This is a genomic window from Levilactobacillus yonginensis, from assembly GCF_003946265.1.
Lineage (GTDB): Bacteria > Bacillota > Bacilli > Lactobacillales > Lactobacillaceae > Levilactobacillus > Levilactobacillus yonginensis.
The window spans coordinates 57,672-114,197 of record NZ_RHNO01000005.1; the positions used below are offsets into that span (position 1 = coordinate 57,672).

General features: G+C 48.2%; 57 protein-coding genes and 1 tRNA gene (1 of these 58 cut by a window edge). 18 read left to right on the top strand and 40 right to left on the bottom strand.

Translation table 11 applies throughout. The annotated features are described in order from the left end of the window. The first annotated feature begins 128 nt into the window (after positions 1–128). From EKM87_RS04075 to EKM87_RS04085, 3 genes are read left to right on the top strand one after another with little or no spacing between them, the layout of a single operon-like run. Positions 129–1,250 (top strand): acyl-CoA dehydrogenase family protein, encoded by a 1,122-nt coding sequence (locus EKM87_RS04075; RefSeq protein ID WP_125682121.1) that lies wholly within the window; start codon positions 129–131, stop codon positions 1,248–1,250. Between the two features lie 11 nt (positions 1,251–1,261). After that, positions 1,262–2,050 carry an electron transfer flavoprotein subunit beta/FixA family protein gene (locus EKM87_RS04080; protein WP_125682123.1) on the top strand — a complete coding sequence of 263 codons (789 nt, stop codon included), beginning with the start codon at positions 1,262–1,264 and terminating at the stop codon, positions 2,048–2,050. Positions 2,051–2,063: 13 nt separating this feature from the next. Further along, a complete protein-coding gene (locus EKM87_RS04085) occupies positions 2,064–3,029 on the top strand; it encodes an electron transfer flavoprotein subunit alpha/FixB family protein (RefSeq protein WP_125682125.1) in 966 nt (321 codons plus the stop codon). A 690-nt stretch (positions 3,030–3,719) separates the two neighbouring features. Here the strand turns inward: EKM87_RS04085 and EKM87_RS04090 are convergent. The 3 genes from EKM87_RS04090 to EKM87_RS04100 form a co-directional block, all read right to left on the bottom strand. Beyond that, on the bottom strand, positions 3,720–5,438 hold the full coding sequence (locus EKM87_RS04090; protein ID WP_125682127.1) for a phosphoenolpyruvate carboxykinase (ATP): 1,719 nt from the start codon (positions 5,436–5,438) through the stop codon (positions 3,720–3,722). Positions 5,439–5,508: 70 nt separating this feature from the next. Continuing rightward, the gene (locus EKM87_RS04095) at positions 5,509–6,156 is read right to left on the bottom strand and encodes a LysR family transcriptional regulator substrate-binding protein (RefSeq protein ID WP_125682129.1); all 648 of its coding nucleotides are present in this window, start codon (positions 6,154–6,156) and stop codon (positions 5,509–5,511) included. Beyond that, positions 6,150–6,398, bottom strand: a complete 249-nt coding sequence (locus tag EKM87_RS04100) for a LysR family transcriptional regulator (protein ID WP_164506426.1) — start codon at positions 6,396–6,398, stop codon at positions 6,150–6,152. The genes EKM87_RS04095 and EKM87_RS04100 overlap by 7 nt, the downstream gene beginning before the upstream one ends. 160 nt (positions 6,399–6,558) lie before the next feature. Here EKM87_RS04100 and EKM87_RS04105 point away from each other — a divergent pair, with 160 nt between their 5' ends. Beyond that, a complete protein-coding gene (locus EKM87_RS04105) occupies positions 6,559–7,398 on the top strand; it encodes a quinate/shikimate dehydrogenase (protein ID WP_125682133.1) in 840 nt (279 codons plus the stop codon). A 27-nt stretch (positions 7,399–7,425) separates the two neighbouring features. Then, entirely contained in the window at positions 7,426–8,244 is an 819-nt protein-coding gene (locus tag EKM87_RS04110) for an SDR family NAD(P)-dependent oxidoreductase (protein WP_125682135.1), read from the top strand. Positions 8,245–9,307: 1,063 nt separating this feature from the next. Here EKM87_RS04110 and EKM87_RS04115 read toward each other — a convergent pair. Further along, positions 9,308–10,717: an MFS transporter gene (locus EKM87_RS04115; RefSeq protein ID WP_125682137.1), complete on the bottom strand. Its 1,410-nt coding sequence runs from the start codon at positions 10,715–10,717 to the stop codon at positions 9,308–9,310. A 197-nt stretch (positions 10,718–10,914) separates the two neighbouring features. Here EKM87_RS04115 and EKM87_RS12370 point away from each other — a divergent pair, with 197 nt between their 5' ends. From EKM87_RS12370 to EKM87_RS04125, 3 genes are all read left to right on the top strand, one after another. Next, positions 10,915–11,091, top strand: coding sequence for a hypothetical protein (locus EKM87_RS12370; protein WP_164506427.1), 177 nt, complete (start codon positions 10,915–10,917; stop codon positions 11,089–11,091). 125 nt (positions 11,092–11,216) lie between these two features. Then, the gene (gene map / locus EKM87_RS04120) at positions 11,217–12,011 is read left to right on the top strand and encodes a type I methionyl aminopeptidase (RefSeq protein ID WP_125682139.1); all 795 of its coding nucleotides are present in this window, start codon (positions 11,217–11,219) and stop codon (positions 12,009–12,011) included. A 24-nt stretch (positions 12,012–12,035) separates the two neighbouring features. Continuing rightward, positions 12,036–12,752, top strand: a complete 717-nt coding sequence (locus EKM87_RS04125; protein WP_125682141.1) for a demethylmenaquinone methyltransferase — start codon at positions 12,036–12,038, stop codon at positions 12,750–12,752. A gap of 71 nt (positions 12,753–12,823) precedes the next feature. Here EKM87_RS04125 and EKM87_RS04130 read toward each other — a convergent pair whose 3' ends face one another. The 3 genes from EKM87_RS04130 to EKM87_RS04140 form a co-directional block, all read right to left on the bottom strand. Next, the gene (locus tag EKM87_RS04130; RefSeq protein ID WP_125682143.1) at positions 12,824–13,678 is read right to left on the bottom strand and encodes a helix-turn-helix domain-containing protein; all 855 of its coding nucleotides are present in this window, start codon (positions 13,676–13,678) and stop codon (positions 12,824–12,826) included. 61 nt (positions 13,679–13,739) lie between these two features. Beyond that, entirely contained in the window at positions 13,740–14,369 is a 630-nt protein-coding gene (locus EKM87_RS04135) for a DNA-3-methyladenine glycosylase (RefSeq protein WP_125682145.1), read from the bottom strand. 319 nt (positions 14,370–14,688) lie between these two features. Next, positions 14,689–14,907, bottom strand: coding sequence for a hypothetical protein (locus tag EKM87_RS04140; RefSeq protein ID WP_125682147.1), 219 nt, complete (start codon positions 14,905–14,907; stop codon positions 14,689–14,691). Between the two features lie 62 nt (positions 14,908–14,969). Here EKM87_RS04140 and EKM87_RS04145 point away from each other — a divergent pair, with 62 nt between their 5' ends. Beyond that, entirely contained in the window at positions 14,970–15,362 is a 393-nt protein-coding gene (locus EKM87_RS04145; protein ID WP_125682150.1) for a DUF488 domain-containing protein, read from the top strand. Here the strand turns inward: EKM87_RS04145 and pgmB are convergent. The 6 genes from pgmB to EKM87_RS04175 all read right to left on the bottom strand — a co-directional run bounded on the left by pgmB (position 15,316) and on the right by EKM87_RS04175 (position 21,851). After that, positions 15,316–15,993, bottom strand: a complete 678-nt coding sequence (pgmB, locus tag EKM87_RS04150) for a beta-phosphoglucomutase (RefSeq protein WP_125682152.1) — start codon at positions 15,991–15,993, stop codon at positions 15,316–15,318. The genes EKM87_RS04145 and pgmB overlap by 47 nt on opposite strands. A gap of 286 nt (positions 15,994–16,279) precedes the next feature. Beyond that, on the bottom strand, positions 16,280–16,738 hold the full coding sequence (locus EKM87_RS04155) for a universal stress protein (RefSeq protein WP_125682154.1): 459 nt from the start codon (positions 16,736–16,738) through the stop codon (positions 16,280–16,282). 440 nt (positions 16,739–17,178) lie between these two features. Then, the gene (locus tag EKM87_RS04160) at positions 17,179–18,792 is read right to left on the bottom strand and encodes a BCCT family transporter (protein ID WP_404819659.1); all 1,614 of its coding nucleotides are present in this window, start codon (positions 18,790–18,792) and stop codon (positions 17,179–17,181) included. A gap of 301 nt (positions 18,793–19,093) precedes the next feature. Continuing rightward, a complete protein-coding gene (locus EKM87_RS04165) occupies positions 19,094–19,699 on the bottom strand; it encodes a sugar O-acetyltransferase (RefSeq protein WP_125682158.1) in 606 nt (201 codons plus the stop codon). Between the two features lie 710 nt (positions 19,700–20,409). Continuing rightward, entirely contained in the window at positions 20,410–20,880 is a 471-nt protein-coding gene (locus EKM87_RS04170) for a VOC family protein (RefSeq protein WP_125682286.1), read from the bottom strand. Between the two features lie 110 nt (positions 20,881–20,990). Next, positions 20,991–21,851 carry a ribonuclease H family protein gene (locus EKM87_RS04175; protein ID WP_125682288.1) on the bottom strand — a complete coding sequence of 287 codons (861 nt, stop codon included), beginning with the start codon at positions 21,849–21,851 and terminating at the stop codon, positions 20,991–20,993. A gap of 275 nt (positions 21,852–22,126) precedes the next feature. Here EKM87_RS04175 and EKM87_RS04180 point away from each other — a divergent pair, with 275 nt between their 5' ends. Continuing rightward, positions 22,127–22,606, top strand: a complete 480-nt coding sequence (locus EKM87_RS04180; protein WP_125682160.1) for a hypothetical protein — start codon at positions 22,127–22,129, stop codon at positions 22,604–22,606. Between the two features lie 456 nt (positions 22,607–23,062). Here EKM87_RS04180 and codA read toward each other — a convergent pair whose 3' ends face one another. Together codA and EKM87_RS04190 are read right to left on the bottom strand one after the other, a co-directional pair. After that, on the bottom strand, positions 23,063–24,298 hold the full coding sequence (gene codA / locus EKM87_RS04185; RefSeq protein ID WP_125682162.1) for a cytosine deaminase: 1,236 nt from the start codon (positions 24,296–24,298) through the stop codon (positions 23,063–23,065). 32 nt (positions 24,299–24,330) lie between these two features. Further along, a complete protein-coding gene (locus tag EKM87_RS04190) occupies positions 24,331–24,627 on the bottom strand; it encodes a hypothetical protein (RefSeq protein WP_125682164.1) in 297 nt (98 codons plus the stop codon). A gap of 119 nt (positions 24,628–24,746) precedes the next feature. On the opposite strand from EKM87_RS04190, the gene thiD reads away from it, so the two are divergent. Continuing rightward, a complete protein-coding gene (gene thiD / locus EKM87_RS04195; protein WP_125682166.1) occupies positions 24,747–25,565 on the top strand; it encodes a bifunctional hydroxymethylpyrimidine kinase/phosphomethylpyrimidine kinase in 819 nt (272 codons plus the stop codon). A gap of 77 nt (positions 25,566–25,642) precedes the next feature. On the opposite strand, the gene EKM87_RS04200 is transcribed toward thiD, so the two are convergent. The 4 genes from EKM87_RS04200 to EKM87_RS04210 form a co-directional block, all read right to left on the bottom strand. Next, entirely contained in the window at positions 25,643–25,825 is a 183-nt protein-coding gene (locus EKM87_RS04200; protein ID WP_125682168.1) for a hypothetical protein, read from the bottom strand. Then, complete coding sequence (locus tag EKM87_RS04205) at positions 25,818–26,510, bottom strand: NAD(P)H-dependent oxidoreductase (RefSeq protein ID WP_125682170.1); 693 nt, start codon at positions 26,508–26,510, stop codon at positions 25,818–25,820. The genes EKM87_RS04200 and EKM87_RS04205 overlap by 8 nt, the downstream gene beginning before the upstream one ends. Before the next feature lie 138 nt (positions 26,511–26,648). Then, positions 26,649–26,801: a hypothetical protein gene (locus EKM87_RS12375; protein ID WP_164506428.1), complete on the bottom strand. Its 153-nt coding sequence runs from the start codon at positions 26,799–26,801 to the stop codon at positions 26,649–26,651. Between the two features lie 108 nt (positions 26,802–26,909). Beyond that, on the bottom strand, positions 26,910–27,206 hold the full coding sequence (locus EKM87_RS04210; protein WP_125682172.1) for a hypothetical protein: 297 nt from the start codon (positions 27,204–27,206) through the stop codon (positions 26,910–26,912). A gap of 132 nt (positions 27,207–27,338) precedes the next feature. Between EKM87_RS04210 and EKM87_RS04215 the strand changes: the two genes are divergently transcribed. Then, positions 27,339–27,412 (top strand) — tRNA-Arg (locus EKM87_RS04215). Positions 27,413–27,603: 191 nt separating this feature from the next. On the opposite strand, the gene EKM87_RS04220 is transcribed toward EKM87_RS04215, so the two are convergent. From EKM87_RS04220 to mutY, 5 genes are all read right to left on the bottom strand, one after another. Beyond that, on the bottom strand, positions 27,604–27,843 hold the full coding sequence (locus EKM87_RS04220; RefSeq protein WP_125682174.1) for a cytochrome b5 domain-containing protein: 240 nt from the start codon (positions 27,841–27,843) through the stop codon (positions 27,604–27,606). 168 nt (positions 27,844–28,011) lie between these two features. Continuing rightward, a complete protein-coding gene (locus EKM87_RS04225; protein ID WP_011668621.1) occupies positions 28,012–28,215 on the bottom strand; it encodes a cold-shock protein in 204 nt (67 codons plus the stop codon). A 193-nt stretch (positions 28,216–28,408) separates the two neighbouring features. Next, positions 28,409–29,020, bottom strand: a complete 612-nt coding sequence (locus tag EKM87_RS04230) for an alpha/beta hydrolase (RefSeq protein WP_125682176.1) — start codon at positions 29,018–29,020, stop codon at positions 28,409–28,411. A gap of 9 nt (positions 29,021–29,029) precedes the next feature. Then, positions 29,030–29,350, bottom strand: a complete 321-nt coding sequence (locus tag EKM87_RS04235; RefSeq protein ID WP_125682178.1) for a hypothetical protein — start codon at positions 29,348–29,350, stop codon at positions 29,030–29,032. Between the two features lie 67 nt (positions 29,351–29,417). After that, on the bottom strand, positions 29,418–30,557 hold the full coding sequence (gene mutY, locus EKM87_RS04240) for an A/G-specific adenine glycosylase (RefSeq protein WP_125682180.1): 1,140 nt from the start codon (positions 30,555–30,557) through the stop codon (positions 29,418–29,420). Between the two features lie 297 nt (positions 30,558–30,854). Here mutY and EKM87_RS04245 point away from each other — a divergent pair, with 297 nt between their 5' ends. Beyond that, positions 30,855–32,402, top strand: a complete 1,548-nt coding sequence (locus tag EKM87_RS04245; RefSeq protein ID WP_225428390.1) for a peptide ABC transporter substrate-binding protein — start codon at positions 30,855–30,857, stop codon at positions 32,400–32,402. 477 nt (positions 32,403–32,879) lie between these two features. Here EKM87_RS04245 and EKM87_RS04250 read toward each other — a convergent pair whose 3' ends face one another. Both EKM87_RS04250 and EKM87_RS04255 read right to left on the bottom strand, forming a co-directional pair. Then, positions 32,880–33,200: a DUF7671 family protein gene (locus EKM87_RS04250; RefSeq protein ID WP_125682182.1), complete on the bottom strand. Its 321-nt coding sequence runs from the start codon at positions 33,198–33,200 to the stop codon at positions 32,880–32,882. After that, complete coding sequence (locus EKM87_RS04255; RefSeq protein ID WP_125682183.1) at positions 33,197–34,234, bottom strand: lipoyl protein ligase domain-containing protein; 1,038 nt, start codon at positions 34,232–34,234, stop codon at positions 33,197–33,199. Before EKM87_RS04255 ends, EKM87_RS04250 begins: the two co-directional genes overlap by 4 nt. A 156-nt stretch (positions 34,235–34,390) precedes the next feature. Between EKM87_RS04255 and EKM87_RS04260 the strand changes: the two genes are divergently transcribed. After that, positions 34,391–34,774, top strand: a complete 384-nt coding sequence (locus EKM87_RS04260; RefSeq protein ID WP_125682185.1) for a glycine cleavage system protein H — start codon at positions 34,391–34,393, stop codon at positions 34,772–34,774. Positions 34,775–34,846: 72 nt separating this feature from the next. Here the strand turns inward: EKM87_RS04260 and EKM87_RS04265 are convergent, their stop codons facing one another. Beyond that, positions 34,847–35,047 (bottom strand): aldo/keto reductase, encoded by a 201-nt coding sequence (locus EKM87_RS04265; RefSeq protein WP_125682187.1) that lies wholly within the window; start codon positions 35,045–35,047, stop codon positions 34,847–34,849. 210 nt (positions 35,048–35,257) lie between these two features. On the opposite strand from EKM87_RS04265, the gene EKM87_RS04270 reads away from it, so the two are divergent. Next, a complete protein-coding gene (locus tag EKM87_RS04270) occupies positions 35,258–35,473 on the top strand; it encodes a P8 family protein (RefSeq protein WP_125682189.1) in 216 nt (71 codons plus the stop codon). Between the two features lie 625 nt (positions 35,474–36,098). Here EKM87_RS04270 and EKM87_RS04275 read toward each other — a convergent pair. The 7 genes from EKM87_RS04275 to EKM87_RS04305 form a co-directional block, all read right to left on the bottom strand. Next, positions 36,099–36,725 (bottom strand): histidine phosphatase family protein, encoded by a 627-nt coding sequence (locus EKM87_RS04275; protein ID WP_125682191.1) that lies wholly within the window; start codon positions 36,723–36,725, stop codon positions 36,099–36,101. Positions 36,726–36,737: 12 nt separating this feature from the next. Further along, positions 36,738–37,640, bottom strand: a complete 903-nt coding sequence (locus tag EKM87_RS04280; protein WP_125682292.1) for a DMT family transporter — start codon at positions 37,638–37,640, stop codon at positions 36,738–36,740. A gap of 420 nt (positions 37,641–38,060) precedes the next feature. Then, positions 38,061–38,735 carry a methionine ABC transporter permease gene (locus EKM87_RS04285; protein WP_125682193.1) on the bottom strand — a complete coding sequence of 225 codons (675 nt, stop codon included), beginning with the start codon at positions 38,733–38,735 and terminating at the stop codon, positions 38,061–38,063. Continuing rightward, positions 38,736–39,782 (bottom strand): methionine ABC transporter ATP-binding protein, encoded by a 1,047-nt coding sequence (locus EKM87_RS04290; RefSeq protein ID WP_225428394.1) that lies wholly within the window; start codon positions 39,780–39,782, stop codon positions 38,736–38,738. It abuts the gene before it with no gap. A 200-nt stretch (positions 39,783–39,982) separates the two neighbouring features. Continuing rightward, positions 39,983–40,795 carry a MetQ/NlpA family ABC transporter substrate-binding protein gene (locus EKM87_RS04295; RefSeq protein WP_125682197.1) on the bottom strand — a complete coding sequence of 271 codons (813 nt, stop codon included), beginning with the start codon at positions 40,793–40,795 and terminating at the stop codon, positions 39,983–39,985. A 522-nt stretch (positions 40,796–41,317) separates the two neighbouring features. Next, on the bottom strand, positions 41,318–41,866 hold the full coding sequence (locus EKM87_RS04300) for a DNA-3-methyladenine glycosylase I (RefSeq protein ID WP_125682199.1): 549 nt from the start codon (positions 41,864–41,866) through the stop codon (positions 41,318–41,320). Positions 41,867–42,003: 137 nt separating this feature from the next. Continuing rightward, positions 42,004–43,644, bottom strand: a complete 1,641-nt coding sequence (locus EKM87_RS04305; protein ID WP_125682201.1) for a peptide ABC transporter substrate-binding protein — start codon at positions 43,642–43,644, stop codon at positions 42,004–42,006. Between the two features lie 412 nt (positions 43,645–44,056). On the opposite strand from EKM87_RS04305, the gene EKM87_RS04310 reads away from it, so the two are divergent. Then, positions 44,057–46,303 (top strand): glycoside hydrolase family 3 C-terminal domain-containing protein, encoded by a 2,247-nt coding sequence (locus EKM87_RS04310; protein ID WP_125682203.1) that lies wholly within the window; start codon positions 44,057–44,059, stop codon positions 46,301–46,303. 41 nt (positions 46,304–46,344) lie between these two features. Here the strand turns inward: EKM87_RS04310 and EKM87_RS04315 are convergent, their stop codons facing one another. The 5 genes from EKM87_RS04315 to EKM87_RS04335 form a co-directional block, all read right to left on the bottom strand. Beyond that, positions 46,345–46,791 carry a GNAT family N-acetyltransferase gene (locus EKM87_RS04315; RefSeq protein ID WP_125682205.1) on the bottom strand — a complete coding sequence of 149 codons (447 nt, stop codon included), beginning with the start codon at positions 46,789–46,791 and terminating at the stop codon, positions 46,345–46,347. A gap of 8 nt (positions 46,792–46,799) precedes the next feature. Then, the gene (locus EKM87_RS04320) at positions 46,800–47,783 is read right to left on the bottom strand and encodes a choloylglycine hydrolase family protein (RefSeq protein WP_125682207.1); all 984 of its coding nucleotides are present in this window, start codon (positions 47,781–47,783) and stop codon (positions 46,800–46,802) included. A 511-nt stretch (positions 47,784–48,294) separates the two neighbouring features. Next, positions 48,295–51,438 (bottom strand): AAA family ATPase, encoded by a 3,144-nt coding sequence (locus tag EKM87_RS04325; RefSeq protein WP_125682209.1) that lies wholly within the window; start codon positions 51,436–51,438, stop codon positions 48,295–48,297. Next, entirely contained in the window at positions 51,435–52,568 is a 1,134-nt protein-coding gene (locus EKM87_RS04330; RefSeq protein WP_125682211.1) for an exonuclease SbcCD subunit D, read from the bottom strand. Before EKM87_RS04330 ends, EKM87_RS04325 begins: the two co-directional genes overlap by 4 nt. Before the next feature lie 14 nt (positions 52,569–52,582). After that, a complete protein-coding gene (locus tag EKM87_RS04335) occupies positions 52,583–53,143 on the bottom strand; it encodes a DNA-3-methyladenine glycosylase I (protein WP_125682213.1) in 561 nt (186 codons plus the stop codon). Positions 53,144–53,364: 221 nt separating this feature from the next. Between EKM87_RS04335 and EKM87_RS04340 the strand changes: the two genes are divergently transcribed. Together EKM87_RS04340 and EKM87_RS04345 are read left to right on the top strand one after the other, a co-directional pair. Beyond that, a complete protein-coding gene (locus EKM87_RS04340; protein ID WP_125682215.1) occupies positions 53,365–54,294 on the top strand; it encodes a matrixin family metalloprotease in 930 nt (309 codons plus the stop codon). Positions 54,295–54,440: 146 nt separating this feature from the next. Then, on the top strand, positions 54,441–55,385 hold the full coding sequence (locus tag EKM87_RS04345) for a GH25 family lysozyme (RefSeq protein ID WP_125682217.1): 945 nt from the start codon (positions 54,441–54,443) through the stop codon (positions 55,383–55,385). Between the two features lie 61 nt (positions 55,386–55,446). On the opposite strand, the gene EKM87_RS04350 is transcribed toward EKM87_RS04345, so the two are convergent. After that, positions 55,447–56,526, bottom strand: partial view of a glycosyl hydrolase family 8 gene (locus EKM87_RS04350; RefSeq protein ID WP_125682219.1) — the 3' portion only. 51 nt of this gene lie beyond the right edge of the window; 1,080 of the gene's 1,131 nt are visible here — the last part of the coding sequence; its start codon lies off the right edge, out of view; the stop codon is at positions 55,447–55,449.

Sequence of the window (56,526 nt, forward strand, 5' to 3'; positions counted from 1 at the left end):
GTTGGAATCAGAAAATATGTAAAAATAAACCGTTTTCACTGGACTTATCATTTGATAATTAGTTATACTCATACCGAATAGTTCAATTTTACACAATTAATAACGTTTTGAATAAGGAGGAATTTTTTATGCCATCTACAACTGCTGCCGCAGAGAAGCTCCTGTTACAAATGGTCGACGACTACACGGAACGGGAAATCAGTCCCCAGGATATGCCCATGGATAAGGCCGGCGACTTTCCCGCCGGTTTCATCCAAAAACTAACGGATACTGGTTTCTTAGGCATTATGCTACCGCAAGAATTTGGTGGCGCCGGCTTCGGACCTGAAGTCACCGCTAATGTGTTAAACCACATTGCCCGGGGTAACGCCAGCACGGCTGTGACCCTGGAAGGTCACTTCAAAACAATCGATCAGATTCTGAAATACGGGACACCCGCCTTGCAAAAAGCCCTGCTCCCTTCAGCCACTGACCGAATCTTTGCCTTTTCTATGACGGAAGCCAGTGGTGGTTCCAACCCAATGGGAATCGGGTCGACCGCTACCCGCGAGGGCGATCACTGGGTCATCACCGGTGATAAGATCATGATCACGAACGGTGGTCTGGCGCAAGTCTACTGTGTCCTGGTTAAGACGGCCCCTAAAGAACTCTCCGTATTCGTCGTTGATCAGGACATGCCCGGTTTTTCTTTTGGTAAACGGGAAGACTTCCTCGGTCTCAAAGGCACGCCAGTTGGCGAAATTGTGATGGACCATATCATTGTGGATGATGACCATTTGCTGGGTAAGGTTGGTGATGGTGGTCTTATCGGTGATTCTGCCCATGATGACGCCCGTATCCTGATGGGCGCCGTTTTGACAGGCATCATGGAACACGATTTAAAGATTGCGACCGACTACGCTAAGGAACGGAAGGCTGGCGACACGCCACTGACCGACCTGCAGGTCACCCATCGTAAGGTTGCTGACATTGCCATGCGTAAGGAAACAACGAAGCTGCTCTACCAAAAGGCTGCGCAATTGAAGGCGGCCGGCCAACCATATAGCGAAGAAGCCGCCATGGCCAAGGCCCACGGTTCCCGAGCTGCAGTCAGTGCCGGCGACGACACCCTACAGATTCTCGCTGGTTACGGCTATAGTCGGGAGTATCCCGTTGAACATCTGATTCGGGATGCCCGCGCAATGGAAATCGCTGAAGGAACCGTTGAAAAGATGCGGTCCGCCATCGCCAAAGCTGAATTTAACAAATAGGAGGTTCCCCCATGAAAATTGTGGTTTGCATTAAACAAGTTCCCGAAACCAACAACGTCAAGATCGACCCAGTGACGCATAATCTGGATCGTCGTGGCCTAGCTGGCGTGATGAATCCATTTGATAAGAATGCCGTTGAATTGGCTCTGAATCTAAAGGACACTACCGGCGCTGAAGTGGCCCTGTTAACTATGGGCCCCGATGACTACGCTGAATCCGTGCGTGAAGGTATGGCCATGGGCGCCGACTCTGGTTACCTCCTATCCGACCGCGCCTTTGCTGGTGCCGATACTCTGGCCACTGGTTACGTCATTGCCCAAGCCTTAAAGAAAATTGGTGACGCCGACCTGATTCTCTTTGGTCGTCAAGCAGTCGATGCCGATACCGGTCAGGTAGGCCCCATTGTGGCTGAGTTTCTCAACCAACCACAAATCACCTACGCGGCCAGCTTACGAATGAGTGGTCCCAACGAAGTCACTGCTGAACGTCTACTCGAAGACACTAAGCAAACATTAGTGGCCCAACTACCGGCCGTAGTCAGCGTCCGGAGTGAATTGAACACGCCCCGTTACCCAACGCCCCGCAACATTCAACTGAGCTTTGAAAAACCGCTGACCGTTTGGCACCATGATGACCTCGACTTGGACGATACTCGGCTGGGACAATCAGGTTCACCGACTGTCGTGACCAAGGTCTACGCGCCGAAACCTGTCAAACGTGAACTGACACCGCTCACTGGCACACCAAGCGAGGCTGCCAGCCAGCTGATCAAAGCCTTGAAAGAACGTCAATTAATCTAAGGAGGAATCTGCTATGTCAAAACCAGAATTATGGGTCATTGCGGAACGCCGCTTAGACCACATTGAACCCACTACCCAACAATTGATCACTAAAGCCCGTGACTTAGCCGGCGATAGCTTCAAGACGGTGGTCATCCTGTTGGAGGCGGCAACGGACCATTTGGAAGACGAATTAAAACCCTACGGTCCCGATGAAATACGGGTCGTTCGGGATGACCGCTTCCCAACAGCTACCGACGCTGAACACGCCGATGCCCTTCAACAACTAGTTGAAACCTATCACCCCAATGGTGTGCTCTTCGGTGCCACCATCACGGGTCGCTCCATCGCCCCTCGTTTACAGGCAAAGCTTCAAACCGGGTTAACTGCCGATGCGTTGGGCTTACGCTATGACGGTGAAACATTGATTGCCGTGAAGCCTTCCTATGGGGATAACATTATGTGTGAAATTACCATCCCCGAGCGCCGACCACAGATGGTTACGGTACGACCAAACACCTTCGTTGCTGAAGAAGCTGCTGGACCCGCCGAAATCACGACCACGACGGTCACCTTCCACCCCGTTGCTCGGTTACAAGTGACAGCGGCAACGCCAGTCGTTAACACGGCCACAACGGTCGGCGATGCCAGTCGCGTCGTCGCACTGGGCCGTGGTGCGGCCAGTGCCGCCATGGTCAACCACGCCACTCAATTAGCCGAAAAGCTAGGTGGACGGATTGGGGTCTCCCGGCCATTGACCGATCAAGACCGGTTCACTCATGACGATCAAATCGGCCAGAGTGGAAACACCATTCACCCCGAGCTGATCATCAACTTCGGAATCAGTGGTGCCGTCCAATTCTTGGTCGGGATGCAGGATGCTAAGACGATTGTGGCAGTCAATTCTGACCCCAACGCACCAATCTTCGATGTCGCTGATTACGGCTACGTGGGGGATGCTCAAGCATTCATGACCGCATTACTCGCCCAATTTAACTAATCTTTCCAATTTTAAAGGGATTACGCTAGCCAGTTGATGGCTTGCGTAATCCCTTTTCATCTGTAAAAACTTTCGAATTGTTTGCGCTCCGGCGGCCAGGGGTGGGCCTTGCTGTGGGGACGCTTCAGCCTGAGAACCTGGCTTCTCGCTCGATTTGAAGCCAGGTCCAGCCCACCTGTCTTCAAAGTCGCCCATGCCGTAAGCTAGCAACCCACTAGCTAACGCCATTTTCACAGCCGGTCCCACCCCTGGCCGCCTCCGACTTAGACTGATAAAAACAACAACCACCGTCATCAATTGGAACTGGTACAAGAGCAACGCTAGAATTCTTAAAATTCTTAAATCCACAACCTTGGTCAGAACATTTTCACGCCTAGCCTCATATTCATAGACCGATCAGCTTAAACAAACATCCCATAAAGCCTAGTTGGAACCGACTGATCTGCTACAAATACCACGAACAATGTAAACACCTCAACATTAAGTTCGTGCCGCCTGCCTAAGCCGGAGGTGGCCTGGAGTGGAGCTTGCTGTGAAAATGGCTTTGGCTAGCGTTTTACTAGCCTAGGCCATGGGCGACTTTGCAGACACGTGAATTTCGTGGCTTCAAATCGAGCGGGAAGCCCGCCCTTTGGCTGGAGCGTCCCCACAGCAAGCGTAACTCCAGGCCACCGTAGTGCGTAAATCGCTCTACAGTTTAAGCAACTCTTGGAGCAATTTGTGCGCGGAGGCATTGAGATTGGCCTGCGACTTGTCACTACCCAGATGCGTGAAAATTTCACCAACGTAGACGTCATCCGCAAATAACCGGTCGAAAACGGCATCAATAATTGGTTGTGTCGCCGCTTGCTCCTGTACGGGGCCAAACGGGTTGGCGAAGAACGTGGTACTCATCCCCACTTCATCGGTCGTTCCTAAAGCACAGCGTTTGCCGGCGACAAAGGTGGCTTTGGCCGTGGCCTGATCTTCAAAGCGGTGAATCCCAATTGCATCGTCATAATTGTTGGCGTAGACCCACATATCAATTTCATGGTGGGCAACGACCCGGGGCCAGGTGTTTGCTGGAATGATGACCCGCGCGTTCTTTTGTTCCGGATTCATATAGATTCCCCGGTCCATGTTGTTGAAGGCTACCTCACTGCTCAAGTCATCTAACCGGACAAAGGCCCCGGTTTCGGTGCCCTGCGCATATAAGTAGTCGTCCTCTAACGTAAAGCTGCCCATGTCATCAAAAATCGTTTCAATGTTGGCAATCTGATCATCAGCCACTGCCTGCAAGGCTTCAATGGATTCAGACTTCCCCGCACCGGAATCTCCAAAGAAGACCACCGTCTTCGTTTGGCCGTTAGCGAAAGTAATGCGAACCATCGATCCGTGAATTGGCAACTTCTTTTCAGCAATCATATGGAGGTTGTGCAAAGTCAGACACATCTTCTTCATGTAACCGAAGTAAGTCGTCTGGTCGTTGTAAGGAATCTGCCCTACGTAAATCCCATTCGCTTGGTCGTAGAAGTAGTGACCGTTTTCTGGGTGCTCATCGCTCGCCACTCCCGGTGTCCCAAACAACAAAATGAGGTCCGGTTGCTGCCCCGAAATTTCTTCAGTATCTGCCATCTGAAAAAGATTAGCCAGGGCAATGCCCGATGCCAAATAGTCTCTATGGAAGTAAATGTAGGCCAGACTCTCCCCAATCTTAGCTGGATAACACAGCCAGTCGCGTTCCGTTCCCTTGAAGTTTTCTAGGGGATTCGTCTTCGTTGCTGTGAAGAGTCCCTTACGCTTATTACTCTTGGTGTGGAGCATCATTGGTGGCTGTAACATCATCCGACTAATGAAGTGGATGTCCTTAAGGGCCTCGTAGCCAGTTGGCAATGGCCACGCAACTTCCCGTAATAACAACGTGCCGTTGGTTCCGGCGTTGACTTCACGGTAAACGTGGTTCGCATGGCCCTTTAATTTTTCCTCGATGGCCCGGTACAACCGTATCACTAGGTCGTTAAAATTCTGATCAATGGACATGAACTCACTGGCAACGACGTTATTCTCGTGGGCCGTCATCAGCGAGATCCGTAGGTACGTCCGATAATACGTGTATAAATCTTCAACGCTGGCCAAAATTTCAGCTGTCTTGAAGGGTTGGTACGCGGTCACCTGATCCGTCAAAATGGCCTTGACCACGTCCATATAAGTTTCCGGTGTGGCTAGGTTAAAGGTTGTGACGGGGTCGGCATCGACTGGGACCTTATCGCGCTGCTGGTTCAAGAATAAACGAACAAACGCAATCAACTCCTCACTATTTACGAGGTCAAAAACACTCGTAATAAAGTGGGCATTGTAGTTTAAAACGGCAACGTTGCGGTCTGGGTTCGCGTAGAACGAAGGCGAATCGATCATAGTTGTGTTTGGCATAGTGAGGCCCCTTTCTGATTAAGCTTATCCGCTATTTTAGCGTACTTACTCGTTCGATGGAAGCAACATTTTATTTTCTTTGCTGACTAAATAAATTGAAGAGTTCGGCTAAATAAGCGTGCTGCGGATTGTCCGCCTGATACATGGCGTAAATCACCCGGAGGTCTTCTGGCACCGCCACGGGAATCTTCACCAAATCAAACGCCTCAAGGTAAAGGGTATCAGCCACCAGCCCAACCGCCGTCGACGACGACGACTGGACCATCCCCGCAATTGAAATTTCATCAGGATAAACGGCCGTCAAATTCAATTGATCACCTAACCCGCGTCGCATCAACGTTCGCTGCACCTTCTGACCGATCAATAGATCTGGCGTATACGTGAGTACCTCATAAGGCAACAGGTCGGTCAATGTCAGTCGCCGTCGCTGGGCCAACGGATGGTTAGGCGCCACGACCACGATAAAGGGCTGTTTCAACAACGGATGATACAAGACACCCGGTTGCCGGCCGTCAACGGCAGCAATCCCTAGATCCAATGTTTTAGCCGCAAGTCCCCGCAACACGCGCTCCGTAGTTACACTGTGGAGTTCAAAGGTAATCTGGCGGGTATGGGCTTGCTCAAATTCATGCAAGATTTTCGGTAAATACGTGCCGATAACGGTGGGAATGCAGCCAACCCGAATTTTAATGGGCTGTTGCGAGTCCGCCGCTACCACGGCCGCCCCCCATCGTCGAGTGTGGCTAACGTAGTTTGCACCACCTGCAAAAGCGCCCGACCGGTAGCGGTCAACGTAATGTGCCGACCCTGGTGCGTGAAAAGTGTTAGGTTAAGTTCCGTTTCCAACCGATGAACAGCGTTGGTCAGACTCGGTTGGCTAACGCGCAGCTCATTCGCCGCCTGCGTGTAGCTCTCCAACCGCCCAACACACGCAAAATACCGTAGTTGATTTAGATTCATTGGCATCCCTCTGTTCTCTATTTCACAATCCATAGTCTCACGCTATAGGTGAAATAGCAATCAGTATTGGTAATTTCTCATCAAGCCTTCTAGCATTAAGGGTGATAGGCATACTTAATATTTTTTAAAAATACAAATATTGATTATAGGAGGTCATTTTATGGAAATCGATGGACATACACAGTTAGTTGGCCTGATTGCTCACCCTGCTGGCCATTCACAGTCACCTGCCATGCACAACGCTGCCTTCGCCAAGGCTAATATCAACGCCAGATTTTTGGCCTTTGACGTCGAACCTGACCGGCTGAAGGATGCCGTCAACGCGATTCGTGCGTTTAATATGTTAGGCGCCAGTATCTCCATGCCGTTTAAACAAGCCATCATTCCCTTACTGGATCACCTCGACCAGACAGCCCAATTAGTTGGCGCGGTCAATACCGTTGTGAATCAGGGTGGCGAGCTGACCGGCTACACGACCGATGGTGTAGGCTTCGTGGCCGCCCTCCAGGACAACGCTGTTAGCTTACGGGGCCAAACCATGACACTGGCTGGGGTTGGCGGGGCCGGTACCCCCATCGCAATTCAGTCCGCCCTCGCTGGCCTCAAGGCCCTGAACGTCTTTAACATCAACGACGCTTCGGCCAAAAACGCCAAACACATCGTCCGGGTCATCAACGACCAAACCGATTGCCGGGCGACTTTTTATCCCTTGGAAGACCGGGACCAATTTCATAAAGCCCTGCAGACTAGTGACGTGTACGCTGATGCCACGGGGCTGGGCATGGGCCAGCTTGTCGACCAATCCTTAGTCGATGATCCTAGCTGGTTCCACACCAACATGACGGTCTTCGATACCGTTTACGCCCCCAGCGTCACGAAACTCATGCGGATTGCGCAACAAGCTGGCGTCACCCACGTTTTGAACGGGCAAGGGATGCTACATAACCAAGGTGCCGCGGCGTTCAAACTCTGGACTGGTCAGGATATGCCCCAGAATTAGGGAAATAATCTATAGGAGGAATTCAACATGTCAGAATGGTTAGGATTAGCAGATAAAGTTTGTGTCGTTACTGGCGCCGTTGGTGGTATGGGCACCAAGATTTGTGACGCTTTGGCTGAACAAAAAGCCACGGTCGTTGCACTCGATATGGACCAGGAAAAAACGGCCGCCCTGGTGACTGACCTGATTAATACGTACCATATCGCCGGCCTAGCGGTCAATTGTGATGTTACGAAAGAAGCCAGCGTGCAACGCGCTGTGGATCAAGTAAAGGATACGTTTGGCCGCGTAGATGTCGTGATCAACACGGCGGGCATTCTGAAATTCGACCCGCTAGAGGATTTAGATTATGAAACGTGGAAACAAGTCCTCGACGTTAACCTTAATGGCTATTATCTGGTAACCCATGAATTTGGCAAGCTAATGATTGCACAAAAACACGGGACCTTCGTCCACATTTCAACGGTGGCCAGCGACATCCCCGAAACCTACAGTGGCGCTTATAGTACCAGCAAGGCCGGCGTGAATATGCTCTCCAAACAAGTAGCCGCTGAATGGGGCATGTTTGGCATCCGGAGTAACGTGCTGGAACCTTGCCTGGTCAAGACTCCCATGTCGGCAGCCTTCTACGCCGACCCAGCCGTTGAAAATGGCCGCAAGGAATTGACTGCCAGCAAACGAATCGGAACGACCGAAGACATCGCTAACGCCATTCTATTTCTGGCCAGCGACCGGTCCAGCTACATCAACGCAGCGGGTATCGCCATCGATGGTGGCTTCAGCGTCATGATGCAAAACCAGATTCCCAAGCCAGGTGGCCGCCGTGGCTTTGCTGAAACGCACTAGTAACCTGGCCTTCTTTGGCTACAATTGATCATGGGCATTCTTAAATTGGTCGCACTCCGGCGGTCAGGGATTCCGCCCGCTGTGGGGACGCTTCAGACTGGAAAACCACCCGTCTTCTCGCTCGATTTGAAGCCACGAAGAACCCGTGTCTCCAAAGTCGCCCGTGCTGTAAACTGGCTGAGAAAACGCCAGCTAACACCACTTTCACAGCGGACTACATCCCTGACCACCTCCGGCTCTGATTGCATTAGCAAGATTGCTGCTGAGGAGCATCTGCACGCCACTCCTGAAAGGTAAATTGAAGCAACTTTTAGCCAAAATGGAAGGTTTCCTAATTTTCCCCACTATCATTGTCACAACAAGTCCAACTGGCATACAATGCTTTCAACGTTCGGCTTACAACTGAAGGCTGAAAGCACTGAAACACCCACTATTCCTGATACAACAAGGATTGGGTATTGATGTTTAGTCAGACATTTAAGCTGGCTTAGTTTCCATGAACCCGTTTAACCGGAGGGGGTCAGAGGTGGAGCCAGCTGTGTCGACGGTGTTAGCCGATTCTCGGCTTACAGCGTGGGACGTGTTTGGAGACTGGTGATTTTTTCCAGGCTTCAAACCGAGCCGAAGGACCGATCTTCAGGCCGTAGGCGTTCCCCACAGCAGGCGGAATCTCTGACAGCCGCAGGTCCAATTTCACGTCTATAATGCCTTATTATTCTTGGTTTGATAATGATTTTGGAACTTTCACCCTTTATAAGTATAAAAAATGACTGTTGCAACCGCACAACAGCCATTTTTATTTTCAGTATCATATAACACCATCGACAACCGTCAAGCAATCCACCTAACAAGCAAGCAGTGGCGTCGACTATCTGAGCCGCTAGTGGTCAGGTACGTAGCCCGTGAAGGTCCTGTTAGCCCGAGTGGTTTTCTGGGGCTTACAGGACTAGGACGACCTTTAAGACTCACGGTTCTTGAGGCTTAAAGGCGAGTCTAAAGACCGCTTCACAGGCTTTAGACGGTCCCACAGGCGGAGCTGCCTGACCACTAGCGGCGGACAGTATCACGCCTGTTTCCGACCGTCACGAAGCATGGCAGCGAAAATCCAGCCAACAACCGCAACCCCTAGAAATGTCCAGAAAACCGCATGGTACCCGGCTAGGCTAGCGGTAACCGCTGAAGTCACCTTCAACTGTCCTGCCGTCACGGTGGCTAAAATCAGGGTTGCCACGGCAACCCCCGTCGATCCCAAAATTTGGCGAACCGTGGTAATTACCGCGGTCCCATGAGAAATCAACTGGTCCGGTAAGGAATTAGCCCCCAAAGTCACGGCCGGCATCATCACAAACGCGTTACCCCCTTCAATCAGGGCAGCGATTAAAATCATCGCAATCAGTGACTGCTTGCCACCAACCACGGCCAACCATAACCAGCCCAGGACAATCATCGACATCCCAGTCAGCATGGTGGCTTTAAATCCAATACGGTCAGCCAATTTCCCTGTCAACGGGTTCAACAAGCTTAGGACCACGGCCCCAGGAACTAAGGCCATCCCCGAAGCAAATGGCGAAATCCCCAGGACTTCTTGATAGTATAGCGGAAAGACAATCGTAACCACGATTAAAGCAATGTAGGAAGTTCCCGTCAATAAGACGGCCAAGTCAAAGTTGGCTGTCTTCAGCACACGCAGATCCAGCAAGGGCGTGGCCACGTGAAATTGGCGAAAGACGAAGTAAGCTACCGCTAGCAGACTGACTACCAGTAGGCCGCCCATCACACCCCAATTGACTGCCGCCTTACCGATTTGGTTAACGACGTACAGAATCCCAATAAAACCAACGCTACTGATAACGGACCAGTAGTCCAGGTGGGCCTTGTGCTGGGGCATGACGTCCTTAATAGTTTTGATGGCAATTAAGAACACAATCGTGATAATCATCATGAAGACAACGAAGAGTCCCTGCCAACTGGTATATTTCAAAACAATTCCCGAAATAATTGGACCAACTGCTAATGCCGAACCCATGATCAGTCCAGCAAATCCCATGACGCTCCCTCGCTGCGCTTCTGGGGTGATTCGCAGCATCACTGTCTGATAGGACGGAAACATGATGCCGACCGCCATGGCTTCCATGACCCGCCCCAGCATCATTAATGGAAAACTGGTGGCTAAGTAGATAATAAACGTCCCAACATCAAACAACGCTAGTACGGTCACAAAGAGCACCGGAAATCGGATATTATTTAACAACCACGGACTGACTGGCATCATCACGACCATCACCAACATAAATCCCGTCGTCAGCCACTGAACGGTTGACGCTGGCACGTTGAAGTACCGCATCAACGTTGGGTACGCCGTCGACAGCGACGACTGGCTGATCGACATGGTAAAGGTCCCCGCCAACAACGTCCAAATAAAGGCCAGATGACTATATGGCCGCCCCTGTAAATCAATTGCCTCTGAATCCAAGACACTCACTCCCTCACGCTACTTTAGAAACATTATCAACTGGTTTCTATCGTAGTCCTTTTGACGGGGACTGTAAACCGATTGGTCCCTGTTCAATCAAGTTACTTATGGCGCAAACTTTGGTACAATGAAATTATTATGTGGCTGGGTCTTTAAGACCAGTTATTGCGGACTACGCAAAGAATTGAGGGCGGACCATGGACTTAGTGACTTATTTAAAAGATGAAATTGACTTTCTCACGGAACAAATGAAGCGCGCCGAAGACGAAAAGGATAATTCCATGCACTTCTTATGCGATGCACGGATCACCGAGGCCAAGCGAATCTTGACTCAGGTCAACGACGGTAAGATCAATCAGCTTAAAGCGGACTAATCAGCGACCGAACGAGACTTTTCTCGTTCGGTCGTTCCTGCCGTATCGAACTTATTCGGCTGAGTCGCCTAAATGACTGATTAGGTGTACATTAGAAGTGAACATATTTTTTAGGAGGTAACACGTTGATAACCATTAAATCTGATCGTGAAATTAAGAAAATGGCCGAATCTGGTGCCGTTTTAGCTGGTGTCCACAAGGGCTTACGGGACATCATCAAGCCAGGTATCTCTACCTGGGAAATCGAACGTTTTGCCAACAAATACATCGCTGAACACGGTGCCACCCCTTCAGAAAAAGGGTTTGAAGGCTACAAGTACGCTACCTGTGTCAGTGTTAACGACGAAGTGGCCCACGCCATTCCCCGCAAGGAACTCTTGCTCAAGGAAGGCGACATTGTGGCCGTTGACATGACCGTCAACTTAGATGGCTTTGAAAGTGACTCTTGCTGGACTTACGCCGTTGGTAAAATCAGTGACGAAGCGCAACATCTGATGGATGTTACGAAGAAGTCCCTTTACCTGGGGATTGACCAAGCCGTTGTCGGTAACCGTATCGGTGACATTGGTCACGCAATTCAGGCTTACACGGAAGGCCAAGAACACATGGGCGATGTCCGTGAACTGATTGGCCATGGGATTCAACCAACCATGCATGAACAACCAAACGTTCCTAACTATGGTGAAGCAGGCCGTGGGTTACGTTTGCGGGCTGGCATGACGATTACCATCGAACCCATGATCAACTTAGGCACTTGGGAAATTATTTCTAAAGAAGTTCCTGACAAGTCTTGGGAGTACTACGCAACGGCCGATGGCTCATTGTCCGCTCAGTACGAACACACGTTGGTGATCACCGACGATGGTCCTAAGATCCTGACGTCACAAGACCCAGATATTGACGCTAAATACTTGCTATAATTCAGACTAAAGGAGGTCATCTACATGCCCCTGACCAATCAAACACCTGAAGACCAAGTGCAAGCCACTTTTGATGGTATCGCCCCCCAGTATGATCAGATGAACAATCTAATCAGTCTGGGGACTCACCGCCTCTGGCGGCAACGCGTGATGGACGCAACCACCATTCATTCGGGTGACTTCGCCCTCGACCTCTGCTGTGGCACCGGCGACTGGACGTTGGCGCTGGCAAATGCTGTTGGTCCGGCGGGACGCGTAGTTGGCCTCGACTTTAGTGGCGTCATGTTACGTGAGGCGCGTCCCAAGGTTAAAGCAGCTGGTTTAACGGACCGCATTACGCTACGTCAGGGGGATGCCATGCACCTCCCCTATCCAGATAACAGTTTTAATCTTGTCACGATTGGCTTCGGCCTTCGTAACGTCCCGGATGCAAACCAAGTTTTACGTGAAATGACGCGGGTAGTTAAGCCGGGGGGACAGGTCGTTTGTCTGGAGACTTCACAACCAACCAATCCAGTGATTCACACAGGCTGGCAAGTTTACTTCGGTCACATCGTGCCCTTGATGGGTAAGCTGGCGCACCATTACCAAGCCTACAATTACCTGCAACAGTCGACACATCAATTCGTGAGTGTGACTGAGCTGGCTACAATGTTTCGGGATGCTGGCCTCCGTCAGGTTCATTATCAGCAATTCAACTTGGGTGCGGCCGCGGTACACTTTGGCCGTAAGCCTTACTAAATCTAAGCTAAACCAAAAAAGGTATCGAGACGATTGTCTCGGTACCTTTTTGCTGTCCAGAACAGCTTTCTTTAATCATTAAATGGGAATTCTTCAATCATCTGTAATAGCTTCGTATTGCTGTTCAAGCGGGCAAACGCCGAAGCATCTTGGAGGTCCTGCTTAATTTGGTGGGGATCTCCTTGCAACCGCTGCTGGTTCAAGGCGCGCTGATACAAGATACGCGCTAAATAGTAGGTCACGTGGAAGCGCGCACAGACCTCAACCCCATAGGTCAACAGGTCATTACTATTCTTCAATTCACCATTGCGACCATAAAATTGACCCGTGTAAAAAATAACGTTCAGGGCGCGCCAAATACTGTGACGATTCTTAAAGCTCAGATTTCGGATCTCACCGGCAACCTTATTGAAGTAGAAACCAGCCCGTTCATCATCATCTTCATTACTATAAGCAATCCCCATCCCAGTGTAAGCCAGCATGGAATACATAGAGTGATGACCTTCATCGAATCGGTTTAAAATTTGTGAAAAGTCGTAGAGCGAGTCGGCAATGGGACCACCGGTCAGCGCCGTGATATACCCCCGAATGAAGTAAAACCGCATTTGAAAGGTCAACGTACCAGTCTCTGGATTGCCTAACTTTTTCAGGCTAGCTGCGGCCTCTTTGTATTCACCGATCAGCAATTGAAATTCAGCCTGCTCCAACGCCTGCGAACGAACAGAGTCTTCATCATGGTTTAACGGAAAAAGATCATTTAACGTTAATTCTAGACGATCGCACAGTTGCAGAAGAATTTTTAAAGAAGGAACTTTGCCGTTACGTTCAAATTTACTGAGAGTTGCTTGTGTACAAATACCGTTAGCCAACTGGTCTTGCGACAAATGCAGTCGCTTCCGTGTTTCAATAAAAATATCTATATTCATAAACTTATGCCATCCCTTAAAACGTTATGGGGCTATTATACCAAAATCCCCCCATCAACGCCTAGTTCTGCCAACCGTGATTATCCCGGTCCCAATCGCGTTTACGACTGCCGGAAACAAAGGGGTTTCCCGCGACCGTAAACCGTAATGGTCGATCCTGCCAGCTACCTGCACTGACCCCGACCCGCGATGTGGCCGCAACTTCCTTTGGTTGACGCGTCTTTTCTGCTGTAATCGTTAAATTATGTGTGCCGAGTAGCGTTCGGTTCAGGTCCTTGGATTGTAACCCGATAGCCGCTGTCAGCTTGCCAGGACCGTTACTAATATCTGGAACTGGCTTGTCACGGTGCTGCTGCATGAGGTCTAACCCTTCGTGGGGTTCAATTCCCCGAATCAAGATTCCTTGCGGTGTCCCCGCCGCCTGAGTAGCCACGTCCAACATGTAGTAGCCGCGTAAAATGTAAATGTAGATGGTGCCTGGTGCATCATACAAAGCAGCGTTAGCGGCCGTATGCCGCCCATTAAAGGCATGCGCTGCGGTATCCTGTTCACCCAAATAGGCTTCCGCTTCAATGATCCACCCGCTCATTCTGCCGGCCGGCGTACCGTAGATCAACTCGTGACCCAGCAGGTCTTGCGTAATCTCTGGGGTAGAGCGGCCCGCGTAGAACTCTGCCAACTCATTTGTCATGGTTTTAGTCGCTTCCTTTGTTTATTAACATACGTCAAGATTGTCCGCCTACGGCCGCCAGGGAGGGGCCGCTGTGGGGTCGCTGTGGGGTCGCCTTCAGCCCAAATACCGGGCTTTCGGCTCGACTTGAAGTCCCGCCAAAACCGCGGGTCTCCAAGCTCGACCCATGCTGTAAGACCGGGAAAAACCAACCGCCCGGCCTAACACCATCAACACAGCCGCCCCTCCCTGACGACCTCCGGCTAAATTTCTGAACTAAATCCAACCTCTGCGTCTCCGAATTACTGCTCACCATCAATATGACACACCCAACTAATTCCTAGTAACGACCACAACCTAAGTCGGAGGCAGCCCGGGACGAAACTAGTCGTGACAGTGGTGTTGACTGGCGTTTCTTCAGCCAGTTTACACCACGGACGAGCTTGAAGACACGTGAGTTTCGTGGCTTCAAGTCGAGGAGCAAGACCGATTTTTGGCTTGCTCCGGTCCCCACGACTGGTTTCGTCCCGGGCTGCCGGAGCACAGCAATTTTAATCATCAACTAAGATTTAATTCTCAAAACAGAGATGGTAAACTGGGACACATGGAGATGGTATGAAAATGGCTATTAAATGTGAACGTATCTATACAAAACCAGCCGATTTAGACGGCTACCGCGTCCTGGTCGATAGACTCTGGCCGCGTGGTATTTCTAAGGTCAACGCCCAACTGGCCTCCTGGGAAAAGGAGATGGGGCCCACGACCGAACTGCGTAAGTGGTTCAACCACGAACCGACTAAGTTCCCAGAGTTCAAACAAAAATATCTTACTGAGCTCGCCGCTAATGACGCCCTGCCCGACTTCTTAACATTAGTTGCTGACCAATTAGCCACCCAGGACGTCATCTTCTTATACGGTGCCAAGGATGAGGAACACAACCAAGCCATCATTTTGAAGGACTTTGTGCTCACCCGACTGGCTGGCCAAGTGCCCGCAGCACGGTTGCAAGACTAAGGTGTGTCGTATCTGCCAGCATGGCATCTGCTCCTGGTAACTTCCGTTGATTAACGCCTACCGTGTAACATCCCGCAGCTTTAGCCGATTGCATTCCGGTGACTGTGTCTTCAAATGCCACGCAGTTTTCCGGTGGCAATCCCACCAGCTTCGCTGCAGCTAAATATACGTCAGGTGCGGGTTTGCTGTGTTGAAGCTGCACTGCTGCGACAATTTTGGAAAAGAATCCAGTCAACCCCAACCGATCAATTTCAGCCGGTGCGTTGGTCGACGCTGAGGCCAGAGCCATTGGATAGCCTGCCGCCACCAACTCATCCAAAAAACTGGTTACGCCAGGTAACCGATTGGCTGGTGTCATTTTGGTAATCATCTGTTGATACAACTCATTCTCATGGGTGGCAATGGCTTGGAACTGTGGCGCCGTGAACTCGGACTGACGCCCATCAGAACTTAAAATGGTCTTCAATGAATCACGCCGACTCATACCCGGTAGTACCTCAGCAAGCTGTGGTGTCCACGGAACTTCGAGTTCTCGCGCGATTTGCCGCCATGAGGCTAAGTGGTACTGCCATGAATCGGCGATTACGCCGTGTAAATCAAACAAGAATCCCTGAACTGCTGGTTTCTGCATCAGAACTCCCCCTTTGAAAGCGTTTCGAGTATGCCTATTATACACCAAAATATGTGTGGATTAATAACTGATAGGCATATTTTGACTGAATAGGCTAACTTAACCGCCAAACTGACTAAGTCGATTCATCATGATTACACTGCAACTAATTAAAGCACATTGGACCTTCCTCGTGGAAAGTTCAATGTGCTTTTTGCTAAAATACCTTATCAAAAACTAACCTTAAAGTCCGCCCGATTGGCAACGCTAACGATCGCCCTGACCGCTATAGCCGACTACCAAGCCCCTAACGAATCACAATAACTGAGACATCAGACTTTTTCGTCAACCGCAGACCAATTGCCCCCGGATGACCATGGCTAGCAAAATCTACGTCGGCCCCACAAACAATCAAGTCAGGTTGAAAATCTGGCACAATCTTTTGCAGAATCACGTCGTCCACGTCGCCACCTTCAGCCACAATGGGCCGAACTTGTTCAACGCCAAATGCAGTTGCCTTGTCGGCATACTCTTTAACGATCCGACGGAGATGATTCCGTCGTTCGTTCAATTTAGCTGGCATCAAGGACTCATAAATACTAATGTCATCATTTTCCAAAACAGATGCAATACCTAAATGCGCTTGATAGTCGCGCGCCATAGTCATTGCGAACCGAAAAGCCCGGCTGGTCGATGGACGGTCGTCCTCATCGATCGTAATTAAAATACGCCGGAAAAACAGCGGATTGTTACTTTCATCTGCCATAAAGTTATTTTCCCTCCAATGGATGATTCGGCTTCATTGTATCATACCTCTACTCTCAAGAGTAGCGCGCTAATTACCTAAAAAGTGTTCACGCCTCCCTAATTGCGGCCACCAAATTCATGGGCAAGCACCAGGAATCAATTTACTAAGCCGCCAACAGTCTGCCCGCAAGATTCCCGCCTAACGGGTCTTATCGGATGTCTCTGGTAGTTTAATCCGCAACGCGATGATTTACCTAGAATCAAATTGGTCACCCTCAAAACGCCACTCGTGGATATAAACCAATGATACTAATAATGACTGATTAATTTGACCATTCAGTCCTACCACCGTTGCTTCCTTGTAAAGAGACATTGGCGACCTTACTCAGTCATCTTTGTTTGCGCAACAAAAAACAGGTAACCTGACAAAGTTCAGGCTACCCGTTCGCTTAAGGTCGTTTAATTAGCGTGGTCTGGTGACAAAATCATTGGTCCGCGAACCGCCCGTGGCAATTCTACCGTAATCCGGCGAATCACAACTGGTTGTGGAACCACGACTGGTGCCACAGCATTTTTGGCCGTTAACATGTGCCAAATGGAATGCAACAACAACAGGCAGACAATCATCAATGGGAATCCGGCAATCGTCGAGACCGTTTGAACGGTCTTGAAGCCTCCCACCATCACAATCCCGAAGGAGAAGAAGATGAAGACGACGACCCAGATCATCCGGTTCCAACGACTAGGTTCTTCCCCATCATCCAAGTGCAGACTGGTGAACGAAGAAACGATAAACGCTGATGACGAGATGGTCGTTGCTAAGAAGATGAAACAAGAGATACAGTAGAGCGCCAAGATGATCATCTTAAATGGCAAGGTGGCAATGACCGTGGCAACCACGGCAGCCTGACCCTGTGTATTCAAGATGTGAACCAAGTTAACGGCCCCGGTGCGTTGCAACCACAGAGAGTAGCCACCAAAGATGGCGTAAAAACTCATGCAACCCAAAGCACCATAAGTCAACATCCCCACGAGGACCTGACGAATCGTCCGGCCTTTAGAAATCCGGGCAATGAACAGTCCCATAACGGGCATGTAAGACAACCACCAGCCCCAGTAGAAAATCGTTTCCTGCTGTGCGGTACTGCTCCCCCCGTTGGGCAACGTGTTGGTCGACATGGACACAAACTTTTGTGCCATCAAACCTAAACTGTTCGTTTCAGAATTTAAAATGTAAACCGTTGGTCCGATGACCAAGATAATGGCTAATAACCCCAGTGCCGTCCAGATATGAGCTGAACTCAACCGGTTGATTCCACCATTCAAACCGTGGAAAACCGTGACAGCAAACAAGATAAACAGAATAATAAAGAGCTCAATTTTTAGCATCAAATTGTCTTGCACACCGGTAAGCCGGCTCAGGACTTTGGAAATAATGGGAATTTCCATTCCGACTGAGGAGCCAATGCCCCCCATGATTCCAAAGACCACTAAGAAGTCGATGACGTGCCGTGCAACCACTTTGCCGCGACTATCCCCCTGCAAACTGGTAATGGCAGCGGAAACCCGTTGAACCTTACCATGCTTAACGTACAGAACGTAAGCAATCGCAATCGTGGCTGGTGCGAACATCATCCAGGCCATGGGACCCCAGTTGAATTGCCCCAACATGTGGGCGGCACCGTACGCATCACTAGAGAATGGCTTCAAACCAAACGCTGGGTGTTGCAGGTACCGTAAGGGATCAACGATGGACAGCATCAAAATACTGGCATCGATGGCCGTAGCGAAGACCATGCTCCCCCACTGAAAGTTGCTGTAGTGGGGCTTGTCTTCGGGGTCACCCAATTTAACCTTACCAAACTTACCAAATGCCAAATACATAAAAAATAAAAAGTTGACCACGTACACCATCATATAGGCCCATGACATGCGAGTATCAATCCAGTTCAATATTGAACTCAGGCCGGCTTGTAACTGGCCGCCGCCTAAAATAAATAGCAATGACGCGAGAATAAATAAAACGATGGTTGGTACGAATACTAACTTATCAATATTTTTACGCGCTAAAATAAATAATCCTCCTCATTTGTTTCCTGCAGGCCAAACCTACAGCGGACGCTGCCTCGTGAGATTGTACGAAAAAAGCGCTAGTTCAGGGTCGTCATACGAGCCACCTGCACAGCGCTTAAACGTTAAATACAAATTGCTTACGTAAATCTCTTTGAAGCGATATCCAAAGTCTATTATACGCAGAAGGATTAATTAGTAAAATCTTGCGGATGAATAAGAAATTTCTACTGGAAATAGAGCGGTTACACATCCGATAGCCATTGGAATCTAAGAATTTGATTAGAATTTCAAGACCGGACGCTTATTTCAGTAAATCTGGCCACTGTTCACGAGCTGCAGCGTCACCAGTCGCACCGTTATCAATTTGCTTAATGACCCGGGCTGGGTTACCAGCAATTACCACATCATCGCCAAAGGACTTGGTGACAACCGAACCGGCGCCAACCACAACGTTATTGCCCAGCGTCACACCAGGCAGAATTGTCACCCGGCCACCTAACCAAGCATTATCACCGATCGTAATTGGGGCGCCCATTTCAACGTCAGCCTTACGGGCCATCGCATTCAATGGGTGAACTGGCGTGTACAGGCCGATGTTGGGCCCAAAGTAACAGTGCGAGCCAATCGTGATTGGGCAGGTATCCAACAAAGTCATATCATAATTCCCATAAAAATGGTCACCGATATGAATATTCCAGCCGTAATCAAACATAAACTCAGCCTCAACGAAGAAACCTTCGCCAACGTCTGGCATTAAGCGCTTGTACGCCGCCATCCGTTCACCGTTGTCATCAATTTGATTGGCGGCTCTCAGGGTCTTACGAGCCAGAACTCGACGATCGATCAGTTCCTTATCGAATTGATCATAGGGCTTACCGGCCGTCATATTTTCTCGTGCAGTTGCCATGTTTATCAATCACTCCTCTTGTTTTTAATCATAACACTTTTTAAAAAGGCCTTGCGAGCGACACTTTTCTAGAGCAACTGAAGGTTGAAAGCTTTTAAAAGCCATAAAGTCGGATATAGAAACAATACTAGGCGACCTAGTATGTCCTTCCGCCTTACCGGCCGCCAGCTATGGGCTGGAACGGTGCGGACACAACTTGAAGCCTCGAAAGCCCCGAGTCTCCAAGCTTGGTCTTCAGCTAAGTCAGTCGGAAAACCACCGACTAACTAAGCAGAACGACGCGCCTGAGCCCATAGCTGGCGACCTCTCGGCTCACAAAGTATTTTGTTGCCAACTAATCTGCTGTCTGTGAGGCTGCCATACGGGGCGCGAGAAATCTTTCAGCGTTCATCATAACAAAACACAATCAAACCCGAGGTGGCCAGGGATGTAGCCAGCTGTGAAAGTGGTGTTTGCTGGTGATTTTTGGCCAGCTTACACCACGGGCGACTTTGGAGACACGGGTTCTTCGTGGCTTCAAATCGAGCGAGAAGCCCGCCCTTTGGCTGAAGCGTCCCCACAGCAGGCGGAATCCCTGGCCACCGGAGTGCAAATTTAGCAGTACCCATTTTGCTAATACTATTAAATCAAAAATTTATCTTTCAAACTCTAGCAGAACAAATAAAAAGTGGTGAAGACTTGTGTCTTCACCACTTTGCATACTGCTATTTCTATTCTGAATCACTCGCTGTATCTTCGGTGAACGTCATGCCCTGCTCCCGTAAGATCCAAGTAATGCCGTACGCATCAACCACTTGCCCCATCTTACCGCCGGCCCGCTGCGCCGTAAACGGACTGATAACCTTTACATCAGATTTCACTAGCTGTTGATAAAGTGCAGCTAGTGCCTTAACACTCGCACTGTCATCCTCATCCACAGCAATCATGAGTGAAATCTGAGTGGACGACGTCGGTTGCCCCATTAAAGCGTCAGCACACTGAATATCTAGTCCCATAACTTGAAAACCACCACGCATGGTGATTTGTTCCAAGTCGACCGTGGGTTCCAGGCCTAAACGTTCGGCTTCCTCTGGTGTTGGACTGACTCGGTAGGCGTTCTTGGCGTCAAAGACATCTTGGTAATATGTGATTGCCTCTTTCGCATTTTCAAATTCCAAATATGGAATCATTTTAACTTGCATCATCGGTACCCCATTCACTACAATTTTTGTTCAGTGTTCAATTTATCATCTAGCTTGAACGTTTCCCCCAAATAGATGACCCGCATAATATTTATGAAACTATTATAGCCTTAATCGTCGTTAAACGGTAGGTTTTGTAAATTTCGCGCAATATCAGCAACGGACTGCTCGCGACTTTGATGGGTTGAATCAAGTTTAGCTGATTCCGGCTTTCCAACTTGCGTATCCGCTGAAGTCTTCGGTGCCGCCTGCCCAGGAACCATTTGGTCCATCGTCTGATTCAACAAATGATCGACGAACACATTGCCTTGATTAGTCGCGTGCCCCTTCGTCCAAGCAAACGTCAGCCCTGTAAATTGCGGTAACAAACGGTCGACCGCTTGCCACAATTCTGCGTTAACTAGCGGTCCGGCAGAGCGTTTCCAACCACGCCGTTTCCAGCCAGCTAGCCACCCCTTGGTCACAGCATTCAATACATACTGAGAATCCAAGACGAACTGAATGCCCGTCGCCGTCTCACCCAGAGATTCTAACCGCTTGAGGGCGTTCAGAAAAGCCATGATTTCCATCCGGTTATTCGTTGCACCAAATTCACCGTCTGACCCAGTGACAACGCGATCTGGTAATTCGATTCGGTAAGCCCAAGCAGCCTTATCAGCCGTCTTGACGTGTCCACCAGCAACGTTTCCCGTATTCCGAGAACCACCATCCGTGTACACTGTAATCGTTGCCGGAAGCTGATTACTAGGCTGAGCTTGTTGGGAACGGGCGGCCGGTTGCCGCCGTCCCGTAGTTGGCGCTGGTTTTGCACTACCAGCCGTTCCCTGCATGAAGGCCTTGGCCTCATTTTCTGAGGCAAAACTCTTATATTGCGCACCAGAAAAACCACTGACCTGTTTCTGTGTTTCTGGCCAGGTCCGGTAGATTCCCGGTTGCCGACCCTTCCTGACTGCGTAGTACTTTTGTGCCAATTGAATCCCCGCTTTCAAACTAATCTTAGCTAGTTTACCATACTTTACCGACCTATCAGTGAAATCGGCAATTACCACTTTTGTGTAGCCGTTACCATCTTTGTAACACCTAGGTAAACTTTTCAACTGCCGTTTCTAGTGATTCTTTTAAATTGCCTAAATTTAAAGTGTAAATTGTTTTCATAACTTTTAGATTATGCTAACCTAGTATGTGTGAGTATTGACCGGAGCACCACAGAATCACTTAATTTTCCAACTCTAAGAGGGGGTTTTTCATGAAGAATCCGATCCGTGCATCCATTATTACCGTTGACCAAGCCCGTGAAATGTTAAAGGACCAGCGCGAACAACGCGATGAACGTTTTCCGCAGCTAGCTATCTCCGGTCAATACATTTTACCAGACTACCGACTAACCCGTAAACGTGAAGCGTTTAAGATTCGCCGGCATACATTTCTTAAAAAGCATTTCCGCTCCTACGTGGCCTTTGATTCCGATAACGGTCAAACGTTATGGATTCACAACTTTCCTAGCCTTTCCGAAGCTTGTTTCTGGTTAAACACTGGCCTCAAGCCTAACGATACGGATTCCGCGAAATCGTATAAGGAATGGAAGACGGAACACGTCGCAGAAATTGAAACTTTGAAAGAACAACTACGCTCACTACACCTTGAAAAGAAGAAGGCTGCGCCAGCTGAGAAACCAATCAGCGTCACAACCGTCCAAAAGGCCAAGCGCTCCAAAGCAAAAAAATAAACGCAAACAATAGCGTCGCCATCAAGACCAGTCAACTGGTTGTGATAGCGACGTTTTTATTTTGTTCAGTCAAATTGGTGACCCAAATAAAAAACCGGCCTGTTTTATTTGTATAAAACAGGCCAGCCATTAATTAAATTAAGTTTTAAAAGTCTAACTGTGGTAAAAGCTGAGCAACCTAATCCTTGGGCTACATGTTCACAGCAACAACCAGAATTGTGCCATTTTAGCAGAACCCTAGTTGCAAGCCCACTCAACCGTAGCCTCAGGATGCCAGGTACGACGACCGCAGTGTCAACGGTGTTGATTAGCGTCTTTAGCTAATCTACAGCGTGGGACGAGCTGAGAGCCTCGGCGAGTTCCCGAGGCTCTCAGTCGAGGAGAAAGACCGCTCTTCGGCTTTCTCCGGTCCCCACAGCGGTTGCCGTGCCTGGCAGCCGGAGGCGGCCATTTAAATTACAGGTCCAAATGCACCTGCTTCGGATCGGTCTTCACCACAATCTTACCATGGTGAATCGAGTAAAGAACTTCAGAGCGTTGGTTCAAAGCGTTGTAGAAGTTATCATTATTCATAATAATCAGGTTAGCTGGTTTGCCAGCAGTCAGGCCATAGTGGTCGGTAACGTGCATCGCCTTGGCACCGTGGGTCGTCACAAATTGATAGGAATTCATAATGTCGTCGTAGCCCATCATTTGCGTCACATGGATACCCATGTGCAGGGAGTCTAACATGTTACCATCCCCCATTGGGTACCACGGATCTTTGATGTCATCTTCACCAAAGGCCACGTTAACGCCGGCCGCGTTTAATTCCTTGACCCGCGTTAACCCGCGACGCTTGGGATAAGTGTCGAATCGGCCACCCAAGTGGGTATTGATCAGTGGATTAGAAATCATGTTGATGTGAGACATCTGCAGTAACCGCATCAATTTGTAGGCGTAAGCATTGTTGTAAGACCCCATCGCCGTCGTATGACTAGCCGTTACTTGGTCGCCCAAACCGGTCTCCAGTGCTAACGTGGCCAACGTTTCTAGGCCGCGAGAAGCGGGATCGTCAATTTCATCACAGTGCGCATCAACCAATTTACCGTACTTCTGAGCGAGGTCAACGGCAAAGTGAAGTGACTCAACACTGTATTCTCGTGTAAATTCAAAGTGAGGAATGGCGCCAATGACGTCCACACCCAACTTGGCAGCTTGTTCCATCAATTCCTTACCATGAGGGAATGATAAAATTCCTTCTTGTGGGAAAGCTACCAGTTGGAGTTCAATAAAGTCCTTGACCTCATCACGCACCTCAATCAGTGCTTTTAAGGCCGTTAAGCTAGGATCTGTTACGTCAACGTGAGAACGGACGAATTGAATACCATTGGCCGCTTGACGTTCCAGTGCTTGCCGTGCACGGGTCTTGACGTCTTCAATGCTCAACGTCTTCTTCCGCTCGGACCAAATACGAATCCCATCAAATAGGGTACCAGACTGGTTCCATTCAGGATCCCCAGCGGTCATGGTGCTATCCAAGTGAACGTGCGGGTCGACGAACGGTGGCAAAATTAGCTTCCCCGTTGCATCAATTACCTGTTCACCATCTTGGGGTGTCAAATGGTCAGCAATAGCTGTAAATTTACCATCCTCAATCCGAATATCTTGTGGTTGCGTTGCGTTCTCAATAAGTCCTTGTTGAATTAACATGCGCGTTAACCTACCTCCTGTACACGATTTTTTCAATAGAAACCGGGAATCGTCAGTCCGAGTAAGAGGACGGTACTGTCTGCGACCATCCCTGCCGTGACCAAGATAGCCAAGCAGGTGGCCGGCACTAAACACCACCAAGGGCTCCGTCTAGCGAAGTGAACGATTCCTATTAAGCTTATCACAGTTAACCCTAGTCCGAGCGTCAAAGTCACCGGTTCGTTGTGAAATAGTTGATAAAGACTATTGAACGCCCCCGACAAGGCCGCCCAACTCGCCAACGCACCGAATCCCAACCAAATGCCTAAATACCCGATACTTTTGGTCATACTGACTCCCCCCTGCCCTAGTATAAATAAATAAATTTAGCCCAAGTGGTGGCGCTTCCACAGATGGTTATGCTATGCTGAACTTGTTTTATATCTTTCATTTGGAGGTTTCGAGACTCATGACTAATTCTTACCCACAAGCCTTAACCATTGCTGGCTCTGATAGTGACGGCAGCGCTGGTATGCAAGCTGATTTACATACGTTTTTCGCCCGTGGTATTTACGGCGCTTCCGTAATGACTGCCTGTGTCGCCGGTAACTCCTATGGGATTCACGCCAGCGTTCCCATGCCCACGGATTTTATCGATCAAGAATTTGCCGACCTCGCTGATGATTACCAGATTCGGGCATCAAAAACCGGGATGCTGGCTGACTCAGCACTGATTGAAACCGTCGTAAAAAATTATCAAAAGGCAGACTTTGGACCGCTCGTTGTCGATCCAGTCATTATGACTAAGCACGGTAACCAATTATTGGAAGAAAGTGCCTTCAACACCCTGCGAACTGACCTATTGCCATTGGCTACCGTACTGACTCCCAACTTCTACGAAGCCGAAAAGATCGCCGAAATGTCAATCAAGAACGACGATGACATGGTACTGGCCACCAAGAAAATGCAAGCTATGGGTGCCAAGAACATTATCACGAAGGGGAGCCACGCCGACACCAATCAACAAGAGGTCCGCGATTACGTGCTTCTCGAGTCCGGTGAGGGCTTCTGGTTAAGCGAGCCTTACCACGAGACCGACCGGGTCAACGGAACGGGAGACACCCTCTCAGCCTGCATTACTGCTGAACTGGCTAAGGGAACTCCTATGAAAAAGGCCATTCAAATTGCCAAGCAATTCGTGAACGCTGCCATCGGTGAACCAATCGAAGTCGGCCACAAGTTTGGCCCCATTAATCACTGGGCCGCTCTGGACCGTCAATTAAGCTAAGAGCGATCACCTTTAATAAATCCTTGTAAAATCAATCAGTCGTGGCCTAGCGCCACGGCTTTTTTAATGCCACTGGCTCACCAGCGGTCGGGACTCCAGGTCCGACCATCCACTTCGCCACCCAGTTGGTCATGGCGTTGGTCCTGCTCCCTAACGACTTCATCTAATGCTAGCCAGAACGCCCTGTCCGTAAACTTGGCCTGACGACTAGCTAACTTTTGAATGGCCTGGTGAAGCCACACCGTATCCTCTTCAGTCATCTTCCTGCTCCTTTATCATTGCCAGAGTATCCTGGAGTGTCTCCAGGTCCGTCTGCTTCTGCTTAAATGCCTCTTCGATTAGGCGGCCAGTTGACTGGTCTTGCTCAGCCAATTGCGCAATCATTGTCGCCAAATGGTCGCTAAACCACGCCTGACGGTTCTTTAAACTATCTGGTTGTTGCTGAGTCAAATACCGTTGATAGGCAATGACCAAGCGTAATTTAGCCGGCTCATCCAGATAACTAAACTGATGAATGGCAAACGTTGGTAGCCAGGTCATTTTCGCTCGTTGTGCCACCGCCGCCAGCGGCGCGAGTGCGGCATCCAGTGTTAAGCCTTCCGCACCGCCCCGTTGAAATGCTTCGGCGGGCATACCGGTGGTCACGACCACCCCGAGCTCCTTGCCAGCTAAGGGGTATCGGTGATCACCATAGACAAAGGATCGCGTCAAAACGGTATCCTCCCACTGCTTCAGTCCGGCCGGTGCTGCATACCAATACAACGGAAACTGAAGGATTATGCGGTCCGCTTGCCGTAATTGGGCTTGTTCATACGCAACGTCTAAAACCGTCTGACTCTCAATGTGTTCCCACGAAATATTTTCTGCAGGCAAACTGGCCTTTAAAAATTCCTGCGTCCCGGAGTCCGCAATTTGTGGATGGGAAACCAATACTAACGTGTTCAATAACTCTCAACTCCTGACTTCAGTCTTATTTAGACCAACTTTATCACAATTTTTTTGAGCGACGCCCATGAACGCTCGCTAACTTTCACGAAAAAAAGTCAAAAGAAAAAGCTCAGTGCTTAACTGAGCTATGATTCGTTAACTTAATCGACGATTTGAATTATCGTGAAATTTATCTTCGCGGGTCGCCAGATGCTTACTCTTCTTACGGAAAGCCTCTCGGTTGTTCAGGTACAATTGACCCGCACCGGCAAGCACAATAATCAACAAAATAATAACTACAGCATGCATAGCAATTCCCCCCGTCAACTTTAGGTTACATTTATATTATCGTAATGTTACAGAAAGATTGCAAGGGGTTGAACGCAATTATTAGAATTTCTTGATAATTTTAGTAGTTTACTTACTTTCAGACTTGGCAGAACTGCCTGAAGACTTTTGGTCGGATGACGAGGACTGCTTTTTATCCCGTATTTTTCGTACGTGATTGGAAACCTGATCGGTGGGATTAACCTGTTTTTGCGCGACTAAATTAGATAAGGGGTACGCTACCAATAAAACGGCCAGCGAAATGCCCAGATAAATCAAATTCTGCTTACGACTCCCATGCGCCTGCGTAATTTGAAAAAAGTAATAAATCAAACTGATGGCCGCAAAAAACACCACAATTTCCGCAATCACGTGAACAACTGCCACAAGAGCACCTCCGTCCGTTTAACTTTACTCTACTCGTAGAACCATATTCCTGTCAATCGAACCCAATATCCACAATTGACAGGCCCTCTCGCCTTCTCTATAATTAGAGGTTGTTGGCTAACTACCTATTATGTCGCAATAGCTCAGCTGGATAGAGCAACGGTCTTCTAAACCGTAGGTCGAGGGTTCGAATCTCTCTTGCGACATCATTTAAAAAAGGTTTGGGACGAAAGTCTCAGACCTTTTTTTGTATTCCGAATATATATAGTCGAAACGTGTGACCAAAGGCAGTCAACTCCGCTTAACCCCGATAGACAAACAATCCAAGACCAGGATTATTCGTCTATCGACGTTAATGCTCATTGATTAACCGCCTTTGGTCACACTCACTTTTTGCTTACGCTTGGTAAATCCCGACAACTGGTAAATCCTTCAGCACTCGCCGACCATGAGGTGATTGACCATCAATTATGTGGGTCAATTCCTGACCCGCCAAATTACCGTGGTGCTTGCCACCAGCCCAGGCAGCCTTGTCGGAAACGTCATAAACCGTCTGATCAACCGCAATGTAAGCCGGTTGCCCATTTTGCCCATTATACTTTGCTAACTCTGCCGCATTAAAAACTTTTTCACTCATCCAGCACAACTCCCTTTATTAGATGAATTTATCGTAACCGTTTTCATAATAGAACACAAGCATTTTACCTGTCACTTGATAGGTGAAATACTTACCGACATTTGGACACAAAAAAACCACCGACACACAGTCGGTGGTTTTTTCAAACTCGATTTAGGCTAAAATAAATTAGTCAACAACCGAAACGTTAGCAGCTTGTGGGCCACGGTCGCCTTGTTCTACATCAAGGGATACGTGTTGGCCTTCTTCAAGCGTCTTGAAGCCTTCACTGTTGATAGCAGAGAAGTGAACGAAAACGTCTGAGCCGTTTTCCAAAGTGATGAAGCCGTAACCTTTATCAGCGTTGAACCATTTAACAGTACCTTGTTCCATAAGAATGAAACCTCCATGCGCATAGCGCAATAATATTTGCATTTGAAAGCTGGGGTAAAAAGGAGCCATTCTTAAAGAACGTCGAGCCTTTAAAACTTCCGAACCATAAATACATTAACAATAGGATAACAGGTATTCCGCAGAATAGCAAATGGGAAGTTCGAAAAAACCGAATTAAATTTAGTCCAACCCTTTAGGTATTTTGTGTTATCCACGTTTGTGCGGCCAATACTTCTTGCGGCGTCAGCATATGACTGCCACCCGTCACCAACATTTCTGTGGTGGCGCCAACCTGGTCGCAAGCAGTTTGTACGCGTTGTACTGTGTCCACGGATACTAAAAGATCTCGCTGACCAGCGGATAACCAGACCTGATAACCAGGTCGTGAAACGGGGTGCGCAACTGGCAACCATAGCGGATGAAATAAAACGGCCGCCTGTCCCGGTATGACTCCTGTACGGGCACCATAAGCGGCCATTGCCGCCCCATTAGAGTAGCCGACCAGGATTAGCTTATCCGCGTCCCACCGGTGTTCCTGACAGATACTAGTGACCGCTTCACCCAGCCAAGCCGCCTCGTTATGGACCTGCTGTGGATCTGTCGGTCCCGCAGCCGTCTGCCGAAAATATTGACGTTCAGCCCCACTCCCTTGACGCCCGGCAATCGTGATCAAAGGACTTTGGGGTGCCAATCGCCGACCAAAATTTAATATCTCTTGATTCGTCCCACCAGTGCCCTGTAACAATAATAAAGGCGCCGCAGTATTGGCGCCCGGCATCCATTCAATTAAATCTTCATCTACCATTAGTAACTCCTATCGCCGAACAATCAGTTCAATTAGTCCCTTTCTGGGTGCAAAATTCAGCCCATCGCAAACTTCCGTTAAAATTTTTCCGTACTCCGATAAAACATCTGCTGGCAATGGTGTATGGGTTCGTAAGTGTTCAATTAAATCTTGTGCCGAATCCATGTCGGCCAACGTCACGAACAATAAGGCATTATTAATCAAATCTCGTAATAAATCCGTCAGCAAACCATTGGGCTTACCGGCAGCATCGGTGATGACGACCTGCTGGCTCTCAACCTCTTGGTGATTCACAGAAATATGTTTTAATACATCGAAAATCGTTTGCACGACTCGTCACTCCCTCATCTAAGCGTTGTGTTAACTAGATAATACAGCAATTCGTGTTGAACTGAAACTAATTACCTGAAAACGCTTGCGAATCTACTTGTTTCTGATACCGGGCCATGACTTTTTCCTGTACTTTGGGGAGCGGTAGATCCGTAATTTCCCCCGCTGGCACCCACTTTCCCGGATAGAAAGGTAACCCTGGCGTCGTTGGTAAGTTGGCCTCCAAGAGCTTTACCTGCCAGCGCTGATGCGTATACGTATGACTTACTAGCCGGCCACCGACCATCGTCAATGAGAGTGGTAATTGGTAGTCAGAGGCAAATAAGTTTTCCAAACTTTCAATATCCTGGGCCAGTGTCGCTTCATCACCAGCTTCTGCTGATTGCAGTGACGCCTTCGTAACAAACGGGAACGTCCAATACCCGGTTAACATTTCCCGTTCTGTCCGTTGAACCAGTAGATACCCCGCCGGTGAATGAATAATTAGGGCGTAGTAATCAATTAGCTTTGGTCGAGGAGCCTTAGTCTTCACTGGAAAGTCTTCAACCTTACCTAATTGGTAGGAAGCATCAAAGTCTTTGACTGGTGAATGGGCTGGGTCAGAATTCTTGGCGGTCATGTAGCTGGAACCTAAATCCATGATGGCTTGGTTAAAAGCACCCGGCCGGTCCGGATCAACAATCGGTTGGATAATTTCTTCAAACAGTTGTCGCGTCTTGGGCTTAGCAATATCCGCATCGATCAATAATAATCGACTAAAAACCCGGAAGGCATTGCCATCGACCGCTGGCACCGCTTGTCCAAAGGCAATACTGGCAATCGCACAGGATGTGTAGGGGCCAATGCCGACTAGATCGGCCAAGGTAGCCGCCGTTGGGGGCCAGACGCCCTGATAGTCCGTGACGATCTGTTGCGCCGCGCGCTGCAAGTTTCGTGCTCGAGAATAATAGCCCAGTCCCTGCCAAGCCTTCAGTAAGGTCGCTTCATCCGCTCGCGCTAAATCAGCGACGGTCGGAAAAGTCGCCATGAATCGTTCGTAGTACGGAATCACCGTATTGACCTGCGTTTGTTGCAGCATCACTTCACTCACCCATACGTGATAGGGATCGTGATCCTGCCGCCAGGGTAAATCGCGACCCTCACGATCGTACCAAGCCAGCAACTTTTGCCGAAATTTTCGAATCGTTGCCTCAGACCATTCTTTCATTCTGCTACCTCCTCTAATGGTTCCCAGTGGCAACCAAGTTTGGCAGCACCGCTCCTAGGAACCGAGACTTAATTTTTACATTCTAGCGAATTTCACTGGCCACGACAAGCTAACGGCCCAGCAACGCTTGACGCCACCCCAGGACTCCCCTATTATCAGAGAAGATATTACATAGATAACGGAGTGGTAAATGTGAAACGATGGGGACTCGTTATAGGTCTTGGGTTACTCTGTTTCGGCCTAACTAGCTGCAGTATTAGCCAGCGGGCAGATTCAACCAGTGACAGTCAAGGCGTGATGACCAGAAAACAGGTGTTAACGCTAGCTACCAGCCGGCCGTTAACCACTTTAGACACGGATAAAATGACTGAATTTGGTCGCCTGAATAACACGATTGAGGGTCTCTACACCACTACGGATAATGGACAAGCGGCATTAGCACTCGCACAAAAGGTTAAGGTCAATGCCAGTAAGACGACCTACACGTTTACGTTATGGAAGGATTCCTATTGGAGTAATGGGGACCGCATCACAGCCAAGAACTTCGTTTACTCCTGGCAGCGGGCTTTAGCACCACAGACCAAGGCCCCAAACGCCGACCTTTTTACGGGAATTCACAACGCCCGCAAAATTCTTGACGGTAAACTTCCCGCCAGTGAATTGGGCGTTTCGGCACCCAGCAAATTCAAACTGATCGTCCACCTTGACCATCCGATGGCCGAACTGCCACAACGCCTAGCATACCCCCTGTTTGGCCCCCAGAACCAAAAAATCGCTGAAAAATATGGCAAAAAATACGCCACCAAGCCCCAATACCAAGTCTACGCTGGGCCATTTATGGTCGGCACGCAGGGCAATACCCAGACCCACTGGCACATGGTTCCCAATCCGCACTACTGGGACAAACAGCACGTGTACCTCCAACGAATCAACGTTGACGTCTATAACAACACGTCTAGCATGTGGCAGGACTACCGCAAAGGGACGCTAGATGAAGTGCGGTTGGTCTCCACGCAAAACATTAAATCGTATCAGAAACAGACAGCCTATACGGCACGGCCCTATTCTAAGATGGTCATTTTAAATTACCGGCAGCAGGGCCCCAATCCCCTCGTTAATCAATTGTTACAGCAACGGCTTGCGCGACTTGCCATTTCTCATATTCTGAATCGTAAGAAATTGGGACAAGCCTCATACGGCGTGACCTCACTTCCCGCCCAAGGTGTCGTCCCAGCCGGATTAAGTCGGGGGCAAAAGGGAACGGCCGACTTTGCCGCTGCCCAGCCCAAGCAGGAAACCCTGGCCTACCAACCTAAGCTTGCCAAACAAGAATGGCAAACGGCTCGTCGCCGAGCGGGGGTTAAAAACGTCACCCTATCCCTAAGTTATCTACGTGCTCCCAACAGTCTTAAAGTAGCAAAAGCCTTGCAACGCCAGCTCACCAGCTTGCCTGGACTGACCATCAAACTCAAGTCTCGCGAGTGGGCGGTCAATCAATCGGATGGTCCAACCGACACTGACCTAACGCTGGCAACACAACACGCCCAGTATGCCGACCCCCTGGCAATGCTGGCCCTCTTCACTAGCTCCAACATGGCCAACACAGGCCACTGGTCCAGTGCGGCGTACGATAAGCTCATCGCCCAGGCTAGCAACGCCCCGTCGTTTAACAATCGCCGATGGCGGACCCTGCTTGCGGCTGAAAGCCGTTTAATGCAGGATCAAGGTGTCACACCACTGTTCCAACCGGCTAGCACGTACTTGATCAATCCTAAGCTAAACGGCGTGCAATACAACACCGTGGGGACGCAGTCCAACTTTAAGGAAGCCTACTTTGTGAAATAACCTGACTAGATTTCAGTTGAAATGATCCAATTTAAAAGAGAGGACTCGCTACGTGGCGGGTCCTCTCTTTGTTTATATTGATAATTTGCGCTCTCCGGCGACCAGAGGTGGGGCCTGCTGTGGGGACGCTTCAGCCAAAAAACGGGCTTCCCGCTCGTTTTGAAGCCACGAAGCCCCCATGTCTTCAAAGACGCCCATGTCGTAAGCTAGCAAAAAACGCTAACTAACGACATTTTCACTGCTGACCCCACCCCTAGCCGCCGTTACTCACAACATGAGTCGGAGGCCGTCAGGGAGGTAATTCGCAGTGACAACGGTGTTATTTGGCGTTCTGGGCCAAATTACACCGTGGGACGGGGCTGAGACTCGGCGAACTTTCCGAGGCTTAACCCCGTGGGAAAAGACCGCTCTATGGCTTTTCCCGGTCCCCACAGCGGACCACCTCCCTGACGGCCGGAGACGGCAACCAGTTCCGTTTTACTGATTACCGTCTAAATGTTCGGTACCTAGTTGTACTACAGCGTCGCTAACAAATTCGCTAGTGAGCCGCTGCATGGGGGTGAACTCGTGTCGGTCCTTATACGCAACGGGATAAGCCGCAATAACCGCCACCTTCAGACCATTTTCAGTCAGGAAAATTTGGCCAACACCACGATACTTTCCCTTGCTGTGGCGTCCTGTGCGCCAGGAGTGTAATTTAAAATCGCCATCCGGTTCTCGTTTAATTTCATACTGGCCAGAAGCGTTCGCAGCCACTGGCACCCCGACGTACTGATTCACGTCATACTTAGCCTTCATTCAGCCACCTCCGTGAGTGCCGTGACAATTGGCGAAATGGCATCCGCACCAAGAATGGCACTGATTGCTGGCTGAGTCAGTACGGCCTTAACCGCGGCTGGTGTTGTCGCTACACCCACTAACTGCTCGGCAATCTCAGCTAGTTCTGCGGACGTCCCGACTGTGCCAAAGAAGGCCATCGTCCGGAACTTGTCAGCGTGACGGGTAAAGTTCAAGTGTAATTGCCCCGTTGCCAATTCAAGCTTACGATACTCGCGAAAACCAGGGTTAGCCCCATAATTCCAAGCATCAGTATCGTACTTTTCGGCTAATCGTTGATCAATAATTTCCCAGTCATGCGCACTCAAATGGTAAGTCTCAATGTCAGTCAAGTTCTCGACTTCAAAGACGTGACATAGGAGGGCCTCTTTAAATTCTTGAATATCTAGATTTCGGTATTCTGGTGCCAAGTACTGCCGCAGATTCGTAATCGTTACCCGGTTAGAATCCACACCCCGGTGCGGCTTGTCACTCGCTGGCAGCAAGGCCTTGTGCGCGGCATCAACGTTCAAATCATACATAATCGTCCCACCAGCGGCATAACCATCCCCGTTTTTAAACATCGTCATCCCGGAGAATTTCTTGCCGTCAACGACCAGGGCACTCTTATTACTGATTCCTGGATGCTGTACCCCCATCGCCGTCAGTGCTCGTAAGATTGGTTGGGCAAAGACTGTATAGTCACCAAATTTGGACCCATCTTGGGGATCACCGTTGATAATGTGTTCAAAAATCAGATTCCGTTCGTCGTGATAGACTGCGCCACCACCTGACGTCCGCCGCACCAGCTGAACGTCGTGCTTGGCCAAGTACTTAAAATCGACCTCCATCGTGACGGTTTGATTGATGCCCACAATAACGGCTGGCTGGTTGACGTACATCATCAAACCGTGTCCTGGTAATTTCAAATCATTGACCAAGTAATTGTCGATTGACTGATTCACAATGGCATCCGTGACGACCTGTCCTTGGCGATTCGTATCAATTAGAAACATGGGTGACTCTCCCTTCGCTGTGACTAAATTAAGTTCAGTTTAGCATAAGCCCTCAGGCCCAACAACTGATAAACGGTGCCGTGAGCAAGTTGTTGTCAGCGGTTACATCTAAAGCGTATACTAGATTCTAGCAATGACATTAGGGAGGAATACACGATGACTGAACACCCACAATCATTTTGGCAACGACTCATGAACCTGTTCCGTGGAAAGCACGCGGCCAGCACCCCGACCGTAACCGTCAAAGATGGCGTTTGGCTGGAAATGCGGGACCAGGGACACTACCGCTTAGGTCTCACTAGCGACGCTTTAGAGCAGATCGGTGACATTAGCTTTGCCGACCTACCAATCCTCGCAGACGACGTCTTAGCCGCCGGAGATGACATCCTAGAAGTTGAGAGCGACAAGGCTGTCGAAAACTTCAAAACACCCTACGCGGGAACCGTGGTTAAGGTCAATGAGGATCTCGTCACAGATCCCACGGTTATCAACGGCAACAAGCAGGCTGATAACTGGGTCCTAGACTTACAAGTAGCCTAATTATAGAAATATCAGGTTAAACATAAAGCAGGTCCGGAAATGGTTTCCGGACCTGCTTTATGTTTAATAATCTTAGCAGTACCTGTCGCTGTGATCATCCTGATACATGTCGGCTGTACTGAAGAAATTAGCATCCGTATCATAGGATGCAGCTAACGTATTCTGGACATTGATTTCATCGAACGGGTCCCTCCACTTGGCGCCTAACTGCCACGTTCCTAAGGAGACTTCATTGATATCAAAGTTGGTTTGTCCAAGTTTATGATACTTCATTCACTGTTCCTACTTTCTCAAGCCAGTCCAACCAGTGCTTATATCGCCTTTTATGCCGACTTTTATTTTGGCCGTCAACGTTCGCGTGAAACCGGTTGAACAAAATATTTACCATTTCCTCATAAAAGGACTACCATAAAAGTTGAAGCCGGTGGCATATGCCAGTAACACAAACCGCTGACCCCAATTTTTATTTGGAGGTAATTGGTTATGGCTGTTGTAGAAAAGACTGCTTTATTGGATGAAAAGATGAGTGAAGTATTTGACTGGTCCGATGCTTCGTTACCTGTACGGGACGCTTTGTGGGACCACTTCATGGAATCCAATGGTCACAACACCGATGAAACTGAAGCTTCTATGAAGGAAGTCGACGCTAAGTCAGACGCTGAAGTCCGTTCTTACGTCGAAGAAAACCTCAAGAAGTAACCGGCTGTTTCAACCTAAAAAACACCCTGCCATTTATGTGGCGGGGTGTTTTTTTTACGGTTAATTCTTAGATGGTTGTGCTCCAATGCTCCAACGCTCCGGTGTTCCGGGCGGGCGCCTACTGTGGGGACGCTTCAGCCAAAAATCGGGCTTCTCGCTCGTTTTGAAGCCACGCAAACCACGTGTCTTCAAAAGCGCCCGTGCTGTAAACTGGAAGCCCACCAGTTAACACCACCTTCACAGTTGCCGCCCGCCCGGAACACCTCCACTGAGAATCAAACAATATTGAAAGCCACCATATTCCGGCTCTCAAAAGCTCTCAACTACCTGTTTAAAAACAAAAAATGGTCGCCACATAACGTGACAACCAGTCCTTGGATTTAACCGATCAATTTTATAAACCATAATTGCTTTGGTAACTATCATAAAAATTAACTAACCCACAATTAATCCAATCGCAATCATAGCCGCCAGTTGGCCGGGTGAGCGACGGCTGTGTGATTTTCGGGAGGCTTCATGTCGAGGAGCAAGACCGCCCTGTGGCTTGCTCCGGTCCCCACAGCAGGCGTTCACCCGGCCAGCTGGCGGCGGTGAAACGTCTCGTATCAGGGTTTAATGCGGATCATTAGTGATTGACGCGTGGTGTGACGTTGTATGACCGCAGATAACGCCGACCGCTAGTCGGATCAATCACCATCCGAGTCACACTCGTATTAGCGGGCTCAGGGAGCGATGTGGTCGCTGGGGCGTTCATCATCAACAGTGTCGTAGCTTTAATAGTCAGGCCGTGGCTGACCACCAAGATGTGATCATCCGGATGGTCCACGACTTCTTCAGCCAGCCACTGTCCCACTCGCCGTTGAATGGTCAGATAGGATTCGCCGCCAGCTTGGACCAAAACGTCGGGTAAAGCTTCACCGGTGACCGGATCAAACTCAGCTGGCAATTTGTCCTGAAGCTCACGAAAGTTTGCCCCGGTCCATTCACCGTAGTCAGCTTCCATCAGGCGATCATCGAACTGAGGAAACACGCTCAATGTCCGTGTCAAGGCTGCCGTTGTCTGCCGTGTCCGATGGAGCGGACTGCTGACCAGTTGATCGTAGCGTTCACTGCGTAGCCATTGCGCTAACCGTTCCGCTTGCTGTAACCCACCCACGGTCAAGTGAGTCACTCCTGTATCTAACTGTCCCTGCATCAAATGGTCAACGTTTGCTTGCGTTTGACCATGACGCACCCAATCAAAGACTGTCACACAATCACTTCCTTATTGTCGGAAAGGTTCAACCTTCCGACGTCCCTGCTGTAACAAGTATATGGCTAAAATAACCAAAGCTGACCCAACAATTTCAGCAATGCTGACTTTTAAACTTAAGAATATGATCGAAAGAATAAACGTAACCACTGGCTGCGTCGCATCAACAATACTAATGACGTCTGATGGGGCAAACCGCGTACTATAGAGTACCAGTGCAAATGGCAGGATGGTCCCCACGATAATCACGGTACTCATCGACCCCACCAGTTCGGTTGTGATCGGTGGCATGCTGACCCATACAGGATGAACCAAGTTAAATGCCACCCCAGCAACCAGTGTCCCCCACCCCAGAACTGTAATAGGTGAATGGCCATACTGTTTTATCAATGGTCGCGGCAACGTCACATAAAAGGCCGCCGTCAGACCAGAACCAATTCCCCACATCAAGGAGTCAAACGGAATGGATAACCGGGTAACATCTCCCCGTGTAATGGCCAAGAAGACCCCAATCATGGCAACGGCAAACGCCACCAGGTCACTCCGCAGTGGTCGGTCATGCTTGAACAACAAGCTTCCCACCACAATAAAGAGTGGGCTTAAGTATTGTAGAATCGTTGATGCAGCCGAGTTACCAGTTTGAACAGACATGTAAAAAGTCATCAGGTTCGCACCCAGACCTAACAGTCCGTAAGCTAGAAACCAGCCCACCTCACGCAGGCTCCGGAAGATGGTGAACGTTTCCTTACCATAAAAAATCAAACTGATGAGAATCAGCACAATCCCCGCACCTGAAGTTCTCGCTGATAAGAACCAACTAGCGGGAATTGATTGCCCCTGCGAGATGAATTGAAGGACGGTCCCCGAGACCCCCCACATTGCAGAAGCCACGATTGCCCAAAAGATTCCCTTCATCACGTTTTCGGTTGACGCTGTCGAAGTTTTCAAAGCCGAATAATCCTTTCTCTCCCACACCCCAAAATGGTATGTATCATAATCTATTTATTTTACCGAATATCTATTAGAATTCACTGACAAAAATGGTCATGACTAACCATCGTCGTCCTCTTTAATTTTAGCTCAAAAACCTGATTCAGTCCGAAAAATATTTCGATCAAATCTGGCCGGGTGGAAAGTTTCCTTAGAACCCGGCAGGAGCCGCCTTTTAACAGTGTCCTCACGCCACTAAATGCAGCAACTAACCCGATTGTCGAAACTTCTAACCCACTCAATATATCCCAAAATCACAAAATGAGTTTGGGAACTAATCCCAAACTCATTTATTACTTCTAAATTCATTTGACTAAGCTATAACAAGTTTAAGCTTTAACATTCCTAAGCGTGATCAACTTTGCGGGCCCAGAAGTCCCCAATAAGTTGAATGGCAAAGACAATGACTAAGATAATCAACATTGCGCCAACTGTGACGTCACTTTCAAATCGACTGTACCCGACGTTGATGGCCAAATTCCCTAAGCCACCACCACCGATGGCACCGGCCATGGCCGTCAAGTCGATCAGACTGATCAACGTTAGGACGGATGAACGGATAATATCCGGCAGGCCCTCGCGCAAGTATACCCGGAAGATAATGGCAATGGGACCAGAACCAACCGATTCAGCGGCTTCAATCACACCCCGGTCAACTTCCGCCAAGGCATTTTGAATCTGCCGTGCGTAAAATGGTGCAGAACCAATAACCAATGGCACAATTGCTGCGGTGGTCCCGATAGCGGTCCCAACAATCAACCGCGTCAACGGTGCGATGACGGCCAGCAAAATAACAAACGGAATTGACCGACACAGGTTAACCAACTTATCCAAGATATTGTAAACAACGCGGTTTTCCAAGATACCACCGGGTTGGGTCACAATCAGACCAATCCCGATAGCCATCCCAATGATACCGGCAACCACTGCAGTAAAGAACGTCATGTACAGTGTTTCCCACGTTGCTTGAATGAAGTCACCCTTCATTGTGACCGCATTTGGAAAGTATTTTGCTAACATTTAGGCCACCTCCGAATTAGGATCAAGCTGCGTGACGTTGATACCAGCGTCTTCACAGTAAGTCCAGGCTTCATTCAACTGGTCGGGTTCACCAGCCATAACAACGATCAAGTTACCCAATGGCGTATCCTGAAGAATTTCAACATTCCCATACAGGATGTTTGAAACAACTGAATACCGCTTGTACAGTTCCGTAATCAACGGGGCATCCGCAGTTGCGCCAACGTACTGCAGTTGGACCAGGATGTGATGGTCGTCCAAGCCCAGCGTTCCCGCTTGCTTGTAAATCTTTTCCATCGCTTGGTTGATTTGCGTGGCCGTATTAATAAAGTCTTGAGTCAATGGCTTATCTGGCTTACTGAAGATGGTCACCAGGTCACCACGTTCAATAATTTCACCAGCGTCCATGACTGCTACCTTGTTACAGATTTCCTTCACGGCTTCCATTTCATGGGTGATCAGTACCACGGTCAGGCCCAATTCCTTGTTCAACCGTTTCAATAATTCCAAAATGGAAGACGTGGTCTTGGGGTCCAGTGCACTCGTGGCTTCATCACTGATCAGAATCTCAGGGTCGTTGGCTAGGGCCCGCGCAATAGCGACCCGTTGCTTTTGACCACCGGAGAGCTGAGCCGGATAGTCTTCCGCCTTTTCACTCAACCCAACCAGGTCCAGTAAATGGGCAACTTTTTGCTTCCGTTCTGCACGCGATAACTTGCTACCCTTTAGTGGGTAATCAACGTTATCCGCGATGGTCCGGGAGGTCATGAGGTTAAAATGCTGAAAGATCATGCCGATTTTAGTCCGGGCGGTCCGCAATTCCTTGGAACTCAAATCTAGAATATTTTGACCGCTGACTTCGACAGTGCCGGCAGTTGGCCGTTGGAGGCGGTTGATTACCCGCACGAGGGTACTTTTCCCCGCTCCAGAATAGCCGACGACACCGTAGATGTCACCGCGGTTGACCGTCAAGGACACATTTTTCACGGCCGTTACGGTCTGACCCTTATTGTGAAAGGTCACGTCGATATCTTTTAACTGAATAATCGCTTCGTTAGTCACAGACTTCATTCTCCTTACTCGCCAATGCCGGCAAATTTCATTTTGTTTCTATAATATATGACACTTTAATTCATTTAGACTGACTAGCTGTTGCTACTCATGGTTGGAAAATCACAGCACCGTCTACTATAGCAAGTTAGCGGGTACTTTGTCCATAAATACCATTAGCTAATCTGATTCCTAAATTACCAAGCTGGAATGGTCAAACCATGGTAGTACTTCTTCAACAACTTCTTCGTTGCTTCGGTCTGGTAAGCCTTCACGATCTTCTTGTAGGTCTTGTTGTTCTTGTCAGACTTGTTGGTTGCGATGATGTTGATGTAAGGAATCGAAGCTTTGTTGATCTTTTCTTTAAAGATAGTTTCCTTGTTAGGCAGCTTAGCTTCAGCGGCGAATTCGTTGTTGATAACCGCACCGGTTGCATCAGTCAATGAACGTGGCGTTTGAGCAGCGTCAACGGCCGTAATCTTTAACTTCAACTTGTTTTCCGTAATGTTCTTTGGTGTAGGTAATTCAACCTTGCTATCAACCTTGATCAAGCCAGCTGATTGCAGTAAATGTAATGCCCGGCCTTCGTTGGTGGAGTCGTTAGGAATTGTAATTTGGTCACCCTTCTTGATGGCTGAAACGCTCTTAACCTTCTTGGAGTATAACCGTAGTGGTGCCCGAACAGTCTTCCCGATGGAAACGATGTTGCTCTTGTGGGCCTTGTTCCATTGATCCATGAAGTAAGTGTGTTGGAACGAGTTCAAATCAATTTCATGGTTGGTCAACGCAGCGTTAGGCTGGTTGTAATCGGTAAAGGTCACCAATTTGATGTTGATGCCTTGCTTCTTTAATTTAGATTGAATAGGTTTCCAGATTTTTTCGTCGGAACCCATGATCCCAACTTTCACAGTCTTGTTGCTGGAACTGCTAGACTTCCCACAACCGGCAACGATTAACAATGGAATCAATAATAATAGGAGCCAGCTAAAATGTTTAAATGATTTCTTCATACTCAAAATCCCCTTTATTTTTCAATAATTTCTAAATCCTCAAAAGTTAAACGCCACGGTTGCAAACAATGACCAAAAGAAAAAGTCCGCTCCTAAATTAATAGAAACGAACTTGTCGTGGTACCATTCTAATTTAAGTCGGCATATAAAATAATGCTGGCTCCTCATTAACACTCGCTAGCTAACGCCTTAAAGTGCGTGCACGATAATGAGTGCCAGTCATTACCACCTCATCCTAGGGACTCAGTGATACCAATTAATTTCAGGCCATCTTCACCCCGCCGTGGGTTACTCGCTTCCAGCAAATCGCGAGCTCTCTTAGAACCATTGACGAAGGCTACTCTCCTGATCACATTGTTTTCAATCGCTTAATTTAATAGCAAGTCTAATGCAACTTTAATCCGGTGTCAAGAACGAATTTGGATAAATGTTTTTATGTTAACGCCCACAACACGGGTCTTTACCTATATTGACCTGAAAAAATAATATTGTCGACATTATTTTTTCTCATCCAAATTTCACTTAGTCATCGAGAATTTGTTCGCGTAGAATTCCAGCCGCCAGTAAAAACATATGCGTGACGACCGGCCCAACAAAACTGAACCCCCGCTGCTTTAAATCTTTAGCGACCGCCGTCCCAATAGCCGATTGATTAGTCAGTTCATCCCGGGTCACAGCCGGTAACAGGTATGGTGTCCCATCGACGAAAGCCCAGAGATAATCGGCAAAGCTACCAAATTCCTGTTGCACCTGAATAATTGCCCGCGCATTTCGAATGGTCGCCCGAATTTTGCGCCCGTTACTGATCATATCAGTGTCCCGCGCAATGCGTTCACCATCCAGCTCATCTTCAAAACCAGCCACGACTTGCGGATCCATCCCTGCAAACAGCCGACGATACACGGGTAATTTACTAGCCGCGGCCTGCCAGCTCAGACCAACTTGAAAGACGCCAACTGTTAGAAGCTCATACAGGACGTGGTCGTCGTGGGTCGGTGTTCCAAAGTACGCGTGATATTCTTGGGTGCCATTGGTCATCCACTCGTGGCCGTCATTTGGTCCAATTGCCATTGTCTCGTCACCATCCTCTGTTATCATGATACAACAATGAGCGACGGGCAACCATATCACGCCGCTAGATATGGGCTGGCACAGTGCGGACACAAAGCCTTTGGCGCACGAACAAATCATCTTTCACTTTTTAGTCATTACTTGATGTACGCGTACTTATAACTCCACTGCGTTCCCGCCGTGTTATGAATGATTCCCTTGGCAGTATTACGTTGGAGGTAGGCGTAATTCGCCTGGTAGAGCGGTGTGAAACTTTGCGTCTGGTTGAGCATCTTAGCTGCTTTAACCATATCCTGCCAGCGAACCTCCGGCTGACCGGCATCCTGATTCTGTGCCTTATCGATCAGTTGGTCATACTGCTTGTTAGACCACTTGCCATAGTTCAGTGAATTGGAACTGACTGGAATCTGGAGGAAGGAAATTGGATCATTGAAATCGGCACCCCAGTGCGACAGGTAGAGATCAAAGTCGCCACTAGTTGCGCGTGACTGCGCAACAGATGCTGGCACGTTTTGAATCTTCAGATCAAAGCCCTTTAGATTCTTTTCCAAAGCCCCTTTGAGATACTGTGTGACCGTGCTAGCGGCCGCATCGTCATTCCCAGCCATGATGCTCAGGTCGACCTTCTTGATCCCCAATTGTTTCAGTCCTTGGGCCCATTTCTTTCTAGCCAATGTTGGATTGTAAGTGGTGGAATTCTTAACAGTTTGTTGCTTAGCAAAGTCTTCACCCGTCTTGGGATCCTTAGCCAAACCACTGGCTACGAATCCAGTTGGCGTCACGGAACCGTCGCCCAAGACCTTCTTCGTCAGTTGGCTGCGATTGATAGACAGTGCAATGGCCTGCCGAATGTTTTGATTATTCATGATTCGGCGTTTTTCTTTATTGGCATCTTGGAAGTTATACTTCAAGTGGATCACGATGGAGTAAGGATATTCTTTAAATGCCTTGTCATTCTTATAGTTTTTAACTTGTTCATTGGTTAGGTTAGCAAAATCGAGCTTGTTATTTTGATACAGACTCAACCCAGTCTGCGGGTTGGTCACAACCTGATACTTGATTTTTTGCAGCTTAACCACGTTCTTATCCCAGTACTGATTGTTTTTCACAAATGACCAGGTATTCCCAGTCCCACTCCAGTTAGTAATCTTGAAGGGACCGCTGTAGACCATGTATTCTGATTTGGTTGCATATTTCTTACCGTATTTGTCGATAACCTTTTGGTTTTGAGGGGCAAATAGGGGATACGCCATCAAAATTTTAAAGTAGGCAATCGGTCGATCCAACTTAACGACCACCGTCTGCTGATTCTTGGCGTGAATCCCAATCGTACTAGGATCGGCCTTCCCCGCAATGATCTTATCCCCATTTTTGATGCCGGAGAACATGTTGGTGTAGGAAGACTTAGTGGCTGGTGTTAACGTCCGCCGCCAAGAATAAACGAAATCTTGGGCAGTAATTTTGTCACCATTACTCCACTTAGCATTGTCACGAATGTGAAAGGTCCAAGTCTTTTGGTCCTTGGACTCCTGAACTTTATCCGCCAAGCCTGGTGCTACTTGACCATTTTTTCCTAATCGATAAAAGCCTTCAAACACGTTCCCAGTTTGGCCATAACCGGTGGCCTTGGCTAAATCAATTGTATCAAGCTGTGCGGTGGCGGGTAGCCGCAACTCTTGGGTGGGCTTCGCTGAGGAAGCTGATTGGCCACAAGCTGCTAACCCCAGGCTTAAAGCCATTACAGCTGCGACGAGTCCGAATCCGGTCCATTTTCTCATAAAATCATTGCTCCCTTGTCCTCAAATTTAGTGGTGTGCAATCCCTAAATCCAATTTTTATGCATAAAAAGCGGGTTACCCTTCACCCGTATCGTGAAAGGTAACCCGCTACACTGACAACCTGAGTCGTCGTTATGTATTGCTACGGTTTAGCCGGAAGTCCACGATATGAGCAACGCAAAAAGCACACGTTACATTCGCAACATGCGGCTAAAACCGTTTGAACTTGGTTGGCGTTGTTAATCATCATCGTGGTCTCCCCTCCTTATTTTTAGTAATTAAACGGATTGCACAAGACTAAAGTTACCCCATCGCCAGCCGTTTGTCAAAGAAAAAAACCGACTCACTAACATCTCCTCTAGGAAAACGGTATACTGGAATTAAGTTTGACTAGTAGAAAGGATTTGAACGTATGGACATCGAACGAACGCTTGCTGCACTGACGTTACCAGAGAAGGCCGCTTTGGTTTCTGGAAAGAATAACTGGTACACGGCCGCTGTAAAGCGACTGGGCATTCCTGCCTTGATGATGACGGATGGTCCGTCGGGGCTCCGGAAACAAAATCCTGGTTCCGAAGCTGACTTCACGGACTCAATTCAAGCAATTGCCTTTCCCACGGCGGCGCTCAGCGCTAGTTCGTGGAATGAATCTCTCTTGCAGAAGATGGGAGAACATTTAGGAGAGGAAGCACGTGCTGAACAAGTGAGCCTGTTATTAGGCCCCGGCATCAACCTCAAACGCTCCCCTCTAGGTGGTCGTAACTTTGAATACTTCTCAGAAGATCCACTAGTCGCCGGTAAATTAGGTAGCGCCTACGTTAAGGGTGTTCAATCCCAACATGTCGGTGTGGCCGTTAAACATTTTGCCGCAAACAACCGGGAAAATCAACGGTTTACAGCTTCCAGCGATATGTCGGAACGAACGTTACGTGAGCTTTATTTACGGACATTTGAAATTGTCGTCAAGGCGGCACTGCCCGCTACCGTTATGACTTCTTATAACAAAATAAATGGTGTTCTCAATTCTCAAAACCAACGACTCTTACGGAGTATTCTGCGGGACGAATGGGGCTTTCATGGTGCCGTGATGTCTGATTGGGGAGCAGTCGCCGATCACCCACAAGCCTTGCGCGCAGGACTGGACTTGGAAATGCCTGGTAAGGGCCAGGCTTCCGTGGATGAAATCATTCGCGCGATTGATACCGGTGAACTAGACGAAGGAACGTTAAACAAATCCGTCCGTCATTTACTCCATATCATTGATAATTGGTCACCAGCTGAAAAACCAAGTACTTACGACCATGAAGCGCATCACAACTTCGCCCGGACCGTTGCCGATGATAGTATCGTTTTGCTCAAGAATCACGCAAATGAATTACCTTTGACACCTGGTCACGAAGGTAAACTTGTCGTAATCGGCGAGTTGGCTGAGAAACCACGCTATCAGGGTTCTGGTAGCTCACATGTTAACCCAACCAACTTGGTAACGCCGTTAGCAGCGTTGCAAAATAGTGACCTTAAAGCTGACTACTATCCTGGGTATCGTTTGGATCAAAGCGAAACTGATGATACTTTAGCACAGACGGCGCTCAACGCAGCCAAAAACGCAGACCACGTCATTGTTTTCGCGGGTTATCCGGAAAGCGCTGAATCAGAGGGCTTTGATAAAAATTCACTGATGCTGCCTGAAAACCAAGGTGACCTAGTGGGTCAACTGGCTAAGCTCAACCCCCACACAACGGTGATTCTTCAAAATGGGTCTGCAGTAGAAATGCCTTGGGTCCACAGCACGGCTGCAGTCGTTGAAACGTACCTAGCCGGTGAATCAGTCGGTGAATCTACCTGGGATATCATTACCGGTGCGGTAAATCCTTCCGGTCACTTGACGGAAACTTTCCCCCGGCGCTTAACTGATACGCCGATGGCACCAACCTTTGGTCAAGATCCTCATCATGAATACTACACAGAAGGTATCTTCATGGGCTACCGTTATTACGATACACATGAAATGCACGTTCTCTTCCCATTTGGTCATGGACTAAGTTACACTAACTTTGAATACTCTAAGTTAGTCATTGACCAAAACGAACATGGCGCCACCGTCACCTTTGGGATCACCAACACGGGTGACCGGATTGGCCAGGCTGTGCCACAACTTTACGTTGCCAATCATTCCACGCACAAACCGATGCCTACCAAAGAGTTGCGGGCCTTCACCAAGCTGAGCATTGACCCCCACGAAACGAAGTTAGTCACGTTCAAATTAAATCGTCGTGACTTTAGTTGGTGGTGTGAATCCAAGCAACGCTGGGAAGCTGATACCGGTGACTACGAAATTATGATTGGTGAATCTTCCCGTGACATCCGGCTTCAAACGAAGTTGACCATGGACTTCAAAAATTCACCAGCACCAATCACCACTGAAACTTATTTTGCCCAAGTCGTTCAGGAACCACGATTACGCGACCTCTTCCAACGCATCGTTTTGGATTCAGAACAGGATCGCACGAATAACTTCCTAACAATTAAGGATGACGCTGGTAATCTGGTCTTGATGCAAAACCAGATGTTCCTTAACATGCCGCTCCGTGCAGCCGTTGCATTAGGCGTTCCAGCAAACTTAATTTCTAGTTTCATTGCCGCTGCAAACGACCATTAGAACAGAAAAGTCACCATTCCCAATTGAGAATGGTGACTTTTTTATTGCATCGATAATACCATATCAAGATGTGGAATACCTGTATCCAAATAGACGTCACTGACTGGTTCAAACCCAAATGACGCATAAAATTCCTGCAGGTAAGCCTGCGCTTGAATCACAATCTGTTGGGCTCGGAGATAATTCTGCTGGGCAGTCGCAATTGCTGCTGCTACCAGCCTTCGGCCAATTCCCTGCTTACGGGCAAATGGCGCAACCACCACGCGACCAATTCGGACCTGGCTCCCCTCGTCCATAATTCGGGCGTAGGCGCTCAGCCGCTGTGCTTCATCAAACCGCACCAAATGCTGGGCGGTTAGATCCAAGTCGTCTACTTCTTGGTACGCACATGCTTGCTCCACCACAAAAACGGTGACCCGCAACTGATAAATCTGAAAAAGCTCGTTCGTCGTGAGCTGATTAAAGTTCTTCGCTACAAACTCTGTCATCGGTTCACCTAGTTCAAGTGACTGACGTGTGGTGTGTGATCTAACGGGTATTCAACTGGCGTATCCCAATCGTTCAACATCTCATCCGTTAACACAACCCGTTGTAGTTCCTGATTATCATACGGTTCCATGTAAAAGGCCCGTTCGTCCAAGCTCATGTATCCACGGTACTGCGTGTAATCGCTCTTCCCATCTGCTTTTAGCTTAACACCCTTAGGAATCGTGACCGTGTCCAACAAATGTTGCAGTAAGTTCAACGTCGAAGGAATATCCGCCGTAGGAATACTGTAATGCTTATTATAAACTGTCCGAACAAACCGTGATGGCGACGTGTAGTCCCCTGGTAACCCTAAGGCCCCAGTTCCTGGCCCTTGCGTCTTCAAAGGCAGTCCTAAATAATCATGCAAAGGACGTTCCTCAGCTTGCATTGTCCCGTACGTACTTAAATTCTGTAAGTGCCAGCTCAATTGTGGTGCATTGGCCATGACACCGACTGGATCATCAATCAGATGTAAGTCCTCGCTTGTCGCCTCTAACACAGCTGTATCACCAGTAGGATCACTGAAAATATAGTGTAACGGTGTCGTTAATCCCAAGAGTGCAACTGGCACATCTAAAATTTGAATTGTTTTGACTAAGTCACGTAACTCAGCAACACTTTTAGCATTGCCCAAAACCCAAGCTGTCACATCGTGCGGTGCTAAGCCCAGCTTTCCCGCCTTAGCCGTTTCTTCGTATTGCGCATATTGTGGGAAGTAAAGTGCTGCCGCACCAAGACCAAACTCATTAACACCATCCACAACGATATAGTGGCTCAAATTACGCCCAGCCCCCACAAAACCGTACTTGGTGGTGAATTCACCGGCATCACCTTGAAATGTTTGGTGACGCGGCATAAAGATTGGTTGGCCACCTAGTTCAAAGGCAAAGTCCATGGTGCGGGCCAGAAAATGGTCCCCCCGACTATTTTCAAAGGTCAAGCTAGTACACATCAAAACCATCCCGTTTCTAATTTAGTTATCAGTTATTTTAAACCATCAGCGGAGAATGTGCACGCAAAATCGTTAATTATATAACTATTTTTCTGTTTGATGGAATATCTCATAACTCCCCATGAAACGTTTGTCTTACCAACATTCCCAGCCAGTGATAATTCCCCAGCAAAGGTAGCTCAGCTTCTAAAGCGCCATTGAAAAAAGTACCTTTTTGACGGAATCTCGTGGTTTACAGGTGTTTATTCGAAATGAATCGACTATCCTAAGGCTGAAAGGTTCTTCGCCAATCCAAATAATTTGGTAACGCTCGTCGTCTTCTCACGGATGGTTACCCAAACACATTAGAAGCTTTTCAAAATTTGACAATTACCAACTACCGACACATCCTTGTAGGTAAAATCAACTACCCCATCAACTTCTCTTGTTCATCCCTCATTTTCCGGAAGTGGCTTTGAATCGACGTTGAGCTTTTCTGATTTAAGTCGTCAACCAAACGTTGACGACTTTTTTAATCTGCTACGTGGTAATGAATCGTGCTCTCACCATTTCCGGTGGCGACAACCTGCAATTGATTAGGAACTTGATCTCGTAATTCGCTAACGTGACTAATGATGCCAATCATCCGATGTTTACCTTCAATAGTTTCCAACGAATCTAACGCCACCATCAAAGCCTCCTCATCTAGTGACCCGAAACCTTCATCAATAAAGAGTGCATCAACATCCACACTTCCAGTCGTTTGTTGAATGACCTCACCCAATGCTAATGCCAGTGCCAAAGATGCAATGAAACTCTCACCACCAGAAAGTGTGTGCACGCTACGTTGCTCACCAACATGATCATCATAAACGTTGATTTCAAGACCAGAACGTTTCTTAGAACTAGCTTGCGTCGAATCGATAATAAACTGGTATCGCCCGTTAGTCAGCTGACGCAACCGATGATTTCCAACAGACAGAATCTGCCGCAAATACGTTTGCAAAACGTATCTTTCCAGACCTAACTTACTATTCGGACCATCCCCATTTACCACACCGGCAAGTTCTGCAAGTTCCTGAGTCGTTTTTAATTCATCGGCTTGACGCGCTACTTGCTTTTGAATCTGTTGCGCTAACCCAGCGTTATGTTCTTGCTGATTAAGTAGTTGTCGATGTTGATCCTGCAATTCGTCTGCATGATTATTGGCGCTATGCAACGCCTGCTGAGTTGCAACTTGATCCGGCTCTGGTCGGTCTTTAACTCGCCCTTGTAAATCGTGAACTGTCGTTGTCAACTTTTCCTTTGCCGTTTCAAAACTTCGTAACTTCAGCCTTTTGGCTGGTAATTCAGCCACCAATGGTATTTGTTCAACGACTCTTTGTTCAGTAACCTGACTATCTTGCTTCTGCCGTTGCGCAATAACTGCAGCTACTTCAGCCGTGGCTTGCTCCAACCGCAGGGTTTCCTGAGCAACCTCTTGTTTAGCCGTCGCTAACCTCGTTTGACCGACAGCGAGTGCCTGCTTGGCAGTCTGAACTTGCTCTTCCATCTCTGCCAGCGTTGCTTGATGCTGTTGCAACTGAGCTTGTAATTGCTTATTTTGCTCTTTGAAGGTTACTAACGTTGGTGCATCTGCTGGCAGTTGCTTTTGCTCCGTGGTCAGCTCGATTGTGACTTTCTCCAACTGGCTCTGGTGTTTCCTCAATTCAAGTTGGGCCTGCTGCAACGTCTCTTGACCAGCTGTAGCCTCTCGGACTAATACCTCTAGCTGTTCCTGTGCTTGCTTGATTTGAGCTAATTGGGCTTGAATCTGCGTGCGGGCCTTTTCTTGTGTCGCTTGGCGTTCCACTAGCAGATCAGCTAATTGGGAAATAGGCGTTACCGAAACTTCCATAGCCTGACATAACTCAGTGATTGCCTGCTGCTGTTCCCCGGTAAGACTAACAATCTGTTTTTCCTGTGAAGCCAGTTCCGCCCGTAAATGTGCTGCCTGATTTTCTTGCTTGTCAGCTGCGGCTTGCAATGCTTGGACTTCTGTCTCAGCCACCTCAGTCACGGTCGTCACCCCTGGATGAGGATGCTCAACTGAACCACAGACAGGACAAGGTGTTCCCGGCGTGAGTTTGGCACTTAGAACGGCAATCTGACTCCGTAAAAATTCTTGATACTTATCCTGAGCCAAATTACGTCGTTGCGCAGCCTCAACCATTGCCTTTTCTGCTTGATCCTGCAAGTTATCTCGCTTGGTACTTAGTTGCTTAAGCTGACGATCGGTCTGTTGTATTTGATGCAATTGTCGTTGCCAGGCATCCAATTGGGCTTCTTTCTGGGTCAAGCGTTTATCTGACTCATAGACTTGTGCCTGCCGATTCACAATTTCTTCTTGTGTATCTTGTGACTTTTGGTTCTGCTGAACTAATTTTTGGGCATCAGTTTCCGTCTGCCGAGCATTGGCAACCAGTGTCTGCAGCTGCGTCACCTGTTCCGTCAAATCGCTAACCCGTTGATAAACTGGCAAAATCTTTTCCTGCTGAGCAATTGCCGTCGTCTCAGTGGTGATTTTTTCCTGTAAGTCTTGGCTGGCCGCTAAGGTATCTTGAGCTGTCTCAAAGGTTTTAGTCGCGGCCTTCACTTGTTTTTCCGATGAATTTTGCGAATCCTTGCGAGTATGCAACGCTTGTTGCGCACTGGTCTTCTCCGCTAATTGTGATTGCACAGTTTGAACCCATTCAAGGTCTGCAATTAGAGCCGTTAATTGAGCCATAGCCGGAGCTTGCTCTTGTAACGTTGTCAGTGCCAGCGTCTGTTCTCGCAGCTGTACGCGATCTTTCAACAGTTGCTTTTCTTGTTCATCCTGTCGTAGTAACTGGTTAACCTGCGTTTTCGTTTCAGCCAACTCTGTGACAATCTTTTGATCAGCCGCTTGCATTGCTTGTTGCTGTGTTGTCATTAAGTCAATGACCTCAGCTGTCTGGTGCTTCTCAACCAGCTCAGCTGCGCGATTTTGTTTATCAGGCTGCCATTTAAGTTCTGACTGTAAACGCTCAAGTTCCTGGGCTGACGCTCGATTAGCCGTTTGATTCTGTTTCAGCTTTAGCTTAAGTTGATCCGTCCATCGAGAAAAAATTTCAGTATGAAAGAGCTGTTCGAGAACGGTTGCTTTGTCCTCACTCGGCGCGATTAAAAAACGACGAAATTGTCCCTGCGGCAGTAAGACAATCTGAGCAAACTGGTCACCATCCATCTGTAACAAATCCTGTAGAAAATCACGAACTGGTGTCGCTTTCGTTATCTGATTGACCTCTTCCGTCCCCCGATATACCGTCAGAGTGACACTGGCCTTAGCTTCAGTCAGGCCCTCTCCCCGTTGCTTTTTTAGGAGCTGCTGTGGTTCACGAACCAATTCATACGTTTTGTCCCGATGAGTAAACGTAAACGTCACTCGGGTCCTATCTTCTGGTGTTGCGAAGTCCGAGCGCATGGACTTCGCTTCCCGATCAACGCCAGATGTCTGGTCAAATAGGGCATAACACATCCCATCAAAGATGGTCGTCTTACCGCTCCCCGTCTTGCCACTAATCAAAAATAACGGCGTTGTAGAAAATTTAGTGAAATCAACCATCTCATCACGATATGGACCAAAGTATTGTAGATGTAAACTCACTGGGCTCATTCTTTATCCTCCTTTTCAGCTGCTTGTAGGGTCTCCTTCGCCCATTTTTGTTGCGTCGCTTGCATCGGATGTTGTGTTACTTGTTCAAAAAACTCAGTCATCAGTTGTAGTGGATCACGTTGTACTTGCTGAATATCCAACTCATCTGGTGTAACCGTCAGCTGATTGATGCGTTGTAACTCAATCACTCTGGGAAAACGGGTCTTTAAGCGTTGCATCACATTCGGAATTGGCGTCGTGTCCGTCAGCTCAATCGCAATAAAATCTTCTGATTGGACGTCATAATCCTGTTCCGGATTCATTAAATGCTCGAAACTATCCGTTAATACGACTAAATCATGCCAGGGTTTTAGTGGTTTAAAGATCACCGTAACCGGCGTCGTATCCGTGTCGACAATCCAAACACCTTTAGTATCTTCAGACTCACTAGTCGAAAACTTTAAGGGGGAGCCACTATATTTCACCGTTGGTTCATTTTGCAGGGCTTCTTTTCGATGCAAATGACCCAGGGCAACGTAATCAAATGGTGCCAGTAAATCTACTGGTACGGCGTTTAACCCTCCCACCTGGACGGCCGTTTCAGAATCACTATGCTGACTACCGGCTGCAAAAAAATGCGCAACCAGGACATGATGGTATCCCGACTGAAACTTCTCCTGCATAGCTGCTACTAAACGTTCCATTGCTTGATTGACTGTTTTAATTTGATCATCTTGAAAAAATTGACGAGCCTGAAAGGGTTCAAAATACGGTAGCAAAAAGAACTGTGTGTCACCAATCGTTATTGGCTCAAGAGCGCTCGCCAAAGTTGTCCGCAAATAAAATTCTGTACTCGTAAACCATTGCTGCCCATAACCCAAACGTACACCAGAATCATGATTTCCGCTGATGGCCAACAAAGGAAATTTTTCTTGTCGATTAAGGTCAACTAACATGTCATCTAACGTCGCGACTGCCGCTTCGCTCGGCAAGGCTCGGTCATAGAGGTCCCCAGCAACAACGACGGCATCTACTTTTTCAGCCTTAGCAATCGCCTTGATTTGTTGATAGGCGTCACGTTGTTCTGGTAATAAATCGTAGCCGTTTAATTTCTTTCCAATATGCCAATCTGCTGTATGTAAAAACCGCATGTCTGGTCCTCCCCTTACTGATTCTCCGGTGCCCAGTCACAACTGAGCAAATGATCATTAACTAAGCCTGCTGCTTGTAAAAATGAATACACCGTCGTTGGCCCCACAAATTTAAACCCCAGCTTTTTCATCTCTCTTGAAATTTGTTGGGCCAGATCCGTCGTTGCGGGCATGTCTGCAGTGGTAGTTACAGCATGACGAATCGGCTGGCCACCCACGAACTGCCATAACCAACTTGAAAAATCGACCGGTGCCGACCACTCGTGAATCACGCGCGCATTGTTGACCGTAGCTTCTAGCTTGCGGCGATTTCGGATGATCCGTGAATCAGTCATCAGCTGATCAACGTCCGCTGACGTCATTGCCGCCACCTGTTCAATTTTGAATTCATGAAAATCTTGTTGGAAGGCAGCGCGTTTATTAATCACCGTTTGCCAACTCAGCCCTGCCTGATAAGTTTCCAAACATAACAGCTCAAATAGCTTCTGCTGATTGTGTTCTGGCCGACACCATTCCTCATCATGATACTGTTGCATTGCAGGCGAAGAATTCGCCCAGTCACATCGTTTAGCCATTTTAAATCCTCCAGTTTCTCTTCTAAAACTACTATACCAGATTGCCTCAGTACAGCCAAACAAACGTTCTATTTATTAATATTTGGAAGCGCAATCATGCCTATTAGACAACGATAATAGCGTGAATAATTTTTCGGATTCTATCACTTGACCAGGTGATTGGAAAAGCCTATGCTATTGTAAATGTTGAATGTTTTGGGGAATTAAGGGAGGTTAACATCATGCGCAGATTACACCATCTAAAGGTCCGTTCACTTCTCATGGTAGCAGGCGCTACCTTGTTAGTGACCCCCGTTGTCAGTAGCAGTGCAATCACAGCGGAAGCCGCAAGTGTCACACCATCGACAACCACGCTCAAGAAAAGTTCGAGTTACTACCGCAAACATGCGAAGACTCTAGGCAAGAAATACAAATTAGCGTTTGATGCGCAAACCGCTCTTAAAAAGAACGGTAAAGCTGTGGTTTATGTCAATACCAAGGACAAGAACCTTAAGCAAAGCGTCAAAGTCGCCATGAACTATTGGAATAAGCAACTGGGCAAAAAGGAATTCACCCAGGGCACCAAAAAGTCCCATACGTTCACATTCTCAGTCTCTAAAACCAAGCCTAGCAAGAGTGATTCGAGTGACGCTTGGTGGACTCCCGGTAAGAAGCAGTTGCAGATTCGGCAATCCTACTATACTGCTGAAAAACAGGAAATTGGTTCAGCAATGACGGAACAACTGAACGATTCCTTCTACAAACAATACAAGAGCACTATTGAGGCTAAAGCCAAGGCTAACCTTGTTGCGAAGGGCGTCTCGACTAGCGACAAAAACTACTCAACGTTGTTCGATCAAGAAGCTGGAAACGTTGAGACATCCCTGCCAGCTTATTCTACCTTGGTCAAGGACGTGAAGGCGGTTGAAAATAGCTATGCTAATACTGGCCGGATGTACGCCTACGCTAGCATCATTGCTCACGAAATGGGCCACGTCATGGGCCTAAACCATTCGCCGAATACCAAAGATCTCATGTACTACGAAAGTGGCAACAGCAATGTTTACAGCTACAAAAAAGTTAAGGCTGGCTTATCCAAATACACACCGGTTACCAAGACTGACAAAGCCCGGGCAAAACTAGCTTTGAAAATTTACACAGCTGTACACTGATTAACTACGTCAAAAGATTGCGACCGAATTTTTGGTCACGGTCTTTTTTGTTTGCAATCGAACTGTAACTAATTGTAAATTTCTAGTAACCTGTTCGCTTGGGTTACCGTGTACAATGGACTCAAATACTGAGGAGGACATCATTCATGCAAATTAGTTTACGTAAATTAGGGGCCGGTTTAGCTGCCTTTGCTGCTGTTGTCGCTGTTGGGGTTAGTTTAAACACGACCACTGCGAACGCCGCTGGCAAAAAAGTTGCTGATATTTCGCAATACCAAGGGAATATCAACTGGAAGAAGGCGTCCAAGGACTTAAAGTACGCCATTATTCGGGTGCAACACGGTAGTAAGGGTGACACTGGTTACATGGTTGACAGTAAGCGAAATGTCAACGCCAAAGGCGCATACAAGTATGGTGTTCCATTTGGCCAATACATGTTTGCCGAATTTACCAGCGTGAAGGATGCCCAACAAGAAGCCAAGGACTTCTACAAGCGGAGTAACTCCCACACGAAGTTCTACGCTTTGGATGAAGAAAAGCGGATGCCTGGTGCCAAGAGTAAGGAACAAACTTACGTTAACGCTTGGTTAAAGACTATGCGTAGTTTAACTGACAAGCCACTGATCATGTACTCTGGTGAATGGTACGCTAACTCTAACAACTTGAACTTCTCCAAATTCGATGGGACTTGGATTGCCAAGTACAGTTCTACCAAGCCTAAAGTTTCTGGTACTTCCGTTGACTTATGGCAACACACGAGTTCAGGTAAAGTTTCCGGTATCAGCGGGAACGTTGACTTGAACAAGGTTTTAGACAATGCCGCTGTTAAGAGTTGGTTCGCAGGTAACACGACTCACTCAAAGACGAGCTACTACAGCTCAGCTAGTGGTGTCACGGGTATCAAGACCAAGAAGGCCGTTTACGAATACTCTTCCACCCTCTTTACCAAGAGTCACCGCGGTACCAAAGTGGCTGCTGGTAAAAAGTTAGCCGTTAAGGCAGTTGTTAAGAACAACAAGAATGCTTACCGTTTCCAATTAACGAATGGTAAGTACGTCACTGCCAACCAAGCATACGTTTCAACTTACTAAACTTGTATATAAAAGGCGTCTGACCGCTGTCAGACGCCTTTTTTGCGTTCAGATGATTCACTTATTCCAAACCAGTAACCACTTGAAGGGTCGCGGAGTAGTAGTTCTTCCGTGGAATCTTTTTAGATAGTTGCTTAGCCGTTTTATTCTTTAAGGCCGTCTTTTTCATTGTCTTGGCGGCAAAGTGAACGGGGGCAACAAATGCCGCGTTGCTGTAATTGTTCACTGCCCGACCACCCAAGGTATAGACTGCTTGCACCTGCTTTTTTTGATTAAAAAACCGCAATTGTTTAGTCAACGCATTTTTAGTCACCTTATCATGCTTCAGCTTATAGGTTTGGGCAAGTCGCCAAGGAACCCGGCAAGCATTATAGCCAACTTGATTATCCGTTCCGGACTCAATGCTATACGGCGTAACAGCCTTTAATTTAAGACTCTTACCCGTAGCCAAAATGAAATCTGGGAACAAACCGGTCTTATGACGAGCGCTTAGCTTCTTAACAGCTATTTGGCTACGACTAGCTACCTTAGTCCAGGTGCTATCTTTCATGTATTTAGCAAATGTCTTAAAGTACCCGGTCGTCAAATCTGAGGGCCGCAACTTACTCCGATCATAGCTGCTAGTCGCCCAATTACCCATGGTTGGCAAATAGGTGGTTGGGTTGAGTTCCTTTTGCTTAATCGCGGTCAACAATTTCTTAGCCGCCTGCTTATAATTGATCTGCTTACTCCCCCACTTTTTGTCCGCTAAGATTAGGGCGTACGCAATGTCTAAATCACCATCCGTCGCACTATTCTTCTGCGACCCTTGACTGGTCATCTTTCCGGACCGTTTAGTCTGCTGCCACTGCATCAAAGGCAGTTTATTGGAGACTCGGTGCGCACGATAGTACTTGTACATCTGATTAAAGGTCGTCCGCGTATTAGCCCCTTTCTTCGCTGCTAAAACCGTGGCTAACATACCGTATCCTTGGCCTTCAGATAGAGCCGTGGTACTGCCCGGACCATCATTGGACTTCACATATTTTTGCGTTTTACCACCTACGTATATTTTCTTCCACTGGTTGTACTGTGTGACTGCCTGACTGGTTTTCGCCTGAGCAGGTAGCGGCTGTCCCAGTGCAAGCCCCAAAGCGCAACC

What these genes read in the sequence shown, in the direction of transcription:
- EKM87_RS04280 (WP_125682292.1), bottom strand. Translation starts at nt 37,640, where the DNA reads ATGAAGGGAATCTTTTGGGCAATCGTGGCTTCTGCAATGTGGGGGGTC.
- EKM87_RS04140 (WP_125682147.1), bottom strand. Translation starts at nt 14,907, where the DNA reads ATGATTAAAATTGCTGTGCTCCGGCAGCCCGGGACGAAACCAGTCGTG.
- EKM87_RS04225 (WP_011668621.1), bottom strand. Translation starts at nt 28,215, where the DNA reads ATGGAACAAGGTACTGTTAAATGGTTCAACGCTGATAAAGGTTACGGC.
- EKM87_RS04335 (WP_125682213.1), bottom strand. Translation starts at nt 53,143, where the DNA reads ATGGCTAAACGATGTGACTGGGCGAATTCTTCGCCTGCAATGCAACAG.
- EKM87_RS12370 (WP_164506427.1), top strand. Translation starts at nt 10,915, where the DNA reads ATGGACTTAGTGACTTATTTAAAAGATGAAATTGACTTTCTCACGGAA.
- EKM87_RS04090 (WP_125682127.1), bottom strand. Translation starts at nt 5,438, where the DNA reads ATGCCAAACACAACTATGATCGATTCGCCTTCGTTCTACGCGAACCCA.
- EKM87_RS04315 (WP_125682205.1), bottom strand. Translation starts at nt 46,791, where the DNA reads ATGACAGAGTTTGTAGCGAAGAACTTTAATCAGCTCACGACGAACGAG.
- EKM87_RS04255 (WP_125682183.1), bottom strand. Translation starts at nt 34,234, where the DNA reads ATGTTTCTAATTGATACGAATCGCCAAGGACAGGTCGTCACGGATGCC.
- EKM87_RS04165 (WP_125682158.1), bottom strand. Translation starts at nt 19,699, where the DNA reads ATGGCAACTGCACGAGAAAATATGACGGCCGGTAAGCCCTATGATCAA.
- pgmB (WP_125682152.1), bottom strand. Translation starts at nt 15,993, where the DNA reads ATGCAGAAACCAGCAGTTCAGGGATTCTTGTTTGATTTACACGGCGTA.
- EKM87_RS04285 (WP_125682193.1), bottom strand. Translation starts at nt 38,735, where the DNA reads ATGTTAGCAAAATACTTTCCAAATGCGGTCACAATGAAGGGTGACTTC.
- EKM87_RS04320 (WP_125682207.1), bottom strand. Translation starts at nt 47,783, where the DNA reads ATGTGTACTAGCTTGACCTTTGAAAATAGTCGGGGGGACCATTTTCTG.
- EKM87_RS04345 (WP_125682217.1), top strand. Translation starts at nt 54,441, where the DNA reads ATGCAAATTAGTTTACGTAAATTAGGGGCCGGTTTAGCTGCCTTTGCT.
- EKM87_RS04310 (WP_125682203.1), top strand. Translation starts at nt 44,057, where the DNA reads ATGGACATCGAACGAACGCTTGCTGCACTGACGTTACCAGAGAAGGCC.
- EKM87_RS04125 (WP_125682141.1), top strand. Translation starts at nt 12,036, where the DNA reads ATGCCCCTGACCAATCAAACACCTGAAGACCAAGTGCAAGCCACTTTT.
- EKM87_RS04085 (WP_125682125.1), top strand. Translation starts at nt 2,064, where the DNA reads ATGTCAAAACCAGAATTATGGGTCATTGCGGAACGCCGCTTAGACCAC.
- EKM87_RS04245 (WP_225428390.1), top strand. Translation starts at nt 30,855, where the DNA reads ATGACCAGAAAACAGGTGTTAACGCTAGCTACCAGCCGGCCGTTAACC.
- EKM87_RS04105 (WP_125682133.1), top strand. Translation starts at nt 6,559, where the DNA reads ATGGAAATCGATGGACATACACAGTTAGTTGGCCTGATTGCTCACCCT.
- mutY (WP_125682180.1), bottom strand. Translation starts at nt 30,557, where the DNA reads ATGAAAGAATGGTCTGAGGCAACGATTCGAAAATTTCGGCAAAAGTTG.
- EKM87_RS04155 (WP_125682154.1), bottom strand. Translation starts at nt 16,738, where the DNA reads ATGGCAGATGAAAGTAACAATCCGCTGTTTTTCCGGCGTATTTTAATT.
- thiD (WP_125682166.1), top strand. Translation starts at nt 24,747, where the DNA reads ATGACTAATTCTTACCCACAAGCCTTAACCATTGCTGGCTCTGATAGT.
- EKM87_RS04250 (WP_125682182.1), bottom strand. Translation starts at nt 33,200, where the DNA reads ATGAAGGCTAAGTATGACGTGAATCAGTACGTCGGGGTGCCAGTGGCT.
- EKM87_RS04080 (WP_125682123.1), top strand. Translation starts at nt 1,262, where the DNA reads ATGAAAATTGTGGTTTGCATTAAACAAGTTCCCGAAACCAACAACGTC.
- codA (WP_125682162.1), bottom strand. Translation starts at nt 24,298, where the DNA reads ATGTTAATTCAACAAGGACTTATTGAGAACGCAACGCAACCACAAGAT.
- EKM87_RS04300 (WP_125682199.1), bottom strand. Translation starts at nt 41,866, where the DNA reads ATGGCAATTGGACCAAATGACGGCCACGAGTGGATGACCAATGGCACC.
- EKM87_RS04135 (WP_125682145.1), bottom strand. Translation starts at nt 14,369, where the DNA reads ATGACAAATGAGTTGGCAGAGTTCTACGCGGGCCGCTCTACCCCAGAG.
- EKM87_RS04295 (WP_125682197.1), bottom strand. Translation starts at nt 40,795, where the DNA reads ATGAAGAAATCATTTAAACATTTTAGCTGGCTCCTATTATTATTGATT.
- EKM87_RS04100 (WP_164506426.1), bottom strand. Translation starts at nt 6,398, where the DNA reads ATGAATCTAAATCAACTACGGTATTTTGCGTGTGTTGGGCGGTTGGAG.
- EKM87_RS04075 (WP_125682121.1), top strand. Translation starts at nt 129, where the DNA reads ATGCCATCTACAACTGCTGCCGCAGAGAAGCTCCTGTTACAAATGGTC.
- EKM87_RS04260 (WP_125682185.1), top strand. Translation starts at nt 34,391, where the DNA reads ATGACTGAACACCCACAATCATTTTGGCAACGACTCATGAACCTGTTC.
- EKM87_RS04170 (WP_125682286.1), bottom strand. Translation starts at nt 20,880, where the DNA reads ATGCAAGTTAAAATGATTCCATATTTGGAATTTGAAAATGCGAAAGAG.
- EKM87_RS04110 (WP_125682135.1), top strand. Translation starts at nt 7,426, where the DNA reads ATGTCAGAATGGTTAGGATTAGCAGATAAAGTTTGTGTCGTTACTGGC.
- EKM87_RS04180 (WP_125682160.1), top strand. Translation starts at nt 22,127, where the DNA reads ATGAAGAATCCGATCCGTGCATCCATTATTACCGTTGACCAAGCCCGT.
- EKM87_RS04340 (WP_125682215.1), top strand. Translation starts at nt 53,365, where the DNA reads ATGCGCAGATTACACCATCTAAAGGTCCGTTCACTTCTCATGGTAGCA.
- EKM87_RS04265 (WP_125682187.1), bottom strand. Translation starts at nt 35,047, where the DNA reads ATGAAGTATCATAAACTTGGACAAACCAACTTTGATATCAATGAAGTC.
- EKM87_RS04130 (WP_125682143.1), bottom strand. Translation starts at nt 13,678, where the DNA reads ATGAATATAGATATTTTTATTGAAACACGGAAGCGACTGCATTTGTCG.
- EKM87_RS04145 (WP_125682150.1), top strand. Translation starts at nt 14,970, where the DNA reads ATGGCTATTAAATGTGAACGTATCTATACAAAACCAGCCGATTTAGAC.
- EKM87_RS04270 (WP_125682189.1), top strand. Translation starts at nt 35,258, where the DNA reads ATGGCTGTTGTAGAAAAGACTGCTTTATTGGATGAAAAGATGAGTGAA.
- EKM87_RS04330 (WP_125682211.1), bottom strand. Translation starts at nt 52,568, where the DNA reads ATGCGGTTTTTACATACAGCAGATTGGCATATTGGAAAGAAATTAAAC.
- EKM87_RS04200 (WP_125682168.1), bottom strand. Translation starts at nt 25,825, where the DNA reads ATGACTGAAGAGGATACGGTGTGGCTTCACCAGGCCATTCAAAAGTTA.
- EKM87_RS12375 (WP_164506428.1), bottom strand. Translation starts at nt 26,801, where the DNA reads ATGCATGCTGTAGTTATTATTTTGTTGATTATTGTGCTTGCCGGTGCG.
- EKM87_RS04325 (WP_125682209.1), bottom strand. Translation starts at nt 51,438, where the DNA reads ATGAGCCCAGTGAGTTTACATCTACAATACTTTGGTCCATATCGTGAT.
- EKM87_RS04220 (WP_125682174.1), bottom strand. Translation starts at nt 27,843, where the DNA reads ATGAGTGAAAAAGTTTTTAATGCGGCAGAGTTAGCAAAGTATAATGGG.
- EKM87_RS04190 (WP_125682164.1), bottom strand. Translation starts at nt 24,627, where the DNA reads ATGACCAAAAGTATCGGGTATTTAGGCATTTGGTTGGGATTCGGTGCG.
- EKM87_RS04230 (WP_125682176.1), bottom strand. Translation starts at nt 29,020, where the DNA reads ATGGTAGATGAAGATTTAATTGAATGGATGCCGGGCGCCAATACTGCG.
- EKM87_RS04305 (WP_125682201.1), bottom strand. Translation starts at nt 43,644, where the DNA reads ATGAGAAAATGGACCGGATTCGGACTCGTCGCAGCTGTAATGGCTTTA.